This window comes from Plantactinospora sp. A48, assembly GCF_055793945.1.
The window spans coordinates 1-47,758 of sequence record NZ_JBTIXF010000052.1 but is presented as its reverse complement, the minus strand read 5'-3'; the positions used below and the strand labels follow the sequence as shown (position 1 = coordinate 47,758).

General features: G+C 73.2%; 40 protein-coding genes and 1 pseudogene. 11 read left to right on the top strand and 30 right to left on the bottom strand.

The window, feature by feature from the left end:
* Window positions 1-111: 111 nt before the first annotated feature.
* Window positions 112-663 carry a hypothetical protein gene (locus ACXN5W_RS23055; protein ID WP_473160435.1) on the bottom strand — a complete coding sequence of 184 codons (552 nt, stop codon included), beginning with the start codon at window positions 661-663 and terminating at the stop codon, window positions 112-114.
* Window positions 664-847: 184 nt separating this feature from the next.
* On the opposite strand from ACXN5W_RS23055, the gene ACXN5W_RS23050 reads away from it, so the two are divergent.
* Together ACXN5W_RS23050 and ACXN5W_RS23045 are read left to right on the top strand one after the other, a co-directional pair.
* Complete coding sequence (locus tag ACXN5W_RS23050) at window positions 848-2,041, top strand: PQQ-dependent sugar dehydrogenase (protein WP_473160434.1); 1,194 nt, start codon at window positions 848-850, stop codon at window positions 2,039-2,041.
* Window positions 2,042-2,240: 199 nt separating this feature from the next.
* A complete protein-coding gene (locus ACXN5W_RS23045; RefSeq protein ID WP_473160437.1) occupies window positions 2,241-3,797 on the top strand; it encodes a metallophosphoesterase family protein in 1,557 nt (518 codons plus the stop codon).
* 302 nt (window positions 3,798-4,099) lie between these two features.
* Here the strand turns inward: ACXN5W_RS23045 and gatB are convergent, their stop codons facing one another.
* The 13 genes from gatB to ACXN5W_RS22980 all read right to left on the bottom strand — a co-directional run bounded on the left by gatB (window position 4,100) and on the right by ACXN5W_RS22980 (window position 19,706).
* Window positions 4,100-5,599 carry an Asp-tRNA(Asn)/Glu-tRNA(Gln) amidotransferase subunit GatB gene (gene gatB, locus ACXN5W_RS23040; RefSeq protein WP_473160433.1) on the bottom strand — a complete coding sequence of 500 codons (1,500 nt, stop codon included), beginning with the start codon at window positions 5,597-5,599 and terminating at the stop codon, window positions 4,100-4,102.
* Between the two features lie 13 nt (window positions 5,600-5,612).
* Window positions 5,613-7,088 carry an Asp-tRNA(Asn)/Glu-tRNA(Gln) amidotransferase subunit GatA gene (gene gatA / locus ACXN5W_RS23035; RefSeq protein ID WP_473160432.1) on the bottom strand — a complete coding sequence of 492 codons (1,476 nt, stop codon included), beginning with the start codon at window positions 7,086-7,088 and terminating at the stop codon, window positions 5,613-5,615.
* A 76-nt stretch (window positions 7,089-7,164) separates the two neighbouring features.
* Window positions 7,165-7,470 (bottom strand): Asp-tRNA(Asn)/Glu-tRNA(Gln) amidotransferase subunit GatC, encoded by a 306-nt coding sequence (gene gatC / locus ACXN5W_RS23030; protein ID WP_473160431.1) that lies wholly within the window; start codon window positions 7,468-7,470, stop codon window positions 7,165-7,167.
* Window positions 7,471-7,659: 189 nt separating this feature from the next.
* Window positions 7,660-9,813, bottom strand: coding sequence for a putative bifunctional diguanylate cyclase/phosphodiesterase (locus ACXN5W_RS23025; RefSeq protein ID WP_473160430.1), 2,154 nt, complete (start codon window positions 9,811-9,813; stop codon window positions 7,660-7,662).
* A gap of 177 nt (window positions 9,814-9,990) precedes the next feature.
* Complete coding sequence (gene ligA / locus ACXN5W_RS23020) at window positions 9,991-12,120, bottom strand: NAD-dependent DNA ligase LigA (protein WP_473160429.1); 2,130 nt, start codon at window positions 12,118-12,120, stop codon at window positions 9,991-9,993.
* Between the two features lie 136 nt (window positions 12,121-12,256).
* Window positions 12,257-12,628 carry a VOC family protein gene (locus ACXN5W_RS23015; RefSeq protein ID WP_473160428.1) on the bottom strand — a complete coding sequence of 124 codons (372 nt, stop codon included), beginning with the start codon at window positions 12,626-12,628 and terminating at the stop codon, window positions 12,257-12,259.
* A gap of 92 nt (window positions 12,629-12,720) precedes the next feature.
* Window positions 12,721-13,725, bottom strand: coding sequence for a uroporphyrinogen decarboxylase/cobalamine-independent methonine synthase family protein (locus tag ACXN5W_RS23010; protein ID WP_473160427.1), 1,005 nt, complete (start codon window positions 13,723-13,725; stop codon window positions 12,721-12,723).
* A 73-nt stretch (window positions 13,726-13,798) separates the two neighbouring features.
* Window positions 13,799-14,869: a tRNA 2-thiouridine(34) synthase MnmA gene (gene mnmA, locus ACXN5W_RS23005; RefSeq protein WP_473160426.1), complete on the bottom strand. Its 1,071-nt coding sequence runs from the start codon at window positions 14,867-14,869 to the stop codon at window positions 13,799-13,801.
* Window positions 14,870-15,033: 164 nt separating this feature from the next.
* Complete coding sequence (locus ACXN5W_RS23000; protein WP_473160425.1) at window positions 15,034-16,212, bottom strand: cysteine desulfurase family protein; 1,179 nt, start codon at window positions 16,210-16,212, stop codon at window positions 15,034-15,036.
* A 313-nt stretch (window positions 16,213-16,525) separates the two neighbouring features.
* Window positions 16,526-17,485: an electron transfer flavoprotein subunit alpha/FixB family protein gene (locus ACXN5W_RS22995; protein WP_473160424.1), complete on the bottom strand. Its 960-nt coding sequence runs from the start codon at window positions 17,483-17,485 to the stop codon at window positions 16,526-16,528.
* Window positions 17,486-17,499: 14 nt separating this feature from the next.
* Window positions 17,500-18,279: an electron transfer flavoprotein subunit beta/FixA family protein gene (locus ACXN5W_RS22990; protein ID WP_473160423.1), complete on the bottom strand. Its 780-nt coding sequence runs from the start codon at window positions 18,277-18,279 to the stop codon at window positions 17,500-17,502.
* 216 nt (window positions 18,280-18,495) lie between these two features.
* Window positions 18,496-18,906: a hypothetical protein gene (locus tag ACXN5W_RS22985; RefSeq protein ID WP_473160422.1), complete on the bottom strand. Its 411-nt coding sequence runs from the start codon at window positions 18,904-18,906 to the stop codon at window positions 18,496-18,498.
* Complete coding sequence (locus tag ACXN5W_RS22980; protein ID WP_473160436.1) at window positions 18,903-19,706, bottom strand: GNAT family N-acetyltransferase; 804 nt, start codon at window positions 19,704-19,706, stop codon at window positions 18,903-18,905. The genes ACXN5W_RS22985 and ACXN5W_RS22980 overlap by 4 nt, the downstream gene beginning before the upstream one ends.
* A 43-nt stretch (window positions 19,707-19,749) precedes the next feature.
* Here ACXN5W_RS22980 and ACXN5W_RS22975 point away from each other — a divergent pair, with 43 nt between their 5' ends.
* The 4 genes and pseudogenes from ACXN5W_RS22975 (at window position 19,750) to ACXN5W_RS22960 (ending at window position 24,787) form a co-directional block, all read left to right on the top strand.
* On the top strand, window positions 19,750-20,142 hold the full coding sequence (locus tag ACXN5W_RS22975) for a YidH family protein (protein ID WP_473160421.1): 393 nt from the start codon (window positions 19,750-19,752) through the stop codon (window positions 20,140-20,142).
* The gene (locus ACXN5W_RS22970) at window positions 20,139-20,618 is read left to right on the top strand and encodes a DUF202 domain-containing protein (protein WP_473160420.1); all 480 of its coding nucleotides are present in this window, start codon (window positions 20,139-20,141) and stop codon (window positions 20,616-20,618) included. The genes ACXN5W_RS22975 and ACXN5W_RS22970 overlap by 4 nt, the downstream gene beginning before the upstream one ends.
* 32 nt (window positions 20,619-20,650) lie before the next feature.
* Window positions 20,651-20,974 (top strand): annotated as a pseudogene (locus ACXN5W_RS22965) (PLDc N-terminal domain-containing protein); the annotation flags it as partial.
* Window positions 20,975-21,274: 300 nt separating this feature from the next.
* Complete coding sequence (locus ACXN5W_RS22960) at window positions 21,275-24,787, top strand: AfsR/SARP family transcriptional regulator (protein WP_473160419.1); 3,513 nt, start codon at window positions 21,275-21,277, stop codon at window positions 24,785-24,787.
* Here ACXN5W_RS22960 and ACXN5W_RS22955 read toward each other — a convergent pair.
* Both ACXN5W_RS22955 and ACXN5W_RS22950 read right to left on the bottom strand, forming a co-directional pair.
* Window positions 24,771-25,586: an ABC transporter permease gene (locus tag ACXN5W_RS22955; protein ID WP_473160418.1), complete on the bottom strand. Its 816-nt coding sequence runs from the start codon at window positions 25,584-25,586 to the stop codon at window positions 24,771-24,773. The genes ACXN5W_RS22960 and ACXN5W_RS22955 overlap by 17 nt on opposite strands.
* Window positions 25,583-26,596 carry an ATP-binding cassette domain-containing protein gene (locus ACXN5W_RS22950; RefSeq protein ID WP_473160417.1) on the bottom strand — a complete coding sequence of 338 codons (1,014 nt, stop codon included), beginning with the start codon at window positions 26,594-26,596 and terminating at the stop codon, window positions 25,583-25,585. Before ACXN5W_RS22950 ends, ACXN5W_RS22955 begins: the two co-directional genes overlap by 4 nt.
* Before the next feature lie 298 nt (window positions 26,597-26,894).
* Here ACXN5W_RS22950 and ACXN5W_RS22945 point away from each other — a divergent pair, with 298 nt between their 5' ends.
* A complete protein-coding gene (locus ACXN5W_RS22945) occupies window positions 26,895-28,829 on the top strand; it encodes a DUF6311 domain-containing protein (protein ID WP_473160416.1) in 1,935 nt (644 codons plus the stop codon).
* Between the two features lie 173 nt (window positions 28,830-29,002).
* Here ACXN5W_RS22945 and ACXN5W_RS22940 read toward each other — a convergent pair whose 3' ends face one another.
* Window positions 29,003-30,625 (bottom strand): acetolactate synthase, encoded by a 1,623-nt coding sequence (locus tag ACXN5W_RS22940; RefSeq protein ID WP_473160415.1) that lies wholly within the window; start codon window positions 30,623-30,625, stop codon window positions 29,003-29,005.
* Window positions 30,626-30,823: 198 nt separating this feature from the next.
* Window positions 30,824-31,597, bottom strand: coding sequence for an enoyl-CoA hydratase-related protein (locus ACXN5W_RS22935; RefSeq protein WP_473160414.1), 774 nt, complete (start codon window positions 31,595-31,597; stop codon window positions 30,824-30,826).
* Between the two features lie 118 nt (window positions 31,598-31,715).
* Here ACXN5W_RS22935 and ACXN5W_RS22930 point away from each other — a divergent pair, with 118 nt between their 5' ends.
* Both ACXN5W_RS22930 and ACXN5W_RS22925 read left to right on the top strand, forming a co-directional pair.
* On the top strand, window positions 31,716-32,195 hold the full coding sequence (locus ACXN5W_RS22930) for a DUF6232 family protein (protein ID WP_473160413.1): 480 nt from the start codon (window positions 31,716-31,718) through the stop codon (window positions 32,193-32,195).
* A 61-nt stretch (window positions 32,196-32,256) separates the two neighbouring features.
* The gene (locus ACXN5W_RS22925; protein ID WP_473160412.1) at window positions 32,257-32,739 is read left to right on the top strand and encodes a DUF6232 family protein; all 483 of its coding nucleotides are present in this window, start codon (window positions 32,257-32,259) and stop codon (window positions 32,737-32,739) included.
* Window positions 32,740-32,844: 105 nt separating this feature from the next.
* On the opposite strand, the gene ACXN5W_RS22920 is transcribed toward ACXN5W_RS22925, so the two are convergent.
* Window positions 32,845-34,206 (bottom strand): AI-2E family transporter, encoded by a 1,362-nt coding sequence (locus ACXN5W_RS22920; RefSeq protein ID WP_473160411.1) that lies wholly within the window; start codon window positions 34,204-34,206, stop codon window positions 32,845-32,847.
* Between the two features lie 309 nt (window positions 34,207-34,515).
* On the opposite strand from ACXN5W_RS22920, the gene ACXN5W_RS22915 reads away from it, so the two are divergent.
* Complete coding sequence (locus tag ACXN5W_RS22915) at window positions 34,516-35,394, top strand: hypothetical protein (protein WP_473160410.1); 879 nt, start codon at window positions 34,516-34,518, stop codon at window positions 35,392-35,394.
* Between the two features lie 147 nt (window positions 35,395-35,541).
* Here ACXN5W_RS22915 and ACXN5W_RS22910 read toward each other — a convergent pair whose 3' ends face one another.
* The 3 genes from ACXN5W_RS22910 to ACXN5W_RS22900 all read right to left on the bottom strand — a co-directional run bounded on the left by ACXN5W_RS22910 (window position 35,542) and on the right by ACXN5W_RS22900 (window position 38,706).
* Window positions 35,542-36,441: a ribokinase gene (locus ACXN5W_RS22910; RefSeq protein WP_473160409.1), complete on the bottom strand. Its 900-nt coding sequence runs from the start codon at window positions 36,439-36,441 to the stop codon at window positions 35,542-35,544.
* Between the two features lie 64 nt (window positions 36,442-36,505).
* On the bottom strand, window positions 36,506-37,342 hold the full coding sequence (locus ACXN5W_RS22905) for an ABC transporter ATP-binding protein (RefSeq protein WP_473160408.1): 837 nt from the start codon (window positions 37,340-37,342) through the stop codon (window positions 36,506-36,508).
* Window positions 37,343-37,530: 188 nt separating this feature from the next.
* Complete coding sequence (locus ACXN5W_RS22900; protein WP_473160407.1) at window positions 37,531-38,706, bottom strand: ROK family transcriptional regulator; 1,176 nt, start codon at window positions 38,704-38,706, stop codon at window positions 37,531-37,533.
* Window positions 38,707-38,880: 174 nt separating this feature from the next.
* On the opposite strand from ACXN5W_RS22900, the gene ACXN5W_RS22895 reads away from it, so the two are divergent.
* Window positions 38,881-40,332 carry a glycoside hydrolase family 3 protein gene (locus tag ACXN5W_RS22895; protein WP_473160406.1) on the top strand — a complete coding sequence of 484 codons (1,452 nt, stop codon included), beginning with the start codon at window positions 38,881-38,883 and terminating at the stop codon, window positions 40,330-40,332.
* Between the two features lie 371 nt (window positions 40,333-40,703).
* Here the strand turns inward: ACXN5W_RS22895 and ACXN5W_RS22890 are convergent, their stop codons facing one another.
* The 8 genes from ACXN5W_RS22890 to ACXN5W_RS22855 are packed head-to-tail and all read right to left on the bottom strand — an operon-like array spanning window position 40,704 to window position 47,346.
* On the bottom strand, window positions 40,704-42,170 hold the full coding sequence (locus ACXN5W_RS22890; RefSeq protein WP_473160405.1) for a cation:dicarboxylate symporter family transporter: 1,467 nt from the start codon (window positions 42,168-42,170) through the stop codon (window positions 40,704-40,706).
* A gap of 31 nt (window positions 42,171-42,201) precedes the next feature.
* On the bottom strand, window positions 42,202-42,915 hold the full coding sequence (locus tag ACXN5W_RS22885; RefSeq protein ID WP_473160404.1) for a GNAT family N-acetyltransferase: 714 nt from the start codon (window positions 42,913-42,915) through the stop codon (window positions 42,202-42,204).
* Between the two features lie 58 nt (window positions 42,916-42,973).
* Entirely contained in the window at window positions 42,974-43,612 is a 639-nt protein-coding gene (locus ACXN5W_RS22880; RefSeq protein WP_473160403.1) for a DedA family protein, read from the bottom strand.
* 54 nt (window positions 43,613-43,666) lie between these two features.
* The gene (locus tag ACXN5W_RS22875; RefSeq protein ID WP_473160402.1) at window positions 43,667-44,158 is read right to left on the bottom strand and encodes a hypothetical protein; all 492 of its coding nucleotides are present in this window, start codon (window positions 44,156-44,158) and stop codon (window positions 43,667-43,669) included.
* Window positions 44,155-45,291 carry a molybdopterin-dependent oxidoreductase gene (locus tag ACXN5W_RS22870; RefSeq protein ID WP_473160401.1) on the bottom strand — a complete coding sequence of 379 codons (1,137 nt, stop codon included), beginning with the start codon at window positions 45,289-45,291 and terminating at the stop codon, window positions 44,155-44,157. Before ACXN5W_RS22870 ends, ACXN5W_RS22875 begins: the two co-directional genes overlap by 4 nt.
* A gap of 32 nt (window positions 45,292-45,323) precedes the next feature.
* A complete protein-coding gene (locus ACXN5W_RS22865; protein ID WP_473160400.1) occupies window positions 45,324-46,013 on the bottom strand; it encodes a class I SAM-dependent methyltransferase in 690 nt (229 codons plus the stop codon).
* Complete coding sequence (locus ACXN5W_RS22860; RefSeq protein ID WP_473160399.1) at window positions 46,010-46,693, bottom strand: TIGR04282 family arsenosugar biosynthesis glycosyltransferase; 684 nt, start codon at window positions 46,691-46,693, stop codon at window positions 46,010-46,012. Before ACXN5W_RS22860 ends, ACXN5W_RS22865 begins: the two co-directional genes overlap by 4 nt.
* Complete coding sequence (locus tag ACXN5W_RS22855) at window positions 46,690-47,346, bottom strand: glycosyltransferase family 2 protein (protein WP_473160398.1); 657 nt, start codon at window positions 47,344-47,346, stop codon at window positions 46,690-46,692. The genes ACXN5W_RS22860 and ACXN5W_RS22855 overlap by 4 nt, the downstream gene beginning before the upstream one ends.
* Between the last annotated feature and the right edge of the window lie 412 nt (window positions 47,347-47,758).

Sequence of the window (47,758 nt, the reverse complement as noted above, 5' to 3'; positions counted from 1 at the left end):
CTTCGAGCCTTATCTTTCCCCCTTTTTCTCTCTTTTCTCCCCTCTCCCCCCCCTCCCCCCCCCCCCCCCCCCCCCCCACCCCCCCCCCCCCCCCCCAGGGCCGACAGGCCGTCAGGCGATGTCCGGGCCGCGCCGGCGCAGTTCCTCCACCGTGCCCATCGCCGTACGCAGCTCGCCGAGCCACTGGTCGGCGTGCTCACCGACCAGCCGTACGCACCAGGCCAGCGCCTCCGAGCGCGACCGGGCCACACCGGCGTCCACCAGGGTGTCGAGCACCCGGCGTTCCGGCTGGCGGAGGCGGGTCATCACCGGCGCGGACAGGTTGGTGAACAGTTCCTCGGTGCCGCCACAGGCAACGCCCCAGGCCACCTTGCGGCGGTACCGGTACTCGACCTGGCGGGCGATGGCGATCCGCCGGTCCCGGGTCTCCTCGCGGTACTGGTTGATCCGGCCGGCCTCGGCCGCGGCCCGATCGGCGGGTGACGCCTCGGCCGGCAGCTCCGGCTCCGGCAACCGACCCACGACCGCGATCTCCTCGCGGTCGATGACGACCCGGGGTGGCTCCGTGAACCACCCGTCCGGGATGGCGCCGGTGATCCAGGCAGCGGCGTCGGCTGCGGGCGGTGGCTCGCTCCGTGCCCCGTCCCATCTCCGATCCCTCATCGTGCTCACTCCCCTCGACAGGCAATGATTACATGATTACACCCCTACCAGGATTACAAGCAAGCCTGACTCCTCGATCGGCGATCGTTGCCGTTAACCGGGGGCCCTTCCTCTACCGAAAGCGATGACAAGGTGCCCTTCCTTGCGTCCACGGGGGCGGGTGGGCCCGACTACGCTTGGCCCGGTGAACCTTCGCACCGCGTACCGGCACACCGGCCGGACCCGTTCCGCGGTCGCGCTGTGCGCGGCGGTCATTCTCACCACCGGCGGCTGCTCGTTCGGCGAGCCGAAGCCGGACCCGGCCGGAGAGCCACCCCGATTCCCCACCCCGAGCGTGTCGGCGACCCAGGGCGGCGGCGTCGATCAGGAAGCGGCGGCAACGGTGCTGGCCAAGGGCCTGGAGGTGCCGTGGGGCATCGCCTTCCTGCCCGACGGCGGCGCCCTGGTGACCGAACGGGACACCGCCAAGATCCTCAAGGTCGGTCCCGAGTCCGACACGGACGGGCTGAAGGTCACGACCGTGCAGACGATTCCCGACGTCGAACCGGGCGGCGAGGGCGGCCTGCTCGGCATCGCCGTCTCACCCACGTACGACCGTGACCGGTCGGTGTTCGTCTACTACTCGGCCAGAAACGACAACCGGATCAGCCGGTTCACCCTGGGCCAGTCACCCACCCCGATCCTGACCGGCATCCCCCGGTCGAACTTCCACAACGGCGGTCGGCTTGCCTTCGGCCCGGACGGGTTCCTGTACGCGACCACCGGGGACGCCACCCAGCGGGGCCTGGCCCAGGACCCGAAGAGCCTGGCGGGGAAGATCCTCCGGATCACGCCGGCCGGCAAGCCCGCGCCGGGCAACCCGTTCGGCAACTCGCCGGTCTGGACCCTGGGTCACCGTAACGTCCAGGGTCTCGCCTGGGACGAGAGCAAGCGGCTGTACGCCACCGAGTTCGGCCAGAACACCTGGGACGAGATCAACCGGATCGAGCCGGGCAAGAACTACGGTTGGCCCGAGGTCGAGGGCGGCGTCGGAGCCACCGCCCAGCCGGGGGGCGACAAATTCACCCCGCCGCTGGTGCAGTGGCACACCAACGAGGCATCGTGCTCTGGCGCCGCCATGATCGGCCGGCTGTTCGCCACCGCCTGCCTCAAGGGCGAACGGGTGTGGCTGGTGGAGTTGACGGCCGACGGCGGGGTGTTGGGCCAGCCCCGGGCCGTGCTGACCGAGCGGTACGGCCGGTTGCGGGCCGCCGTCACGGCGCCGGACGGCTCCCTCTGGCTCTCGACCTCCAACAAGGACGGTCGCGGCCAACCCGGACCCGACGATGACCGGCTGATCCGGCTGGTGTTCTCCGACGGCGGCGCGGGGCGCAGTTGATCCGCGACGGCGGACCGAGGTTTCCCAAGATCCCAACCCGGGCAGGTCAGAGTTCCGTGATGAACAGGCGCACGATTCCATGACGGGTCCGGACGACGACAGCCGCGCGGCCGACCGGCGGGACCCGTTGACCGGCGTCCGGCGGTGGGTGAGCACCAGCGGTGGCGTGCTCACGGCGGTGGGTCAGGGCACCCGCCGGATGCTTTCCTCCAGCTGGGGCCGGCGGAGCCGGATCGCTGTCGCGATCGCGATGGTCAGCCTGGCCGGCGTGGTGCTCGGTACGCTCCTCGGCGGTCACGTGCAGGCCGACATCGGGCCGTTCCGTGCCCAGCTGGCCCTTCAGCCGTCGATCAGTGGCGGGACCACGGTGCGCATCCCACCGCTGGGCGCCCTGCAGTTCGACAGTCACGACGGGCCGGCCCGGCTGACCGTGCAGCTCGGTGCGCTCGACCAGAAACGCACCGAGGCGCTGATCAACGACCCCGGCAACCTCGACCGGATCAGCCAGCTCGCGGTGCGGGACGTCAGCGAGGGTGCCACCCGGTTGGTCCTGCGGACCCTCGGCGCCGCCCTGCTCGGGTCGCTGCTGCTGGCCGCGCTGGTCTTCCGGAACGTCCGCCGGGTGGCCTGGTCGGGTGTGCTCTCGCTGGTGATCACCGGCGGCAGCCTCGGGGTGGCCGGCCTGACCGTCCACCCGCAGGCCCTGGAGGAGCCACGATACGAGGGCCTGCTGGTCAACGCCCCGGCCATCATCGGCGACGCCCGGTCCATCGCCACGAACTACGGCAAGTACGCCGAACAGCTCCAGCGGCTGGTCGGCAACGTCAGCAAGCTCTACACCGCCGTCTCCGCGCTGCCCGTCCTGGAGCCCAACCCGGGTACCACCCGAGCGCTGCACATCTCGGACATGCACCTGAACCCGTCGGCCTGGCAGCTCATCCGTACCGTGGTGGAGCAGTTCAACATCGACGTGGTGATCGACACCGGGGACATCACCGACTGGGGCAGCGAGCCCGAGACGTCCTTCGTCGGAGCGATCGGCCAGCTCAAGAAGCCGTACGTCTACATCCGTGGAAACCACGACTCCAGCGCCACGGCCGCGGCGGTGGCCAAGCAGCCCAACGCGACCGTGCTGGACCAGTCGATCACCATCGCGGCCGGGCTCACCATCGCGGGCGCCGGTGACCCCCGGTTCACCCCGGACAAGGAGACCTCACCGGCCGGCTCGGGCCTCACGTCGGTGGTCGCCGACCAGGTGATCGGCACCGGGGAACGGCTGGCCGCCACCATCCGGGCGGCAACGCCCGAGCAGGTGGACATCGCGCTCGTGCACGACCCGGCCTCCGCCGGCCCGCTCTCCGGCACCGTGCCGCTGGTGCTCGCCGGACACGTCCACCACCGGGAGGTGCTGAAGCTGCCACAGGTCCCGGGCGAGCAGCCGACCCAGCTGTTCGTCGAGGGTTCCACCGGCGGCGCGGGCCTGCGCGGCCTGGAGGGTGAGAAGCCCACCCCGCTGGCCATGACCGTCCTCTACTTCGACCCGGCGCAGCATCTCCAGGCGTACGACGAGATCACGGTCGGCGGCACCGGAGAAGCGCAGGTCAGCCTCGAACGGCACATCATCACCGACCCGAAGGTCGGCGACCCGAAGGCCTCGGTGACCCCGACGCCCACCCGCGGCCCCACCCCCACGCCGCCGGTCAGCCCACCCAGCTCCGTTTCCCCCCGCCCCCCGACGCCCACCCGCACCCGCTGACCGGTCGTCAGAAGCCGGTGACCCGACGACCGGTACGCCTCACCGGGTCATCGCCTCCACCGCTTCCTTGGCGGTCTTCAGGTCGACGCCGACGGACCCCGCCCGCCAACCACGACGGGTCTCGGCGGACCCACCAGCGAACCCACGACGGGATTTCGGCGGACCCACCAGCGAACCCACGACGGGATTTCGGCGGAGCCCGCCCACGTCGGGATCAAGCCTGACCGCCCAGAGTGGGCGGGCTCCGCCGAAATCCAAACCGTAACCACAACCACCCAGGACGGATCCGCCGAAACCCGAAGCTACCCCTGGACCCCGAGCCGCTCCAGCACGAGTTCACGGACCGTACGGGCATCCGCCTGCCCCCGGGTGGTCTTCATGACCGCCCCGACCAGCGCGCCGGCCGCCGCGACCTTGCCACTGCGGACCTTCTCGGCGATCTCCGGGTTGGCCGCGATGGCCTCGTCCACGGCGACGGTCAGCGCACCGGTGTCCGAGACGACCCCGAGACCCCGCTTCGTCATGATCTCGGACGGCGAACCCTCCCCGGCGACCACGCCCTCCAGTACGGCGCGGGCCAGTTTGTCGTTCAGTTTGCCCTCGTCGACCAGCCGTTGCAGCTCGGCCACCTGCGCCGGACCGGCGCCGACCGAGGCCAGTTCGACGCCGGTCTCGTTGGCCCGCCGGGACAGCTCGCCCAGCCACCACTTGCGGGCGGCGGCCGGGGTGGCGCCGGCGGCCACCGTCTGCTCGATCAGCTCGACGGCACCGGCGTTGAGCACGGACTGCATGTCCAGGTCGGACAGCCCCCACTGTTCCTGGAGCCGCCTGCGGTGCAACCGGGGCAGTTCGGGGAGGGCGGCCTTCAGCTCGGCCACCCAGGCCGGGTCCGGGGCCAGCGGCGCGAGGTCCGGTTCCGGGAAGTAGCGGTAGTCGGTCGCGGTTTCCTTGGACCGGCCCGGGGTGGTGTCTCCGGTTTCCTCGTGGAAGTGCCGGGTCTCCTGGGTGATCCGGCCACCGGCGTCCAGCACCGACGCCTGGCGCAGCATCTCGGAGCGGACCGCCCGCTCCACCGAACGCAGCGAGTTGACGTTCTTGGTCTCGGTCCGGGTGCCCCACTCGGCACCGGGCAGGTTGAGCGACGTGTTCACGTCGCAGCGCAGCGAGCCCTCCTCCATCCGGACGTCCGAGACGCCCAGCGAGCGGATCACGTCACGCAGTTCGGTGACGTACGCCCGGGCCACCTCGGGTGCCTGCGCGCCGGTGCCGGGGATCGGCTTGGTGACGATCTCCACGAGCGGGATGCCGGCCCGGTTGTAGTCGACGAGCGACTCCGTGGCGCCGTGGATCCGGCCGGTGGCGCCGCCGACGTGCAGCGACTTGCCGGTGTCCTCCTCAAGGTGCACCCGCTCGATGCCGATCCGCACGGTCTCGCCGTTGACCTCGACGTCCAGGTATCCATCGACGCACAACGGCTCGTCGTACTGGCTGATCTGGAAGTTCTTCGGCATGTCCGGGTAGAAGTAGTTCTTCCGGGCGAACCGGCACCACTGCGCGATCGAGCAGTTCAGCGCGAGTCCGATCCGGATGGTGGCCTCGATGGCCGCCTTGTTGGCCACCGGGAGCGAGCCGGGCAGGCCCAGGCAGACCGGGCAGACCCGGGTGTTCGGCTCGCCGCCGAAGTCGGTCGGGCAGCCGCAGAACATCTTCGTCCGGGTGCCCAGCTCGACGTGGGTTTCCAGCCCGATCACCGGCTCGTACCGCGCGACCACCTCGTCGTACGCGGGCAGTGTCGTCGTCATGGGTGCTCCTGCCTCACAGTGCCGGTGGGGTGAAGGTGCCGACGGCGCTCTCCAGCGCGGCGGCCACCCGGTACATCCGGTCGTCGGCCATGGTCGGGGCCATCACCTGCAGGCCGACCGGCAACCCGTCGGACAGGCCGCAGGGCACCGAGATGGCCGGCCCGCCGTACAGGTTGGTCGGGATGGTGAACAGGTCCGCCAGATACATCTGGTACGGATCCCCGGTGCGCGAGCCGAACGGGAACGCCACGAACGGCGTTGTCGGCGAGACCAGCACGTCCACCTGCTCGAACGCCGCCGTGAAGTCGCGGGTGATGAGGGTACGCACCTTCTGCGCCTGCCCGTAGTAGGCGTCGTAGTAGCCCGAGGAGAGCGCGTACGTGCCGAGCATGATCCGGCGCTTGACCTCGGGGCCGAAGCCGGCGTCCCGGGTGAGCGACATGACCTCCTCCAGCGCGCGGTTGCCGTCGTCGCCGACCCGCAGGCCGAACCGGACGCCGTCGAACCGGGCCAGGTTGGAGGAGCACTCGCTCGGCGCGATCAGGTAGTACGCCGGCAGCGCGTACTCGAAGTGCGGGCAGGACACCTCGACGACCTCGGCGCCCAGCTTGGTGAGCGCGTCCACGGCGTCCCGGAACGCGGCCAGCACGCCCGGCTCGGCGCCCTCGCCGGAGAACTCCCGGACCAGGCCCAGCTTCACCCCGGTCAGGTCGCCTCCCGCGCCGGCGCGGGCCGCGGCCACCACGTCCGGTACCGGCGCCGGAATGGAGGTCGAGTCGCGCGGGTCGTGCCCGCCGATCACCGTGTGCAGCAGCGCCGCGTCCAGCACCGTCCGGGCGCACGGACCGGGCGTGTCCAGCGAGGAGGAGAACGCCACCAGCCCGTACCGGGAGGTGCCGCCATAGGTCGGCTTGGCGCCGACGGTGCCGGTGACCGCGCCCGGTTGCCGGATCGAACCGCCGGTGTCCGAGCCGATCGCCAACGGAGCCTCGTACGCGGCGAGCGCCGCCGAGCTGCCGCCGCCGGAGCCGCCCGGGATGCGGGTGAGGTCCCACGGGTTGCGGGTCGGGCCGTAGGCCGAGTACTCGGTCGACGAGCCCATCGCGAACTCGTCCATGTTCGTCTTGCCGAGCATCACCGTGCCGGCGGCACGCAGCCGCTCCACGATGGCCGAGTCGTACGGCGGGCGCCAGCCTTCCAGGATCTTGGAGCCGACCGTGGTCGGTACGCCCCGGGTGGTCAGCACGTCCTTGACCGCGATCGGCACCCCGGCCAGCGGGCCGAGTGGTTCACCCGCGGCCCGGCGCTCGTCGACGGCCCGCGCGGCGGCCTCCGCGCCCTCGGCATCGACGTGCAGGAACGCGTGTACCTGGTCGTCGACCGCGGCGATCCGGTCCAGGTGGGCGCGGGTCACCTCGACGGCGGAAGCCTGGCCGTCGGCCACCAGCGCGGCGACCTCGGTCGCCGTCAAACGGGTCAGATCGCTCATGACGGCTCCTCGCTGCGCTCGGACCCGCCATGCGGCTCCACCGCGCTGAGTTTGATGATGATCTCGCTCCGCTCGCTCATGAGGCCACCTCCTCGTCGAGGATCCGGGGCACTCGGAAGCGCTGCTGCTCAGCGTCGGGGGCACCGGAGAGGGCTTCCTCTGCCGTCAGGCACGGCGCCACGACGTCCTCTCGCAGCACATTGGTCAGCGGCACGGAGTGCGAGGTGGGCGGGATGTCGGCGGCGGCGACCTCACCCACCCGGGCCACTGACTGCAGGATCACGTCGAGCTGGCCGGCGAAGGTCGCCAACTCCTCCTCCGTGACGGCGAGTCGCGAGAGGCGCGCCAGGTGCGCGACCTCTTCGCGGGAGATGGCGGCCATCCGTGTCCCCTTCGTGCCTCGATGATGTACGTCCCCGACCGGAAACGGTCACCGGCACAGCCTCGCAGTCGCGCCTTGACCCGAGCGAGTCTATTTGTCACCGGGCGGTCGCCCGCCACCGCCTCCCCGAAATGGCGGCGTCACCGCGGAAGTCACTCCCCAAGGATGCCTGCGCCATCGCAGCTCGGTTCAGTTCACGTCGGCCCGCCCCTGATCCACCCGGATGCCGCGGATCGAGGCGGTCGGCCAGCGGTGTCGACCGGAGGACGGTGTCGCCGAACCCGGTTGCAGCGGGCGGTATCGGGACAGCCAGGTGGTGAGATCGCCGGCCGGCATCGGACGGGCGTAGAACCAGCCCTGCGCGACGTCACAGCCAGCCAGGTGCAGCAGCCGCCAGGTCCGCTCGTCCTCCACGCCCTCGGCCACCACCCGCAACCCCAGCGCCCCGGCCAGTTCGATCATCGAACGCACGATGGCCGCGTCGTCCGCGTCGACGGCCATGCCAAGTACGAACGACCGGTCCACCTTGACCTCGGCCAGCGGCAGCCGGCGCAGGTGCTGCATGGACGAGTAACCGGTGCCGAAGTCGTCGAGCGAGATCGCCACTCCGATCTTGTCCAGCCGGGAGATGGTCGCCAGCACCCGCCGGGGATCGGCCATCAGTGCACCCTCGGTGATCTCCAGCTGGAGCTGGGCCGGCGGCACGTTGAACCGGGCCAGCCGGTCGGCGATCTGGTCCGCGATCTCGCCGGTGTGCAGGTCCCGGACGCTCACGTTGACCGCCGCCCGCAACACGATGCCGGCGGCCGACCACTCGGCGATCTGCTCGACCACGTCGTCCACGACGCGACGGGTCAGCAGGCGCATGACGGCGCTCTGCTCGGCCACCCGGATCAGCTCCTCCGGATCGACCATGCCGCGCCGCGGGTGACGCCACCGCAGCAGCGCCTCCACCCCGACCACCTCGCCGGTGGCGATCGCGATCTGCGGCTGGTAGTACATCGTGATCTCGCCGGCGTCCGCCACTCCCGTCGCGCCGGGCGCCTCCAGCACCTGACGCAGGTCGGCGAGCAGGCTGAGCCGCTCGGGCGAGTTGTGGTCGGACTCCGCCGCGTAGACGGCCAGCGTGTCGCCGCGGTGCTTCGCGTCGTACATCGCCACGTCGGCGTGCCGCAGGAGGGTTTCGAAATCCTGCCCGTGGTCGGGATAGAGAGCCAGCCCGATCGAGCCGCCGACGTCCAGCGGGAGCCCGTCCAGCGCGACCGGTTCGGCCAGCGACCGCACCACCCGCTCGGCGACGTCCCGGGCGGCGTCCACGTCGTCGAGCCGGCCCGCCAGGATCGCGAACTCGTCGCCACCGAGCCGGGCCACGGTGTCCTCGGGCCGGACGGCCGCGGTCAGCCGCCCGCCGACCGCCACCAGCAACCGGTCGCCCACCGCGTGTCCCAGCGCGTCGTTGACGTGCTTGAAGCGATCCAGGTCCAGCACCAGCAGGGCCAACCGGCCGGGCTCACCCTTCGCGGCCCGTTCGGCGTGCAGCGAGATCTGCTCGGCCACCTCGGTCAGCAGGGCCTTACGGTTCGCCAGCCCGGTGAGTGGGTCGAGCCGGGCCAACCGTTCCTGCTCCCCGGACAGCCGGGCCATCCGGGAGACCGCGTACAGCGGCACCACGATCAGCGGGACGAGGGCCGCGCTCACCCGGGCGGCGGCCATCAGCACCGGCCCGAGCAGCAGCAGGGAACCGTTCGACACCGCCTCGAACGCGAAGCCCTGCCGGAACGCCGGCCACCAGCGCACCCCGAAGCGCATTCGCAGGGCCAGGGTGACCAGGCCGTAGCTCACCAGGAACCACGCGGCACCGGCCGCGGCCACCGCGAGCACGTCGGTCCAGGACACCTGGAAACCGGCGGCGAACCCCGCTGGCGTGGTGAGCCGGGCCACCTCGCGGGCCGCCGCGAGCGCGCAGGCGTACTGACCGGCGTTGAACGCCGCCCGCCACACCGCGTGCCGCAGCCGCCAACTCACCACGGCCACCGCGAGGGTCTGTACGGCGACCGCCGGCCCGAGCCCCCAGCCGAGCAGGATCGCGAAGCTGAAGCAGATGGACGGAAAGACCGCCGGGCTGGGCCGTCGACCGGGCGGGGTGAACGGGCGGGCGTCCCCGGCCACGGCGAGGGCGGCCATCAGCCAGAACGCCACGGGCAGCCCCGGCAGCCGGCCGGGAAGGGCACCGAGCGGCAGCGCGCAGATCGCCACGGCCACGGCGACGACCGCCCAGACGAAGCCGAAGAACGTGGCGGCCCGTCCGGGGGGAACGGAGTTCCGCAGCGACGCGGCCTCCATGGCACCTCCCGAGGCTGATCTGTTCGCGACGGCCCTCCTTGGCGCGCCGCTTCTCCATGAAACGCCGCTATTGGCGAGTCCGGGGTTCGACAGACACGAAACGGACGTAGTCGTGACTAACTTGGAATACACCGCATCTCGCCGGATAAGATCCGGAGCGCCGCTGCTCCGGACGGGTCACGCCGGCTCGTCGTGGCGCGCCACCTCCAGGGCCGCCTCCGGACCCCGCTCCAGCAGCACCGTGAAGCCCTCCTCGTCCAGGACCGGCCGCTTCAACGCGACGGCCTTGTCCGCCTTGCTGCCCGGATTTTCCCCCACCACCACGAAGTCGGTTTTCTTGGAGACCGAGCCACTGACCTTGCCACCCAGCGCCTGGATCGCCTCGGCCGCCTGGTCGCGGGAGTATCCGGCGAGGGTGCCGGTGACCACCACGGTCAGCCCGTCCAGCGGTCGCGGTCCCTCGTCGAGCCGTTCCTCGGCCATCCGGACGCCCGCCGCGGCCCACTTGTCCACCACATCCTGGTGCCAGTCGACGGCGAACCACTCCCGCAGGCTGACCGCGATGGTCGGACCAACCCCTTCGACCGCGGACAGTTCCTCCTCGGCGGCGGCCTTGATCTCGTCGATCGAGCCGAAGTGCCGGGCCAGGGCCTGCGCCGCGGTGGGTCCGACGTGCCGGATGGAGAGCGCGACCAGCACCCGCCACAGCGGACGCTGCCTGGCCTCGCCGAGATTGTCCAGCAGCTTGACCGCGTTGCTGCCGAGGCTGCCGTCCTTGTTGACGAAGAACGGGACCTCGGCCAGCTTCTCGGCGTCCAGGAAGAACAGGTCACCCTCGTCGGTTATCGCACCCGCCGCCAGCAGCGCGCTGCCGGACTTGTAGCCCAGCACCTCGATGTCGAGCGCGCCCCGGCCGGCCAGGTGGAACAGGCGTTCCCGTAGCTGCGCCGGGCAGGTGCGGGAGTTCGGGCAGCGGATGTCGATGTCCCCCTCCTTCGCCGGTGCCAGCGGCGACCCGCACTCCGGGCAGTGGGTGGGCATCTCGAACGGCCGGGCGTCCGCCGGGCGCAGGTCGACCACCGGGCCGAGCACCTCGGGGATGACGTCGCCGGCCTTGCGGATCACCACCGTGTCGCCGATCAGCACGCCCTTGCGTTCCACCTCACGGGCGTTGTGCAGGGTGGCGAGCGCGACGGTTGACCCGGCCACCTTGACCGGCTGGAGCACGGCGAACGGGGTGACCCGGCCGGTCCGTCCGACATTCACGTTGATGTCGAGCAGCTTGGTGGTGACCTCCTCGGGCGGATATTTGAAGGCCATCGCCCAGCGGGGTGCCCGGCTGGTCGAGCCGAGCCGCCCCTGGATCGCCACCGAGTCGACCTTGACCACCACGCCGTCGATCTCGTGCTCGACGTCGTGCCGGTGCTCGGCGTAGTAGTCGATGTACTCCCGCACACCGGTCAGGTCGGGCACCACCCGCCAGCGCTCGCTGGTGGGCAGTCCCCACTCGCGCAGGGTCGCGTACGACTCCGACTGGGCCTTCGGCTGGAACCCGCGCCGGGCGCCGATGCCGTGGACCACCATCCGCAGCGGCCGGCTCGCGGTGATCCTCGGATCCTTCTGGCGCAGGCTGCCCGCCGCGGCGTTACGCGGGTTGGCGAACGGCGCCTTGCCCTGCTCGACCAGGGTGGCGTTGAGGTCGGCGAAGGCGGCCACCGGGAAGTAGATCTCGCCGCGTACCTCGATCAGCTCGGGCAGGTCCGGGCCGGTCAGCCGCTCGGGGACCTCCCGGATGGTCCGGACGTTGGGGGTGACGTCCTCGCCGGTACGCCCGTCACCACGGGTCGCCGCCCGCACCAGCCGACCGCGCTCGTACGTCAGGTTGATCGCCAACCCGTCGACCTTGGGCTCGCAGAGGTAGGTCACCGGACCGCCGGCGTCCCGTTCCACCCGCTCGGCCCAGGCCGTCAGCTCGGCGATGTCGAAGGCGTTGTCCAGCGACATCATCCGTTCGGCGTGGGTGACCGGGGTGAACAGCGTCGAGAAGGTGCCACCGACCCGCTGGGTGGGTGACTCGGGCGTGACCAGGGACGGGTACGCGTCCTCCAGCGCCTGGAGCTCCCGCAGCAGGGTGTCGAACTCGGCGTCGGAGATGGTGGGCGAGTCCAGCACGTAGTAGCGGTACTGATGATCGGTCAGTTCGGTGCTCAGGGTGGCGTGCCGCTCCCGGGCCGACGGCGGCGGATCGGCACCGGCCGCCGCCTCCTGCTCGGCGCTGACCTGCTGCGGGATGGCTTCCTCGGACACCGCTACCCCCTGCTCGCGACCTCGCTGATCGTGCCGGGGAAACCGTATCCCGAGGTACCGACATCCGGACCCCCGGCGGTCGATGCCGGCGCTGGCCCCGACCAGCCCAACAGCCGGTCAGCGCGAGCCGAGCAGGTCAGTCCCAGCAGAGGCAGAACGGGTGACCGACCGGGTCGGCGTACACCCGGAAGTTGTCCTCGCCGCCCGGCAGCCGGGTGGCGCCCAGCGCCAGCACCCGCCGCTCGGCCTCGTCGATGTCGGTGACCGTCACGTCCAGATGGAACTGTTGAGGTCGCTCCGGGTCGGGCCAGCGCGGCGCGCGCAGGTTCAACGCCCGCTGGAACGCCAGCCGGGGAGACTCGCCGGGCTTGCCGCCGAGCACCACCCACTCGTTCGGGTCATCGTCGTCGTCGAAGCCGACGGGCAGGCCGAGCAGCTCCGAGTAGAACCTGGCGAGGGCGCGCGGATCCGGGCAGTCGATGACCACCGTACGCAGTTGTCCGATCATGCCGGCCATCCTGCCCGCCGGGTACGACAGACAAACCCCACGTCGCGGCCCCTACGCCTCGACGAGCGACCGGACGGCAGCACGGCAGGCGGCTACGCCTCGGCGAGCCGCCGGGCGGCGTCCCGGCAGGCGGCCAGCGCCGCGCGGGCGTACTCCGGATCGGCGCCGGCCAGACCGCAGGCCGGCGTCACCACGACCTGCTCGACCAGCCGGGACCTCGGGAAGCCGAGCCGGTCCCAGAGCCGCCGCACCCGTTCGGCGGCGCGGGCCGAGGTCGGGACCACGCCCGGGCCCGCCGGTGTGCCGGGGACGGCCCCGACCAGCAGTCCGAGGCCGGCGTCGATGGCTTCACCGAGCGGGTCGAGCTGGCGTACCAGATCCAGGTCGAGCGCGACGGCGGCGGCACCGGCCGCCCGGACCAGTTCGAGCGGTACGTCGGGCGCGCAGCAGTGCACGACCACCGGCGCGTCGGCGGACTCGACCACCCGGCGCAGCGCCTCGGCTGCCGCGGCCGACTCCACCGGCCGGTACGCGCCGAACCCGCTCTCGGTGGGCACCCGACCGGCCAGCACCGTCGGCAGCGATGGCTCGTCCAGTTGCAGCAGTACCGTCGCGTCCGGCAGCCGGCGGCGCACACTCGCCACGTGCTGCCGGACGCCCTCGGCCAGCGAGCCGGTGAGGTCACGGACGGCGCCCGGATCGCGCAGCATCCTGGCCCCCGCCGGCAGATCCAGCCCGGCGGCCAGGGTGAGCGGCCCCGCGACCTGGATCTTGACGGTGCCGGTGAAGTCCTCGGCCTGCTCGGCGAGCTGGTCGAGGTCGCGTTCCATCAGGTCCCGGGCCCGGCGCAGATCCCGGCCGGGATGGGCGGCGATCCGCCACCGCGCCGCGTACAGCTCGACGGGCAGTTCCACCAGCAGCCCGGCCGTCCGACCGAGCAGGTCGGCACCCGGACCCCGGGCCGGCAGTTCGGGCAGGTGCGGCAGGTCGGGCAGCTCGCCCAGGACGATCCGCTGCGCCTCCGCCACGTCGGTCCCAGGCAACGACCCGATTCCAGTCGCCGCACCGGCCGGCCAGGGCCACGGTTGTTCGGTCACATCCGCCAACTCTAGGCGGTGCCCGGTGCGATCCGGCGGGCGGCGACGCGGTTCGGTCCGGCGCGGACCGGCGTCAACGGATGGTCGCCGAGCCCAGCACCACGTCGCCGGCCGGATCCGGCCGGTACGCCACGATCGCCTGACCGGCCGCGACGCCCCGGACCGGCTCGTGCAACTCGGCGCGCAGCTCGGCGTCGTCGCAGTACACCGTGGCCGGCACGGTCGAACCATGGGCCCGCAACTGCACCCGGCACTCGACCGGTGCGGCCGGACGCGGCCCGCCGGTCCAGACCGGGCGGTCCGCGGTCACGGTGGACACCGCCAGCGCCTCGGCCGGTCCGACCGTCACGGTGTTGGTCTTCGGCGTGATCGACAGCACGTACCGTGGCCGGCCGTCCGGGGCCGGCTCGCGCAGTGCCAGCCCGCGCCGCTGGCCGACCGTGTAGGCGTACGCGCCGGTGTGCGTGCCGAGCACCGCCCCGGTCTGCCCGTCGACGATGTCCCCCGGCGCGGCGCCGAGCCGATCCGCGAGGAAACCCCGGGTGTCACCGTCGGCGATGAAGCAGATGTCGTGCGAGTCCGGCTTGTCGGCCACGGCGAGCCCGCGCTCGGTCGCTTCGGCGCGTACCCGGGCCTTGGTGGAGTCGCCGAGCGGGAACATCGAGCGCTCCAACTGGGCCCGGTTGAGCACCGCCAGCACGTACGACTGGTCCTTGTCGAGGTCGACGCTGCGCCGCAGCAGCCCGTCCGGGCCGAGCCGGGCGTGGTGGCCGGTGACCACGGCGTCGAAACCCAGGGCCAGGGCCCGGTCCAGCACCGCCGCGAACTTGATCTTCTCGTTGCAGCGCAGGCACGGATTGGGGGTACGCCCCGCGGCGTACTCGGCCACGAAGTCGTCCACCACGTCCTCGTGGAACCGGTCCGCCAGGTCCCAGACGTAGAACGGGATGCCGATCACGTCGGCGGCCCGGCGCGCGTCCCGGGAGTCCTCCAGGGTGCAGCAACCGCGTGCGCCGGTCCGGTAGGTCTGCGGATTGCGGGCGAGCGCCAGATGGACGCCGGTCACCTCATGCCCGGCGTCGACCGCGCGGGCGGCCGCCACCGCCGAGTCGACACCGCCGGACATCGCTGCCAGGACCCGCACCCGAACCCCTCCCTAACCCCGCCTCACGAGCCTAACCCGCCCCCCACCACAGCCATCCTCCCCCACCCCCACCCCCACCCATCGCCCGGTTGATCATGAAGTTAGCCGAACTTTTGACCTTCAAACCGCCCGCTAACTTCATGATCAACCGGGGAGGAGGGGGGTCAGGAGCGGGTGGCGCGGATGGCTCCGGCTCGACGGGCGCGTTCGACCACGGCGGGTAACGCGGCGATCAGGGCGTCCACGTCGGCCTGGGTCGACGTGTGGCCGAGGGCGAACCGCAGTGACGAGCGGGCCCGCCCGTCGTCGGCGCCCATGGCCAGCAGCACGTGCGACGGCTGGGCCACCCCGGCCGAGCAGGCCGAGCCGGTGGAGCAGGCGATGCCCTGCGCGTCCAGCAACAGCAGCAGGGCGTCCCCCTCGCAGCCGGGGAAGCTGAAGTGCGCGTTGCCCGGCAGCCGATCGGCGGGATCACCGTTGTAGATCACATCGGGCACCGCCGCCCGGACCCGGGCCACCAGATCGTCGCGCAGCGTCCGGACCCGGGCCGCGTACTCCTGCTGGCGTTTGACCGCCGACTCCACCGCCACCGCGAAGGCCACCACGCCGGCCGTGTCAAGGGTGCCCGAGCGTACGTCCCGTTCCTGGCCACCGCCGTGCAGGATCGGCGTGCAGGACACGTCGCGACCGAGCAACAGGGCGCCGACCCCGACCGGTCCGCCCAGCTTGTGCCCGGTCAGCGTCAGGGCCGCGACCCCGCTCGCCGCGAAGTCGACCGGCACCTGGCCGACCGCCTGCACGGCGTCGGTGTGCAGCGGTACGCCAGCCCGGGCCGCCACCGCGGCCAGTTCGGCCATCGGCTGTACCGTGCCGACCTCGTTGTTGGCCCACATGACGCTCACCACGGCCACTTCGCCCGGGTACGCGTCGAGAATCCGCGCCAGTTCGGCGGGGTCGATCCGGCCGGCCGGATCCACCGGCAGCAACTCCAGGATCGCTTCCTCGTGGGTCCGCAGCCAGTGCGCCGGATCCAGCACGGCGTGATGCTCGACCGCGCTGACCACCAGTCGGTTCCGACCCGGTACGTCCGCGCGTCGAGCCCAGTAGATGCCCTTGACCGCGAGGTTGTCGCTCTCCGTACCGCCGCCCGTGAAGATCACCTCGGACGGGCGGGCACCCAGTACGGCCGCGATCCGTTCCCGGGACTCCTCGACCCGCCGACGGGCCGTCCGGCCGGCCGCGTGCAGCGATGAGGCGTTGCCGACCTCGCGGGCGGTGGCGACGTACGCCTCCAACGCCTCGTCGAGCATCGGCGTGGTCGCCGCGTGATCCAGGTATGCCATCGCTCCACAGCCTATCCCCGTTCCTTCCCGCCACCCCCGCAGCGGGTGCCGCCGAGGCGCCGGGTGGGAAACACATCCCCGTTTGGCGTATCCGCCGGGTGGCGTCGGGGTACTACGAGGCATGACCCGCACCCGGTACCGACCTGCCACACGGGATCCCTGACGGGCTGACCGGCGGGTCGGCCTCAGCTCCCCGACCCGCCGGTCGGCTCCCACCAGCCCGACCGGTCCCCCACCAGCAGATGACGTTCAGACGTTAAGAAGGGCCCCCTCCTATACAGAAAGCGATAAGAGGGGGCCCTTCCTTACCTCGCTACTTGCGCTTGCGGATCTCCTCGGCGGCCTGCGGGACGACCTTGAACAGGTCGCCGACCACGCCGAAGTCGGCCAGCTCGAAGATCGGCGCCTCGCCGTCCTTGTTGACCGCGACGATCGTCTTCGAGGTCTGCATGCCGGCCCGGTGCTGGATCGCCCCGGAGATGCCCAGCGCCACATAGAGCTGCGGTGAGACGGTCTTGCCGGTCTGGCCCACCTGGAACTGGTGCGGGTAGAAGCCGGAGTCGACCGCCGCCCGGGACGCGCCGACGGCGCCGCCGAGCAGGTCGGCCAGCTCCTCGACCAGCTTGAAGTTGTCGGCGTTGCCCACGCCCCGGCCGCCGGAGACCACCACGGACGCCTCGGTCAGCTCCGGGCGGGAACCCTTCTGCTCGGCGACCCGCTCGACCACCCTGGCCAGCTTGTCGGCGTCGGTGACCTGGACCTCCAGCCGCTCCACCTCGGGGGTGGCCGGCGCCGGGGTGGGGGCGACCGAGTTGGGGCGCAGCGTGACCAGCGGCAGGCCACGGGTCACCTTGGACTTCACGATGGTGGAGCCCGCGAACGCCACCTGGGTGGCCGTGCCGTCGGCGGCCAGCCCGACCACGTCGGTCAGGATGCCGTTGTCCAGCTTCACGGCCAGCCGGGCGGCGATCTCCTTGCCCTCCTGGCTGGACGCGAGCAGCACGGCGGCCGGCTGCACCCGCCGGACCAGTTCGGCCAGCACGGTCGCCTTCGGCGCCACCAGGTAGCCGTCGATCTCCTCGCTCTCGGCCGCGTAGACCTTGGCCGCCCCGTACTCGCCGAGCCTGGCGCTGAGCGCCTCGGCCGCGCCCGGTCCGCCGAGTACGACGGCCGCCGGGGTGCCCAGCTCGCGGGCCAGGGTGAGCAGCTCCAGCGTCACCTTCTTGACGCCGAATTCCTTGGTCGCCTCGACGACGACGAGAACCTCAGCCATGTTCCCCAGCCCTTCTACACGAACTTCTCGGTGGCGAGGTACTCGACCAGCGCGACACCGCCGGAGCCCTCGTCGGTCACCCGCTGGCCGCCGGAGCGCGGCGGACGCTTGCTGTGCTCGACCACCGCACTGGTGGCACCGGCCAGCCCGACCTCCTCGGCCGCGACGCCGAGATCCGCCAGCGACAGGGTCTCGACCGGCTTCTTCTTCGCGGCCATGATGCCCTTGAAGGAGGGGTAGCGCGGCTCGTTGATGGTGTCCCACACCGACACCACCGCCGGGGTGCCGGCCGAGACGATCTCGTAGCCCTCCTCGGTCTGCCGCTCCACGGTCAGCGTGTCGCCGTCCACGGTCAGCTTGCGGGCGCCGGTGAGCGCCGCGACGCCCAGCCGCTCGGCCAGCATGTGCGGCATGACCTGCACCCGGCCGTCGGTCGACTCGGCGCCGCAGAGCACCAGGTCGGCGTTCAGTCGGCCGAGCGCCGCGGCGAGCACCTTCGAGGTGGCCGGCGCGCAGGAACCGTGCAGGGCCTCGTCCAGGATGTGTACGGCCTTGTCCGGGCCCATCGACAGCGCCTTGCGGATCGACTCGGTCGCCCGGTCCGGTCCCATGGTCAGCACCGTGACCTCGCCGCCGTGGGCCTCCTTGAGTCGCAGCGCCTCCTCGATGGCGTACTCGTCCATCTCGTTGATGACGTTGCTCGCGGATCCGCGGTCGACCGTGTTGTCGTCACTGCGCAGGTTGCGGTCCGCGCCCGAGTCAGGCACCTGCTTGACGAGTACGACGATATTCATCGCGCTTCGACGACCCTCCTGTCGGTGTTGCCCACGGTGCCGGTCGCGCCGTGCTGTCGTCTCCCATTGTGGGACGCAGCCTTCCGCGACCGGAAACGCCGGGTCAACCCGGGGCGTTGTGCGGTTGACCACCGCCCATGTTACCCACTGGTAGCTTCACGCCACCGGACCGGGAAAGTGACCCGGCTCACGACCCGTTCGGGCGTACCGCGACCCTCAGGGCGTGACCTGCAGGGCGGCCAGCACCTCGATCAGCGTGGTCGACTCGGCGTCACTGGTCCCCGACGACGCCTCGGCGACCTGGTGGGCGGCGGCCACCACGGTGGCCTGATACCGGCCCAACTCGTCGGGCGCGCGTTCCCGGAGGATCTCCGCCGAGCGACGCAGTGCCGGCAGGACCAGCTCACGGACCGCGGCCGGATCGTCCGGCAGCCGGGGCAGCGGGCCGGTCGTCAGGGCGGCCCGGACCAGCCCCGACGATCCGGCGATGGTGTCCGAGGCGGCGAAACTCTCCTTGATCATGGCGAACGGTCCGGGATCCGCGTTGGCGACCAGGAAGACCGCGCCGTAGGCGGCGGTCTTCAGCGTCATCCGCTCCTCATCAGTCAACCGTTCATCCACAGTCACGGAGTGTATACGTACGGTGTTGTCGTGGTGATCGATACGAGTCCCAACCGCTCCAGGATGGGCCGGCTCTCGGCCGAGGCGTCGACCTGGAGCAACTGGTAGGCCCGGGCGTGCGCGAGCCGGGCCCGGTACGTCACCAGCGCCCGGTAGATGCCCCGCCCCCGCCACCGCCGCAACGTGGAACCACCCCAGAGGGAGGCGAAGGCGGTCTCCCCCTCGTACCGCACCCAGCCGGCGCTGACCACCCGGTCCTCGGCGACGTCCTCGGCGACCACGACGACGAGCCGGTCCGGCGTGTGGGCCAGCTCCGCCGCCAACGCCGGCGCCAGCCAACTCCGGTCGGCGTCCCAGACCTCCGCCTCCATCGCGCCGATCCGGTCCAGATCCGCCCGGCCGGTCACCTCGCGCAGGCGTACCCCCTCGGGAACGACCGGGAGACCGGCCGCGAGCGACGCGACCGCGCCGACCACGACGGTCTCCTGATCCTCCGGTTCGAACCCCGCGGCCCGCAGCCGGTCCGGCAGGTCGGCCGGTTCGTCGTGCCCGTAGAGCTTCCACTCCACCGACTGGCCGAGGCGCCGGAAGACGTCCCGCTGTCGCTCGATCAGCTCGGTGAGCGCGGCTCCGGTCAACCCGCCGAGATCCCGGTAGGTCAGGAAACCGCGACGATCCAGTCCGCTGATCCGGACCAGCGGACCATCCCGTTCCACCGTCGTCCCCGGCGGAACCGGGTCGGGCACGTCCGGGCGAAGCTGGCCGTCGTAGGTGCGTAGCAGCGTGGTTGCGTCAAGATCCATCATCGTGACCAGGCTAGCCATGCCGTCCAGCGGATAATCGGCGATCGTGTGGCACACGATCAGGCAATGGTTCGACCCGCGGGAACTGCGCGAGGTCGGCACCACCCCGGACTATCGGTTCTCACTGGCCAACGAGCGCACGTTCCTGGCGTGGCTGCGTACCGGACTGGCGTTGATCGCTGGTGGGCTCGGCGTCGCCCAGTTCCTGCCCCGGCTCCCGGTGCCGCACCTGCGGGAGGCGCTCGCCGTGGGGCTGCTCCTGCTCGGTTCGCTGGTGGCGGTCCGCGCGGTGGACCACTGGGCGCGGACCGAACGGGCCATCCGGCTCGGCGAGGAGCTTCCGGCGTCGCGCTTTCCCGCCGTGCTGGCCCTGGTGGTGGGGCTGGGTGCGATCCTGCTGATGATCGCCGTGCTGGTCGGCGCGGCCCGCGGCCAGTGACCGGCGGCGACTCGACCGACCCGGCCGGGTCGAACATCGCCGGGTCGGCCGGCCCAGGTCCCGGCGGCCCAGGTCCCGGCGGCCCCGGGTCCGCCCGCGCCGGTACCGGCCGCGCCGGACCCGGCCGCTCGGGGCCGGGCGACGCCGGCCTGCAACCCGAACGCACCCGGCTGGCCTGGCGACGCGGCGCGCTCGCCCAGGCCGTGGTGGCGCTGCTGGTGGTCCGGCTCTCACTCCGGCACGGCGGACCGGCCGGCGGGATGGCCGCCGGCGCGTCGTTGGCCGGCTGGGCGTGCGTGGTGGCCGGCACCTGGCGACGCATGGTCGGCCCACGACGAACGCCGAGGTCAACCACGACCGAGGCGACCGACCCGACCGCGAACGGGACGGTGGGCGGCGGCAACCTCGCGCTGCCGCTGTCGGTCGGCGTCACGGTCGGCTATGCCGTCCTGGGCGCGCTGCTCGTGATCCGTTAGGCGACCCGCCCGGGATGGGCCATCATTGGCCCATGGTCCGGGTGCTCATGCTGCTGTTCCTGGTCGAGCTGGTGATCACCAGCCTCGCCCTGATCAGCAGCCTGTCGGTCGAGTCCATCCGTGATGTGCGGCTGCTGCCCCGGGCAGCCTGGGTGGTGGTCATCCTGCTCGTGCCGATCGTGGGCGCGGTCGCCTGGTTCCTCGTCGGCCGCCCGGTCCCGGCCCGGCCCGGTGCCGGCAGCCGTCCCGGTCGCCCCACCGCTGCCGCCCCGGACGACGATCCGGAGTTCCTCCGATCGTTGGCTCGGCAGGACCGCCGGGAACGGGAGTTGTTCAACCGGTGGGAGGCGGACCTCGCCACCCCGTCGGGTGGCGGTGGCCCCAGCCACCCACGCCCCGCCCCGGACCGCCCCTCGGGGAACGGACCGGACCACCCGCAGCCCGCCCCGGACCATTCCTCGGGCGACGAGCCGAACCAGCCCGGCCCCACCCCGGACCAGCAGCCCGACGGTGGCCTGGACCTGCCACAGGACGGTACGGCCGACCCCGATCCACGCCCACGGCCCGGCGATCCCGACGGAGCGCCCACCACCGACGAGGGCACCGACCCGAGCCGGTAACGTCCGCGTCCCCGCCCGCCAGGCAGAATCGACACCGTGCAGATCGCGATGCTGGGCCCGCTGACCGTTGTCAGTGACGCCGGCACGCCCGTCCGCCTCGCCGGAACCCGGCTGCGGCGACTGCTGATCCTGCTCGCCCTCGACCCGGGTCGGGTGGTCGACAGCGGTCGGCTGGTGGCCGGTCTGTGGCCCGACGAGCCGCCGGCCGGCACCCCGAACGCCCTCCAGGCGCTCGTCTCGCGGCTACGGCGGGCCCTGCCGGAGGTGGCGATCGAGTCGCACCCGACCGGTTACCGGCTGGTCGTACCGGTCGAGGCGGTCGACGTGACGCGCTTCGAGCGGCTGGCCGCCGCCGGCCGGTCCCTGCTGGCGGCCGACCCCGCGCGGGCCGACGCCCTGTTGACCGAGGCGCTCGACCTGTGGCGTGGGCCGGCGCTGGCCGACCTGGACGATGCCGGCGTCGCCGCCGCCCCGGTCGCCCGGATGGAGGAACTGCGGCTGACCGCCGTCGAGGACCGGGCGGACGCCCGGCTGGCCCTTGGCGAAGCGCCCGAGCTGGTACCGGAGCTACGCGCCCTGGTGGCCGCCCATCCGCTGCGGGAACGACCGGCCGGCCAGCTCATCCGGGCGCTGGGGAGGGCCGGCCGGACCGCCGAGGCGCTGGCGGCGTACGAACGGCTCCGGACCACCCTCGCCGACCGGCTGGGGGTCGACCCGGCACCCGAGATCGCGGCGCTGCACCTCGACCTGCTGCGCGCGGCAACGGCCGGACCCGCCCCGGTCGCGGCACCCGGCAGACCGGCACCGGCCAGCCCCGCCGCCGCACCGGCCAGCCCTGCCGCACCGGCCAGCCCCGGCGGGCCGGCCGGCCCGGCCAGCGCGACGGCGACCAGCCACGCGGCGCCGGCCAGCCCCGCCGCCGCACCGGCCGTCGTCGCCGGATCGGGCGTCACCGGATCGGGCGTCACCGGATCGGGTGCGTGGAGCGTCACCGGCAACATGTCGTCGCCGTTCGACGCCGACGGCATGCCATCGCTGCTCGACGCGGGCACCGCGTCCTCGGTTCCGGCCACCACCGCGGCATCGAACCTGCCGGCTCCGCTCACCAGCTTCGTTGGCCGGGAACGCGACTGCGGTCAGGTTGCCAGCCTGCTGCGTACCTCCCGACTGGCCACGCTGACCGGGCCCGGCGGGGCCGGGAAGACCCGGCTGGCCGTCGAGTCGGCCCGGACCCTGCTCGCCGACGCGCCGGCCGGGGTGTGGTTGATCGAACTGGCCCCGCTCACCGATCCGGCCGAGGTGCCGCACACCGTCCTGTCCACGCTCGGCCTGCGCGAACAGGCCGTGCTGGCCGGCGGCCGGACCCGGATCACCCCGACCGATCCCCTCGAACCGGTGGTCCGGCTGGCCGCGGCGATCGGCTCCCGCCGGATGGTGCTGGTGCTGGACAACTGCGAACACCTCCTCGACGCGGTGGCCCGGCTCACCGACCGGCTGCTGGCCACCTGTCCCGCCCTGCGCGTACTGGCCACCAGCCGGGAACCGCTCGGCATCACCGGCGAGGCGCTGTGTCCGGTCGACTCGCTCGCCCTGCCTCCCGCGGGCGTCGGTGCCGAGGACGCCGAGCGGTATCCCGCAGTCCGGCTGTTCGCCGACCGGGCGGCGGCGGTGCGGCCGGACTTCGCGGTCACCCCGGCGACGGTCGCCGACGTGGTGCGGATCTGCCGCGCCCTGGACGGCATGCCACTGGCCATCGAACTGGCCGCGGCCCGCCTGCGGTCGATGACCCCGGCGCAGGTGGCGGCGCGGCTGGACGACCGGTTCCGGCTGCTGACCGGCGGAAGCCGGACCGCGCTACCCCGGCACCAGACGCTGCGCGCGGTGGTCGACTGGAGCTGGGACCTGCTGGACGAGCCCGAGCGGGCGTTGCTGCGCCGGCTGTCGGTGTTCGCCGGGGGCGCCACCGCCGAGATCATCGAGCGGGTGTGCGGCGCCCGACCGGGAACGGCCGATCCGGGACCGCCGGCCGATGACGTCTTCGACCTGCTCACCGCCCTGGTGGACAAGTCGCTGGTGGTCCTGGTCGGTGGGCCGGCGCCGCGTTACCGGCTGCTGGAGACCATCCGGGAGTACGGCCTGCGCCGGCTGGTCGAGGCCGGCGAGGGGGATCGGGTACGCCGGACGCACGCGGCCGAGTTCCTGACCCTCGCCGAGGCCGCCGACGCGCACCTGCGCGGGCCCGACCAGCTGGTCTGGCTGACCCGGTTGTCGGCCGAACACGACAACTCCATCGCGGCGCTGCGATGGGTGATCGCGGATGCCGACCTGGCGTCCGCGGTCCGGTTCGTGGCGGCGCTCGGCTGGCACTGGTGGCTACGCGGGCACCGGGCCGAGGGCGCCGAGTACGCGCGCCAGGTGCTCACCGACCCGGCCGCGCAGGCCCAGTCGCCGGCGGCGGTTTTCGCCCGCGCGTACACCGTCGCCGCCATGCTGGTCGTCGCCGGTGGCCAGGGCGACGTGACCGAGGGCCGGGCCTGGCTCGCCCGGGCGGCGGTGCTGGCCCAGCCGCACCAGGCGGTCGATCCGCTGCTGCGGTTGATCGGGCCGATGGCGACGATTTTCGACGCGCAGTTCGCCGAGTCCGCCCTCGCCGGGATGGCGGGACTGTTCGCCGACCCGGACAGCTGGGTGGCCGCCACCGCCCGGATGTTCCACGCCCTGTCGGAACAGAACATCGGCCGGCCCGACGAGAGCGCCGAGGCGGACCTGCGGGCGGCGGTGGCCGGTTACGCGGCCCTGGGCGAGCAGTGGGGAAGCGCGTACAGCCTCATCGCGCTGGCGGACCTGATCTCCCGGCGGGGTGAACACGCCCGCGCGGCGGAGTACCAGCGGCAGGCGCTGGACAAGATCCAGGCACTGCGGATGGCCGAGGACGTTCCCGAGTTGGAGGCACGGCTGGCCCACGAGCTGTGGCACCTGGGCGACCGGTCCGGCGCCTGGGAGTTGCTGGCGCACGCCGAACGCGAGGCGGAGCGACTGGGCTCCGACGAGTGCCGGGCGGCGGTCGCCTACGCCTACGGCGAGATCCTGCGCGCCAGCGGCGACTGGGCCGGGGCGCGGGTCCGACTGGAGCAGGCGGACCGGTTGCTCGACGCCGAGCACGTGGCGCCGCAGTGGCGGGCGATGCTCTCCTCGTCGCTCGGCGTGGTGGCGGCGGCCGAGGGCCACCTCGACCGGGCCCGCGAGGCCCACGCCTGGGCGCTGCGGCTCGCCAGCGAGTCGCACGACGCCCCCGTGATCGGCACGGTGCTGGTCGGCTACGCGGACCTGGCGGCGCGGTCCGGGCGCCCCGAGCGGGCGGCGACGCTGCTCGGGGCGGCGGCGGGGGTGCGCGGCGCACCGGACCGGTCGCTGCTGGACCGGTCACGGATCGAGGAGGCCGTCCGGGCCGAACTCGGCCCGGACGGCTTCGCCACGGCGTACGCGCGTGGGCTGCCCACCACGGCGGATCAGGCCGCCGAACTGGTCCGGCTCACACTCGACGGCTGAGGGCCCGCAGCGACAGCGGCACGAAGATCACGGCGATCGCGAGCGCCCAGAGCAGGGACTTCGCGACCGGGCCGGCCACCGGACCGCCCATCATCAGCCCGCGCACCGCGTTGGCGACGACGGTCACCGGGTTGACCTCGACCCAGGACTGCAACCAGCCGGGCATCTTCTCCGTCGGCACGAACACGTTGCTGGTGAAGGTCAGCGGGAAGATCACCGTGAACCCGAAGATCTGCACCTTGTCCGGTTCGCTGACCAGCAGGCCGACCAGCACCGAGATCCAGGACGCGGCCAGCGAGAACCCCAGCATCAGGGCGAACGCCCCCAGCACGCCGAGCGGACCGGTGCCGACCCGGAACCCGAGGATCATCCCCATGCCGAGCAGCAGGGCGATCGACCACGCCTGCTTGACGGTGTCCGCGAGGATCCGCCCGGCCAGCGGTGACCACCGGGCGATCGGCAGCGAGCGCAGCCGGTCGAAGACCCCCTTGGTCAGGTCGGTGTTCAGGCCGAACCCGGTGGTCATGGTCGCGAACAGGGCGTTCTGCACCATGATCCCGGGCAGCATGAAGGTCAGGTAGTCGCTCGACGAGCCGGCGATCGCCGTGCCGAAGACGTACGTGAAGAGCAGGACGAACATGATCGGCTGGACGCTCAGGTCGAGCAGTTCCATCGGGTTGTGCCGGATCTGCACGAGGCTGCGCCAGGCCAGCGTGAGCGTGTGACCCAGGCCGGTGATCGGGCCGACCCGGTTCCCGATCTCGGCGGCCGGTCGGGTGGCGATGGTGGCGGCGGTCATGCCGGGGTCCTCTCCGGCCGCCGGTTCTGGCGGCCACTGGGTGCGACCGGGTCGGTCCCGGGCGGATCATCATCGGTGTCCTCGGCCTCGTGCCCGGTGAGGGTCAGGAACACCTCGTCCAGGGTCGAGCCCCGCAGCGCCAGCTCGGCGACCCGGATCTCCGCGCCGTCGAGCCGGTCGACCACCCGGGACAGCACGGCGTCGTGGTTCACCGGCACGCTGGCCGTGCTCTGCCGCACGGTCGGCTGGCTGCCCGACACCTCGGCCAGCACCGCCACCAGTACCGGCAGGTCGGCCGGGTCCACCGGGCGGACCGCCAGGATCTGCCCGCCGGTCTTCATCTTCAGGTCCTCGGGGGTGCCCTGCGCGATCACCCGGCCGTGGTCGACCACCGCGATCTCGTCGGCGAGCTGGTCGGCCTCGTCGAGATACTGCGTGGTGAGCAGCACGGTCATCCCCTCACCCACCAGCCGCCGGACGGCGTCGTACAGCTCGTTCCGGCTGCGCGGGTCGAGCCCGGTGGTCGGCTCGTCGAGGAACAGCAGCCGGGGTCGGCCGACCAGGCTGGCCGCCAGGTCCAGCCGGCGCCGCATGCCGCCCGAGTACGTCTTGGCCGCCCGGTCGGCCGCGTCCGACAGCGAGAAGTCGGCCAGCAGCTCCCGGGCGCGCGCCTTGGCGTCCGCCCGGGACTGGCCGAGCAGCCGGCCGATCAGCAGCAGGTTCTCGGCGCCGGTGAGCGTCTCGTCGACCGAGGCGTACTGCCCGGTGAGCCCGATCAGCTGGCGGACCTGGTGGCTCTGGCGGACCACGTCGTACCCCCCGACCGTGGCCCGCCCGCCGTCCGGACGCAGCAGCGTGGCGAGCACCCGGACCGCGGTGGTCTTTCCGGCGCCGTTCGGTCCGAGCAGGCCGAAGACCGTCCCGTCCCGGACGCTCAGGTCCACCCCGTCCAGCGCGGTGGTCGCCCCGAACCGCTTGATCAACCCCTCTGCGGTGATGGCCTGGCTCATGATGTTCTCCCGTCCCCCTGTGTCATGCCGTCACCTTGCCGGTCGGGGGTGACATTTCGCTGACATCCCGTCCGGTCCGCTGACCCGCGGCTGATCGCTGGCTGACACGGCGCGGATTTCGCCTGGATGGCCCGGGTGGGCCGGTTGTCCGTCCGGGGGGCCGGATGCCGGCCTGGGTGGGCCGGGGACCGCCGGTCCCGCACCGGTGACGCCGGTCCTGGACGGCGTCGGCGCCGTCGCCGGGTCGCCTATGATGGGCCGCTGGTCCACCGCCCGGGTCCCCGCTAAGGAGCACACGATGACGGCATCGGAGTCCACCACCGCGACATCACCGGTGGCCGATCCCGATAATCCCGCCAGCGCCCCGGAGCGCGGCTCGGCCGACGCCCCGGCCGGCCGGGAGACCACGGCGGACCGGGAGATCACGACCGACCGGGAGACCACGACCGGCCCGCGGAGCACGGCCGACCCGGAGACCGCGAGCGACCGGGAGACCACCACCGGCAACCGGTCGCGCCGCCGCTGGCTGCCGGACCTCGCGGCCGTGGCCGCCTACCTGGCCACGGCGATGCTGCTGACCGGCCGGTTGTGGCGGGACCCGACCGGGCGGGCGTCCGGGGCCAACGCCACCGACGCCACGCTGTTCCACTGGATGTTGGCGCACTCGGCGCGGGCCGTCTCGCATCTGGAGAATCCGCTGCTCAGCGACCGGATGAACCAGCCGGACGGCATCAATGTGATGGCGAACACGTCCATCCTCGGCCTGGGCATCCCGCTCTCCCCGATCACGATGATCTGGGGTCCCGCGGTGTCGTTCCTCGTGGTGATCGTGATCGCCCTGGCCGGGACCGCCACCGCCTGGTACTTCGTGCTCTCCCGGTACCTGACCGACTCCCGGCTGGCCGCCTTCGTGGGCGCCGCACTGTGCGCCTTCTGCCCCGGGATGATCTCGCAGGCCGGTGGCCACCCGCACATCGCCCTGCAGTTCCTGGTGCCGCTCATCCTGGCCGGCGTGCTGCGTCTCGGCACCAGCGCCCGGCCGGTCCGGGACGGAGCGATCATCGGGCTGCTCATCGCGTACCAGGTCTTCCTCGGCGAGGAGACGCTGTTCGTCACCGCGCTGGTCTGTGTGATCGTGCTGGTCGCCTGGGCGGTGCAGCGGCCCCGGGAGGTGGCCCGGCGGTGGCGCCCGTTCCTCACCGGCGCGGTGACGGCCGGGGTGGTCGCCCTCGTGCTGCTGGCGTACCCGCTCTACACCCAGTTCTTCGGGCCGGGGAACTACCGCCACGTACCGGGGATCAAGAACTACGGCGCCGATCTGCTCTCGTTCGTCAACTACTCGCCGTTCAGCCTCGGCGGCGACCCCGAGGCCAAGCTCCGGCTGGCCCGCAACGAGACCGAACTCAACACGTTCTTCGGCTGGCCGCTGCTGGTCGCCATGCTGGCCATCGTCGTCTGGCTGCGGCGCCACCTGGTGGTCCGGATCGCGGCCGTGCTCGCGGTGGTGCTGATCCCGCTGTCCTGGGGGTACGACATCCTCGTCGACGGCCGGTACACCGGGATTCCCGGGCCGTGGGCGCCGCTGGTGGAGGCCCCGCTGTTCGAATCCGTGGTGACCAGCCGGCTGGGCATCATGGTGGCCGCTGCGTTCGGCGTGCTCGTCACGATGGCGCTCACCGAACTGCTCCGGGGTGACCTCCGCCGGCCGGTACGGATCGCGCTCGGGGTGCTGCTCGTCGGCACCATGCTGCCACTGATCCCCCGGCCGCTGCCGGCCACCCGAGCGGTCCAACTGCCGGTGTCCCTGGCCGACGGCCGGTGGCGGAACTACCTCACCGAGGACGAGGCGCTGATGCCCGTTCCGCCGCAGAAGCCCGACGTGGTCCGCGCGATGGCCTGGGCCGCCAACACCGAACTGGGCTTCAAGGTCAGCCACAGCTACATCCTCGGCCCCGACCCGGTACGCGGGGACGGCTGGGCCCAGTTCCACACCGACGCCAACGCGACGGACACCCTGCTCAACACCGTCTTCAGCACCGGCCAGCCGGCCCAGGTCACCGAGCAGGACCGCGAGCAGGCCCGGATCGACCTGCGCAACCGGCACGTCGGGCTGCTCGTGATGGTGGCGAACCGCCGCAGCGCCGACGCGCTGCGGACCACCGTCGACGCGCTGCTCGGCCAGCCCGGCCAGAAGGTCGGCGGCGTCTGGCTGTGGGACGTCGGCCAGCCGTGACCCGCTGACCGACCCCGGCCGGGCGGAGACCTCCAGATCGACCTCGGCCAGCGGTGGCCCCTGACCAACCCTCGGCCAGCGGTGACCCCTCGACCAACCGGTGCCGCGGACCCCGCACGGTCCGCGGCACCGTCCCGGCCGATCTTCGGCCGAAGCGTCACGCCCGGTGAAGGTCAGGCCAGGTTCGAGGACCGCGGGTACGCGTCGGACGGATCGGTGAGCACGTTGACCAGGTACGGCACGCCGGCGTCGAAGGCCCGGTGCAGCGCCGACCCCAGATCGGCGGCCTTCGTCACCGTCTCGCCGGCCCCGCCGAGCGCCCGTACCACCTCGTCGTAGCGCAGTCCCGGTTGCAGGTCGGCCGCCACGTCGTAGCCGTACATGGCCCGCATCGGGTGCTTCTCCAGCCCCCAGATGCCGTTGTTGCCGACCACGATCACCACCGGCAGCTTCTGCCGGACCAGGGACTCGACGTCCATCAGCGAGAAACCGGCGGCGCCGTCACCCATCAACACGCAGATCTGCCGGTCGGGGTGGCTGACCCGGGCGCCCATCGCGTAACCCAGCCCGGTGCCGAGACACCCGTACGGGCCGGGGTCGAGCCAGGTGCCGGGCTGGGCCGGCTCCAGGTAGCGGCCGGCGTACGAGACGAAGTCCCCGCCGTCGCCGATCGTGATGGCGTCCGGGGCGAGGATCCGGCGCAACTCGCCGTACACCCGGGCTGGCTTGATCGGGTCGGTGTCGGCGGCCATCTCCGTGGCGTACCGGTCCCGGGCCGCGTCCTCGGCCGCGCGCAGGTGGGTGATCCACGGCTCGTGATCGGCCCGGTCACCGGCGTGGTCGGCCAGCGCGGACAGGACCAGCCGCAGGTCACCGGCGGGGGCGACGGCCGGCGTCACGTGCGTCGCACGCTGGGACGGTGCGTCCACCACGTGGATCACCTGGGCGTCGCCGAAGTCCCCGAAGCCCAGCCGGAAGTCCAGCGGGGTGCCGAACACCGCCACCACGTCAGCTCCGCCGAGCGCCGTCCGGCGGGCCTTCGCGAAGGCGAGCGGGTGCTCCGGTGGCAGCGCTCCCCGACCCATGCCGTTGGTGAAGACCGGGATCCGCAGAGCCTCGGCGGCCTCCCGCAGCGCTGCCACGGCGTTTCCGGCGTAGACGTCGGAACCCGCGATGATCACTGGCCGTTCGGCGCCGGCGAGCAACCGGGCGGCCCGGCCGACCTCATCCGGGTCCGGCTCGACCGGGTCGACCGTGACCGGTTCCGGCCGGGCCGCCTCGCCGGCCGAGAAGACCACCTCGAGCGGCAGGTCCAGGAAGACCGGGCCACGGTGCGGGGTGAGCGCCGCGGTCAGCGCGGCGGCCACCTCGGTGGCGATGTCGTCGGCCGAGCCGATCGTGGCCGCGTGCTTGGTGACCGGACGTACCAGCGGCAGGTGGTCGATCTCCTGGAGGCTGCCGGCCCCCCAGCGGAACGCCGGCGCCCGGCCCGCCAGCACCACCACCGGGGAAGCATTGAAGAAGGCGCTGGTCAGGCCGGAGATCCCGTTGGTCACTCCGGGACCGGCGGTGAGCACGGCCAGCCCCGGCCGCCGCTGGAGCTTGGCGACCGCCTCGGCGGCGAACACCGCCGACTGCTCGTGCCGGACGTCGTAGATCGGGAAGCCGGTCTTGTGCGCCGCGTCGTACAGCGGGAAGACGTGCCCGCCCGACAGGGTGAACATCTCGGTCACCCCGGACGCGCGCAGGGCGGCGAGGGCGAGTTCGCCACCGTGCCCCTCGATCTGGTCAGCCATACCCGCTCCCATCATCGGCTCGATGGGATGCAGGTTACCGGCCGGTCACGTTCACGGGGATACGACCCCGCGCGGCGTCCTGCGCGGCGTCCGGACAGACGCCAGGAGGCGGGTCAGGCACGGCGTCGCGTCAGGCACGGCGTTAAGAAGGGCCCCTTCCTATACCGAAAGCGATAACAAGGGGCCCTTCCTTTCAGCTCAGCGGCCGGTGAAGTCGGGCTTGCGCTTCTCGACGAAGGCCGCCATGCCCTCCCGGCGGTCGTCGGTGGCGAACAGCGCCGCGAAGAGCTGGCTCTCCCAGGCCAGCCCGGAGGCCAGGTCCATCTCCAGCCCGCCGTCGACGGCCTGCTTGGCCGCCCGCAACGCCTGCGCCGGCCCGGTGAGGAAGGGCCGGACCAGTTCCACGGCGGCGTCGTACACCTGCGCTGCCGGCACCACCCGGTCGGCCAGGCCGATCCGCAGCGCCTCGGCCGCGTCCACCATCCGACCCGTCATGATCAGATCCTTGGCCCGGGCCGGGCCCACCAGCCGGGCGAGCCGCTGCGTGCCGCCGGCACCGGGGATGATGCCCAGCCTGATCTCCGGCTGGCCGAGCTTGGCGTCCTCGGCCACCACCCGCCAGTCGCACGCCAGGGCCAGTTCGCAGCCGCCGCCGAGGGCGTACCCGGTGATGGCCGCGACCACCGGCTTGGGGATCCGGGCGATCGCGCCGAGCGCGCTGGACAGGTCCGCGGCCCGCTCCGCCATGTCGACGTACGACATGTCGGCCATCTCCTTGATGTCCGCGCCGGCCGCGAAGACCTTCTCCCCGCCGTACACGATGACCGCGCGGACGCCCGGATCGCCGGTGACCGCCGTCGCCGCCGCCCGCAACTCCTCCTGCACCTGGGTGTTCAGGGCGTTCATCGGCGGGCGCTCCAGCCGGATCGTCCCGATGCCGTCCCTGATCTCCACCCGGACGAAGTCGTCCACGCTGACCTCACCTTCCTCCGCGCCGCCGGCGGCCCGCCCGCGGCCAACTGGCTGTCGCGTGCCCACATTACGGCCAGGTCGGTTGGGTATTCGGCGGGTGTCGGCCCGGGACGGAGCGATGATCACCTACTACGACGACGGAACCGTGCTGGTCACCTCGACGGTGATCCGGGTCGGTCCGCGCGCCTACCCGGTGGACGGGATCGGCCGGGTCTGGGTGGAACGCAGCGGCCGGTCCTGGGGTGCGCTGGCCGGTCGGGCCACCCTCGGCCTGGCGCTGCTCGGTCCGTTCGTCGCCGCCGCGCTCGGGCTCTGGGCGGCGGTACGCCTCGACGCCCCGGTCACGGTGACCGTGGCGCTGGTGGGTGGCGCCTGCCTGCTGGGCCTGGCCGCCGGACCGGTGGCCGACCTGCTGCTGGAGCGGATGGACCGCTCGTACGCGCGGGGGGCGGTCCAGTTGTGGCTGTGGGTGTCGCTCCACGGCCGGACGGTGCCGGTACTGACCACCCGGGACGCGCTGCGCTTCGGCCAGATCCACCGGGCGCTCCGGCGCGCGATCGAAAGTCCGCGATCCCGCCCCATTGATCTTCGTCATTGACCGCGATCGTCCGGACACGTAGCGTAGGGACGGTGTTGACAGCCCGCGCTTGGCTGGAGAGGTGACGCTCTACTACCGGGACGACTCCGTGCAGGTCACCTCCGAGCTGATCTGGAGCAGCGGTGCCGGGGTCCGGATCGAGGACGTGACGTACGTCTGGCACGCCCGTGGCCGGGCGACCGCGCGGGTCCGGTCCCGGCTGGTCGCCCGGGGCGTACTGGTTCTCCTGCTGTCCATCCCGCCGCTGGTGGCGCTGTTCTGCGTGGTGTCGCTGCTCTACGCGGCCCAGGACCGGCACCAGTGGGGCCTGGTGATCGCCATCCTGGCCATCGGCACCGCCGCCACGCTGGCGATGACCCCGTTCCTGGAGTTCCCGCTGGGTTGGTTGGACCGCTCCTACAGTCGCGGTGGCGGGGTGAACGAACTCTGGGTGCAGACCCGGGGCAAGGAGATCATGATGCTACGTACCAGCGACGCCCAACGGTTCGGTCAGATCTACCGGGCCGTGCAGCGCGCGGTGGAGCACCGGGTCGACCCGCGCTGAGCGACCGCCGTCCGGCCGCTGGAGCCGCGACCGACCCGCCGGAGCCACCGCCGACCGGTGCCGGACCCGACCACCGGTGCCGCCACCGGCGCCCGCCGCCGTTGGTCAGGAACTGTCGAGCCGGTGGAAGACCGTCTCCTGCAGGACGATCCGGATCGCGGCGGCGATCGGGATGGCCACCAGCGCGCCCACGATGCCCAGTACGGCCGCACCGAGCAGCACCGCCACCAGGGTCACGGTCGCCGGCACCTCCACCACCCGCCCGACGATCTTGGGCACGATGAGGTAGTCCTCGGCCAGCCGGAAGCCCGCGTAGAAGGCCCCGGTGGCGAGTGCCACCGGGAACGAGACGGTCAGCGCCACCAGCGACACGATGAACCCGCCGACGGTGGAGCCCACCACCGGGATGAGGTCGAGCAGGGCCACGGTGAACGCGAGCAGCAGCGGGTACGGCACGTCGAAGGCCAGCAGCCAGGCGAACGTACCGAGACCGGCGATCAGGGACGTGATCAGGTTGCCCAGCACGAACCCACCGATCTTGGTGAACAGCTCGTCGCCGATCAGGATGGCCCGGGGCCGTCGGCTGTGCGGAAACATCCGGTAGATCAGCCGCCGGATCCGCGGCAGGTCGACCAGGAAATAGATCGTCAGCACCAGCACGGTGAGCGCCGCGGCCGTGGCGCCGAGCACCATCTTGCCCGCGCCCAGCAACCGGGTCGCCGCGTCACCGCCGCCCCCACCCACCAGCTGCTGCAACTGTTCCTGGACGTGGAACCGGGCGTTGAGCCGGCCCACCAACGAGTGCCGGTCCTGCGCCGCGCGCAGATAGTGCGGAAGCTGCCGGACGAACTGACTGGTCTGCGCGACCAGCGGCGGAATCGCCGCCGCGAGGAATCCGGCGCCCACCGCCAGCATGCCGGCCGCGACGACCGCCACGGCGAGACCGCGCGGCATCCGCCGGGCCAACATCCGCACCGGCGGGTCCAGGCCGATCGCCAGGAACAGCGCGAGACCGATCAGCACCAGAATCTCGCGGCCCGCCGCCAGCAGCTGGATCAGGCCGTACGTGGTGGCCACGCCCGCCGCGCCGAAGACCCCGATCAGGTACGGCGACCGCCGGTCGAGCGGGCGGCCGGGCCGACCCAGGGGCGCGTGGTCGGTGCTGGCTCGGGCCGCCGCGTCCTCGGCCGCCGCCAACGGCTCCGCATGGTCCGTACCCGTGCCGGCCAGCGCGGCGGTGTCCTCGGCGGCCAGCGCCGTGAGGTCGTCGTCGGCCCGCGCGGCGGCCCGGGCAGCGCCCGTTCGCGGCCCGGTCCCGCCAGGCGTCCCCGGCCCCGTCCCGCCCGCGCCGGCCGGCTTCGACCCGGTCCCGCCCCCGCCATGCGTCCCCGGCTCCGTCCCGCCCGCGGCGGCGTCGCTCGGCTGCTCGGGATGCCGGTCGTCGTCCGGTTCCGTTTTCCTGGCCATCCCCCTCAGCATCCGCCGGGCCGGACGGCGGCGGGCGGCTTCGGCCCACCCCGTTGACAACGGGGGACGCACGGCGGGTGGATCCTGCCCCGCTGCCCCTTTCGGCACCCCGCCGGCACCCCGCGCCAGCATCCGCCCAATCCCGGCCCCCACCCGGCGCCCGCCGGCTGCCAGTCCTCACCCGGCACCCGCCCAGCCTCGTCGGGTTACGTCAGGTACCTCAGCGGGGCCGGATGACGTCGCTGGTGTACACCTCGGTGCACATGATCGAGTTCAGCGGGGGTGGAGCCGGCGACGCACAATGGCGGCATGGCGCTCCCCCTCCCCGGCCCCACGGCACTGATCGGGCTGACCCGCTCGGCCGTCAACCAGGCCGCCGGCCTGCCGGCCCGGGCCTTCGGAATCCTCGACGACATCGAGGCCCTGGTACGGCGGATCAACACCGTCGTCGACCGGGCTGAGCTGGTGCTGGACCGTACCGAGCGGATCCTCGACCGGGCCGAGGTCGCGGTCGCCGACATCGACGAGATCAGCACCGCCGCCACCGCCGCCGTCGACCGGGTGGCCGAGCTGACCGCCTCGGCGGCGACCCTGGTGGCCGACACCGAGGCGGTCACCACCAGGGCGGCGACCCTGGTGGCCGACGCCGAACAGGTCACCACCACGGCGGCGGGGCTGGTGGACACTGCCGGACGGGTCACCACCGGCGCGGCCACCCTGGTCGGGGAGGCCGAACAGGTCACCGTGGCGGCCGCCGCCGTGGTGGGCGAGGCCGAACGGGTGTCGGCGGCAGCCGGCTCGCTGGTGGGTGAGGCGGGACGGGTCGCCGACCGGGCCGGTGGAACGGTCGAACGCGCCGAGGCCATCGCCGCCATCTCCGGGGAACTGCTCGCCGCGTACGAACACACCCTGCGCAAGGGTGCCCCGATGGCGGGCCGGTTCGTCGAGCAGCTCTCCGCCGAGGAGGTGACCGCCGCCATCCGGCTGGTCGACGAGCTGCCGAAACTGACCCGGCACATCACCGCCGACGTACTCCCGATTCTGGCCACCCTGGACCGGGTCGGACCGGACATCCACGATCTGCTGGAGGTGACCCGTGATCTGAAGCTCGCGGTGGCCGGTATCCCGGGGCTGCGGATGCTCCGCCGGCGCGGCGAGGAGCGGCTCACCGGCGAGCGCACCGACTGACGCGAGTCCGGCCGGCGCCGCCCAGCCGCCCCCGCGAAGCCGTGCGCCCGCCGTAAGCCGCCGCCCGCCTGCCCGCCGTGAGCCGCCGCCCGCCCGCCGTAAGCCGCCGTCCGCCCGTAAGCGGCCGGCCACCCGTCCGCCGCGGGGTCAGGCCGGCGGTTGGTACAGCGTGTCGATGTCGGCCCGCTCCGGCATCGCGACCGAGGCGCCGAGCCGGCGGGCACAGGCCGCGCCCGCGGCGGCGGCCCAGTGCGCCGCCTCGATCAGCTCCCGCCCCTCGGCCCAGGCCACGGCGAAGGCGCCGGTGAACGCGTCACCGGCGCCCGTCGAGTCGACCGAGCGCATCCGTACCGGGGGAATGTGCCGGACCGGCTCGTCGCGGGCCACGTACCACGCGCCCGCCGATCCGGCGGTCAACAACGCCCTGGGTACGACGGACAGCAACCCGGACGGGTCCTCCCGGCCGTGCCCGGTGATCACCCGCGCCTCGACCTCGTTGACGACCAGTACGTCCACCAGCTCGGTCAACTCGGGCGACAGCGGTTGGGCGGGCGCGGCGTTGAGTACCACCCGCACCCCGGCCTCGCGCGCCACGGCGGCGGCCCGGAGCACCGTCTCGGCCGGAATCTCCAGCTGCGCGACCAGGATGTCCGCCGCGCCGATCATGGCGAGTTCGTCGGGGTTCAGCGCGGTGAACGCGGCGTTCGCCCCCGGCGTCACGACTATGGTGTTCTCGCCTGCGGCGTTGACCGTCACCAGTGCCACCCCCGACGCGCCGTAGACGACCCGCAACCGCGACGTGTCCACTCCGGACGCCGTCAACCGGGCGCTGAGCGTCACACCGAACGAGTCCGACCCGACCGCGCCGAGGAGTACGGCGGCGGCGCCGGCCCGGGCCGCCGCGATGGCCTGGTTCGCGCCCTTACCGCCGGGCAGCATCACGAAGTCGGTGCCGAGGACCGTCTCCCCGGGCTGTGGCAGGGTCGGGGCGGTCGCCACCAGATCCATGTTGGCGCTGCCGAGCACCACGACCCGCGGCCGATCCACCGACACCTCCTGGTTAAGCGGGGGCCCTTGCTATACCGAGAGCGATAACAAGGTGCCCTTCCTTTCAAGCGGCGCGGGCGGTGAACCGGTCGCCGGAGCGCTGCACCATGAGCGGCATGCCGAAGGTCGCCGTCAGGTTCTCGCTGGTGAGCGTCGCACCGAGCAGCCCCTGGGCGACGACGTGGCCGTCCCGCAGCAGCAGCGCGTGGGTGAAGGCCGGCGGGATCTCCTCGACGTGGTGGGTGACCAGCACCACCGCCGGCGCGTCCGGGTCGCGGGCCAGGTCCGCCAGCCGGCCCACCAGGTCCTCGCGCCCACCCAGGTCCAGGCCGGCCGCCGGCTCGTCGAGCAGCAGCAGCTCGGGGTCGGTCATCAGGGCCCGGGCGACCTGCACCCGCTTGCGCTCGCCCTCGGACAACGTGCCGTACGCCCGCTCCGCGAGCGCACCCACGCCGAGCTGGTCGAGCAGGGCCTCCGCCCGCGCCTCGTCCATCGGCTGATAGCTCTCCCGCCAGCGGCCGACCACGGACCAGGCGGCGGTCACCACCACGTCCCGGACCCGCTCCTGGCCGGGGATGCGCTCCGCGAGCGTCGCCGTGGACAGGCCGATCCGGGTACGCAGTTCCGCGAGGTCCGTCCGGCCGATCCGTTCGCCGAGCACGTGGGCGGTGCCGGAGGTCGGGTGCAGCCGTCCGGCGGCCAACCCGAGCAGCGTGGTCTTGCCGGCACCGTTCGGGCCGAGCACGACCCAGCGCTCATCCAACTCGACCCGCCAGGTCACGTCGCGCAGCAGGTCGTTGCCGGACCGGACCACGCCGACCCCGGCGAGGTCGATCACCAGGTCGTCGTGCGCGGGCGAGATGGGCGGCGGGGTGGCGCCGGGCAGCAGGTCACTAGGCACCCGACCATCCAACCACGGGCGTCGCACCGCCCCCCAGCGGCGCCGGTGCCGCCGCCGGTGCGGGCTTCCGGCGCCCGGTTGCGGAGCCGTCCCTGTTGATGAAGGCTTCCTTGGTGCGTCGCGCGTCGGACCGGTCAGCCGCGTCGGACCGGTCAGCCGTGTCGGACCGGTCAGCCGTGTCGGACCGGTCAGCTCAGGGTCGAGCCGAAGACCTCGTCCCGGACCGCGTCCAACGCCGTGGCCAGCGCGCCGCGCAGCACCGGCTCGTCGGGCACCTCGGTCACCACCACCCGTGGGGACACCGGGGTGATCTCGGCGACCTCCTGCCGGATCCGCTCGGCCAGCGCCCCCGCGCCGGCCTGGCCGACCTCGCCGGCCAGCACCACCAGCGGCGGGTCGAGCACCACGCAGGTGCTGGCCACCCCGAGGGCCAGTCGGCGGGCCACCTCGTCGAGCACCGGACCACCCGCCGCGCCGGCCGCCACGGCCGCCCGGATCGCCCCGGCAGCGGTGCTCGCCCGGAAACCCTGCTCCCGGGCCACCCCGCGCAGCGCCTCGGCGCCCGCGAGCTGCCCGAAGGGGGGCTTGGCTCGCCGCCCGCCGTCCGAGCGCACCGGAACGCCGGGCACCGGCAGGTAGCCGATCTCGCCGGCCGCGCCGGTGCTGCCGTGGTGCAGCCGACCACCCAACACGATCGCCAGCCCCACCCCCACCCCGGCCCAGAGCAGCACGAAGTCGTCGACCCCCCGGGCGGCCCCGGACTTCGCCTCGGCCACTGCGGCCAGGTTCACGTCGTTCTCGAAGACCACCGGCGTGTTCAGGTCCTCGCGCAGCGCCGCCAGCAGGCCGCGATGCCAGCGCGGCAGGTTGAACGCGAACGTGATGTCGCCGGTCGCCGGGTCCACCAGACCCGGCGTGCCGAGCACCACCCGGCGGACGCTGGCCAGTTGCGCCTGGGCACTGCCGGCCGCCCGCACCACCGCGTTGTGGACCACGCCCACCGGGTCGTCCGTGTCCCGGGTGGACTGTTCCACCCGGCCGACGACCTCGCCGGTGATGTCGGCGCAGGCCGCCACCACCCGGTCCGGGCCGACATCCACGCCCACCACGTGCGCGCTGCTCGCCCGTACGGCGTAGAGCTGCGCGTTCGGACCGCGACCACCGGCCTGTTCGCCGACCCGGGTCACCAGGCCGCGCTCCTCCAGTCGCTCCACCAGCTGCGAGGCGGTCACCTTGGACAGCCCGGTCAGCTCGCCGAGCCGGGCCCGGGTCAGCGGCCCGCGGTCGAGCAGCAGCTCCAACGCGGCCCGGTCGTTGAGGGCACGCAGCAGACGGGGGGTGCCGGGAAGGCGGGGGGTGGTCATGCCACGTCCTCTATTGTCAGGAAACTTTACTAACTCATAATCAGGCGTGCGGGTAGCCGTAGCGTAATGGTGGCAGCGCCGTCCGGCGCTCGGACCACCCGGCACGGCCTGCTGGAGCGAACGGGCCTTTCCGGTGCGACATTCGCGACCGGGAAGGTGTCGGAGGGAGACACCGTGGGGACCGATCCCGGACTGCGCCGGATGGCGCTGCGAACACTGCTGGCCGCCTTCACCGGCAGCGTGCCACCGCCCTGGGCGCTCGACCTGACCGAGGCGGGCCTGGCCGGGTTCACCCTGTTCGGCCGCAACATCGTCGATCCGGCCCAGGTGGCCGGCTGCACCGCCGCGTTGCGCGCCGTCCGCTCCGACGTTCTCATCGCGATCGACGAGGAGGGCGGTGACGTCACCCGACTGGCGCACGCCGTGGGCAGCCCGTACCCGGGAAACGCGGCGCTGGGCGCCGTGGACGACGTCGCCCTCACCCGGCGGGTCTACCAGGCGATCGGCGCGGAACTCGCCGCCACCGGCATCTCCGTCAACCTCGCCCCGACGGTCGACGTCAACACCGCCGACGACAACCCGATCATCGGTACCCGGTCCTTCGGCGCCGATCCCACCCGGGTGGCCGCGCACGCCGCCGCCGCCGTCACCGGGTTGCAGTCCACCGGGGTGGCCGCCTGCGCCAAGCACTTCCCGGGGCACGGCGCGACGGTGACCGACTCGCACCACGAGTTGCCGACCGTGGACGTGCCCGTCGAACTGCTCCGTGAACGCGACCTGCCGCCGTTCGCCGCCGTGGTCGAGGCTGGCACCCGGGCCATCATGACCGCGCACATCCGGGTCCCGGCACTGACCGGCGAGCTGCCCGCGACCTTCAGCCGGGCCGTCCTGCACGACCTGCTGCGCACCGGGTACGGCTTCACCGGCGCCGTCGTCACGGACGCGCTGGAGATGAAGGGCGCCTCGCTCGCCGCCGGCGGGATCGGTCCGGCCGCCGTCCGCGCCCTGGCCGCCGGCGCCGATCTGCTGTGCATCGGTTCGGACGTGGACGCCGAACTGGTCGAACGGGTGGCCGCGGAGATCGTGGCGGCGCTCGGCGACGGCCGGCTGACCATGGCTCGGCTGGCCCAGGCGACCGACCGGGCCGCCGAGCTGGCCGCCTGGACCCGGGCCGGCACGCCGGGCGAACCGGTCGACAGCCTGCTCGGCTACGCGGCGGCCCGCCGGGCCGTCCGGGTGGAGGGCGACGTGACGGGCCTGGAGAAGGCGCTCGTGGTGCAGCTCCTCTCCTCCTCCACCGTCGCCGAGGGTCGGGTGCCGTGGGGTCTCGGGCCGCACCTCGCCGGCGGGGACCCGCACCGGGTGGTGGCCACCGAGACCGAGCCGGACACGCTGCGGGAGCTGGCCGGGGAACGGCCGATCGTGCTGGTGGGCCGGCATCTGCACCGGCTGGCCGGTGCCCGACGACTGGTCGAGGCGCTGGCCGCCACCAACCCGGTGGCCGTGGTCGAGATGGGCTGGCCCTCGCCCTGGCGACCGGCCGGGGTACGCGCGTTCGTCACCACGTACGGCGCCAGCCACGCCAACGGACGGGCGGCGGCCGAGGTCCTCGGCCTGGCCGGCTGACAACCCGGCGGCGCCCGACGGGATCCGCACTTCGATGACCGTGGGTAACCTGCTGTCGGGCTGCCGACGGGCCGCCCCAGCTCGGAAAGCACCGATCTACCTCACCGAAGAGGTAATTCGGGCGAGGCGTCTTGAAACGCGGTGGTCGGATACGTAGCGTTACCGGTGCGCCGAGCGGCACCCCGTTGGCGCCGCGATCTCCCCGGGTACGTCCACCCTCTCGTACCATGCCAGCCGGCCGGCAGCCATGTCGGCCCGGCGCGGCCTGTCCCAACCTGGCCTGGGGATGGACGCGGACCGTGGGCCCGCCGGGTCCACGGTCCGCGGGACCTACCCCGCCGATCGTCCCCGCCGATCGTCCCCGCCGGACGTCAGCGTCCGCCGGGGCGGTGATCCACCCGCTCGGCGTCCGCCGGGTCGGTGGCCCGGTCGGCGTCGACCGGTCCGTCCGGGGCGGAGGGTTCGTCGGTCCGGACATCGTCGAGCATCGTGCTCTCGTCGAACGGGTACCGCCCGTCCAGCGCGGCGGTCGCCCGTTCCCGGTCGAGCTGGCCGGTCCAGGTACCGATCAGCACGGTGGCCACGGCGTTGCCGGCGAAGTTGGTCAGCGCCCGTGCCTCGGACATGAACCGGTCGATGCCGACGATCAGCCCCACGCCGTCCACCAGGTCCGGCCGGTGGCTCTGCAGGCCACCGGCGAGCGTCGCGAGCCCCGCCCCGGTCACCCCGGCGGCGCCCTTGGCGGCGACGACCATGAAGACCAGCAGCGATATCTGCTCGCCCCCCGACAGCGGCTTGCCCAGCGCGTCGGCGATGAACAGCGACGCCATGGTCAGGTAGATGGCCGTGCCGTCGAGGTTGAACGAGTACCCGGTCGGCACGGTGATGCCGACGACGGTGCGGTCGACCCCGGCGTGCTGCATCTTGGCGATGAGCCGGGGCAGGGCCGACTCGGACGAGGAGGTGGAGAGGATGAGCAGGAACTCCCGGCCCAGATAGCGGAGCAGCTTGAAGATGGAGATCCGGGCGACGAACCACAGCAACGCGCCGAGGACGACGAAGACGAAGATCAGGCAGGTGGTGTAGAAGCCCAGCATGACCTGGAGCAGGCTCTTCAGCGCGTCCAGACCGGTGGCGCCGACCACGGCGGCCATCGCGCCGAAGGCGCCGATCGGGGCCACCCACATGATCATCGCGAGGACCTTGAACACCACCCGCTGCGCGGCGGTGATCGCCCTGATCACCGGCTCGCCGTGCGCACCGAGACCCTGCACGGCGAAGCCCACCAGCAGGGCGACCAGCAGCGCCTGGAGCACCTCGCCCTCGGTCAGCGCCGAGAAGAGGGTGTTCGGGATGATGCCGAGCAGGAACTCGACGGTCCCCTTGGCCTCGCTGCCGGCGGCCTTCTGGCCGGCCCCGGCCAGCGCCTCGGTGAGGTGCAGCCCCGCACCGGGATGGATCAGGTTGCCGACCACCAGACCGATCGCCAGGGCCACCGTCGACATCACCAGGAAGTAGCCGAGCGCCAGCCCGCCCACCTTGCCGACCTGCGCGGCACGCCGTACCGAGCCGACCCCGAGCACGATCGTGCAGAAGATCACCGGCACGATCATCATCTTGATCAGGTTCACGAACCCGGTGCCCAACGGGGCGAGTCTCTTGCCGAAGTCCGGGAACAGGAAGCCGACCGCGATCCCGAGCAGGACGGCCACGATCACCGCCAGGTACAGGTACCGGGTGCGGTCCCGCCGGCCGCTGGGCTCCGCCGGGGCGGCGGCGGGGTCGGATGCGCCGGCCCCGGGTCGGGGTGCCGGGATCCCCTCGGAGGTTGTCGACATGGCCGGTGACCTTACCCCGCTGTAACCGGCGTCACACCCGATCGTCCGCGACCCGCCGCACGGAACCGTTGATCCCCGGCTCCGGCGGCTCCACCAGGCCGTACGCCGACCATCCCCGGTCCGGGAACCCGGCCGCTCCCGCCACCCGGGCCGACGCCACGTTGTCCACCGCGTGCAGGTAGGTCGGCACCGCGCCCTCGTCGAGGACCCGCCGGGCCGCCTGGGCGACCAGCCGGCGGGCCAGGCCCCGACCCCGGGCCGCCGGCTCGGTTCCGACCGCCAGTTCCCGCCCGTACCGGTCGTGCCGCTTGATGCCGACGCCGGCCAGGTACCGGCCCTCGCCGTCGAGCGCCACCAGCACCTCCCGGCCGAACGGCCGCAACCAGTCCGGCACGACCGGATCGTGGGCGCCCAACCACTCCCCGGCGGGCGGCAGCGGCGCGGGATTGAGGGTGCTGCGGAAGACCGCCCGGAAGATCCGACCCCGAGGCCGGCCCAGCAGCGCCGGCAACCCGCTCAGCAGGTCCTCGAACGGTTTCGCCGGCAGCGCCCGGACCTCGGTGGCGACATCGGGCGGCACCGAGAGCACCGTGGCGGTCGATGAGGCCACCCCGACCACGGGGTGTACCAGGCCGTCCCAACCGGGCTGGCACCGGCGGACCGAACCCACCACGTGTCGCCCCGGCCCGGCCGGCCACTGCCCGAGCCAGGTGGCGAGGTGCAGGAAGAGGCGCCGGTCGTACATGGATCCCCCTCGTACGGTTCGGCGGCGGCGACCCCACCGGCCGGTCGGGTCACCGATCCTACGATCGCGCTCGGCCCTCCGGCCGCTCGGCACGGCGTCGGACCCGACGCGACCGGATCCGCCAGGCGACCAGGCCCACCAGAACGATCACGGCCACCCCGACGGCGGCGCCCCGGCCGACGTAGCGTTCGACGGTCCGGTAGGAGTTCCCGGCCAGGTAGCCGGCGAGCACCACGCCGGCGCCCCAGACCAGGCCACCGGCCGCGTTCCAGACCAGAAACCGCCGGTACGGCATGTGCGCGGCCCCGGCCAGTGCCGGCATGACGGCCCGGAAGAACGCCACGAACCGGCCCAGGAAAACCGCCCGACCACCCCGCTGGGCGAGGAGTCGGCCGGCCCGGTCCAGCCGGTCGGCATGCCCGCGCAGCAGCCGGGTCCGGGTCAACCGCGACCCGAGATGACGACCCACCTCGTAACCCACGGAGTCCCCGGCCACCGCGGCGAACACCACCAGGGCGACGATCGTGGTCAGCGAGACGTGTCCCAGCGCCGCCGCCACCCCGCCGAGCAGGGCGGCCGTCTCCCCCGGCACCACGAACCCGACAAACAGCGCGTCCTCGACGAAGACCAGCGCGGTGACCACCGCGTACACCAGGCCGCCGGGCAGCGACACGAGCCGTTCGAGCAGCGCGCTCACCCGAGCCACCCTACCGATCCCGGTACCTCGACCCACCCCCGTCGCGGTCCACGATCACGAGTTGGCGGGCGTCCCCGAACGGGCCGGCGGGACAGCGCCGGCCCGGGGGCCACGGCGGGACAGCACCAGCGCGAGCGCCACGCCGACCCAGAGTGCCGCCAACCACACCGCGAGCCCGGTCAGGTAGTCGCGGTCCTGCAGGCCCGGGTTCGGCGGCGCCGCGGCGGGTCGCCAGAGCAGCGGAACCGCGATCAGCAGCAGGGTGCCGGTCACCGCCAGCCCGAACCGGACCCACCGCCGGGCCGTCGCGGACAGCAGCCGGCCCAGCGCCAACCCCACCAGCCCGACCAGCGGCGCCACCACCGCGTCGTGCAGCACCGGGCCGGCCAGCAGCCACCAGCCGGCCACGCCGAGCAACGGCCACAGCAACAACCCGCCGTACCCGCCGACGGCGGCCCCGACCAGCACCAGCAGCACCCGGACGACCCGCTCCCAGGTCCCCGTCGCCGCACCCACGGACCGCGCGGGCACGTCCGGGTCCGTCACGACAGCACCTCCAGCCGGGTGACCCACTTGGTCTGCAACACACCCGGACGGCTCGGCGCGATGAGCCGACACGGGTACCCGTGGTCGGGGGTCAGCTGCGCGCCGGCCAGCCGCAACGCCAGCAGGGTGCGGGGATCCCGCGCGTGTGGCCCCGGCAGGGTGCTGTTGGCGTACAGCCCCGCCGGCTCCAGGGAACCGATCCGCACCGGCCGACCGATCGGCGCCCCGGCCGCCGCCAGCAGCACCCGCAGCGGCACTCCGGTCCAGGTCGCGGTGGCGCTCCAGCCCTCGACACAGGCGATCGGCAACCGCTCGGACCGCTGCGGCAGCGCGGCCAGGTCGGCCAGGCCGAACGACCGCGACCCGCCGGGGAACACGACGGTCAGACGCCAGTCCGGTGGCACCACCACGCCGGCCGCGACGGCCGTCCGGTTCACCGGTACGCCCTGGGGCGGGTCAGCCCCGCGCCAGGCCAGTGGCGAGATCCGCCGCAGTCCGGGCACGGTGACCCCGGCGCTGGCCAGCACCGCGACGCCGGCGACACCGACGGCGGTCCGCACCAGCGCCCGGCGCTCGGCGTCCACCGCCGGGGACACCGCCCGGTCCCGCAGGGCGGCCCGGATGACCGGCAGCTTCACCCCGACGTGTACGACGAGCGCCCCGACCGCGAGCCAGCCGACCGCGTAGTGCGCGGCCGGGAAGAAGAACCGCCACGGGTACGACTGCGCGACGTTGAACAACCCGGTGACCAGCTCGAAGAAGACCGCCGCGAGCAGGACCAGGATGCTCACCCGCTCGGCCAGCTCGGCGAGCAGCCGACCGCCCGACCGCACCGACGGCCGGGCGAACAGCCGCACCGACGGGCGGGCGAACAGCCGGGGATAGACGCTCCACAGTTTGGCCACCAGCAGGGGCACCGCGGCGATCCCGGACAGCACGTGCGTTCCCTGGGTCAGCCGGTAGAGCTGCGCGGGCTGGGTCGGCCAGTCGAACCAGGCCGGTGGGTGCTGGGCCAGGTGGCTGGCCAGGCCGGTGCCGAAGCACAGCGCGACGGCCACGCCGAGCCAGCGGCCGAGCCGGGCTGCCACCGCCGGGGCGTGGGCCGGCCCATGGAAGTCCTCCGGACGCGGCACGCGGGGACGCGTCCACAGCCGGCCGACCCGGCTCATCGCCGGACCAGCTCGACGAACCAACGGTCGCCGGCCTGGGACACCTGGCGTACGGCCAGCCCGTCCGGCAGGTGCCGGTGCGCGTGCTCCACCCCCAGCCGGGCCCAGCGGAACTCCGGGCCACGCCGGGGCGGACCGGCCGGTCCAGCGTGGGCCACGTGCGCCAGCCCACGCCACCCGCCGACGCCCGGCGGGTCACACTCGACCAGCGCCGTGCCGCCCCGCCGCAGCAGCGCCGCGCACCGGCGCAGCAGCGCCACCGGGTCCCCGCCGATCCCGATGTTCCCGTCGAGCAGCAGCAGGTGCGCCCAGCGCCCCTCACCGGGCAACGGGTCGAAGACGTTCCGGCGCAGCGCCGTGGCACCGCGCCGCCGGGTGAGCCGGACCGCGTCCGCCGAGGTGTCGATCCCGAGCGCCGGTACGCCCCGGCCGGCGACCGCGAGGGTCGCCCGGCCCGGGCCGCAGCCGATGTCCATCGTTGGCCCGGCGCACCGGGCCGCCAGTTCCCGCACGGCCGGCTCGGCGGGACCGTGCCACCGGCGTACCGGCAGCGGCGTCCACCGGCCATCGGACTGGACCAGCCAGTGCCGGGTCCGGTCGTCGGGAACGGTGAGCGCGGTCGTGAACCCGTCTCCGACCGACGCGGCGGGCCGGTCGAGGGTGGCCGGGACGGTCGTGACGGTCATGCCGGCGCTCCGGTGTCAGCCAGCGCGGCGGCCACGGCGCCGACCGCCGCACCGAACCGGCCGGGGGCCGCGGTGGCGGCGACGGTCCGGGCCGCCGCCCAGGTGTCCACGTCGGTCAGCTCCGGCAGGTCAGCGATGCGCAGCCGGCGGGCGGCGAGGGCGGCCCGGGTGAGCTGGCCGGTCACCGGCGTGGACATCGGCACCGCCCGCAGCGCGTCGGCGTCCCTGGGGTCGGCCAGGCCCAGCGCCCACCAACCGCCGTCGGCCGCCGGCCCGAGCACCGCGTCCGTCGTGCCGAGCAGTCGCGCGGCGGCGGCCAGCGGGCCGGGACGTACCTGCGGGGTGTCCATGCCGATCTGCAGCACCGGCCGGCCAGGCTCCAGGGCTGCGGCGTCGGCGTGCGCGTTGGCCAGCCGGGCGGCCAGACCGATCCCGCGCTGTGGAATCAGCCGCCAGCCGCGCAGCGTCGCGCGCAGTTCGGCCGCCCGCGCGGCGGCGGCCAGATTTCCGGCCCAGGCCAGCACGGGAACGATTCCGGGGGTGGCCCGGACCATGTCCAGGGTGTCCAGCAGAGCCGCCGCCGCGACCTCGGCGGCCTGTTCCGGGCTCGCCGGCGGGCAGAGCCGGGTCTTCACCTCGCCGGGCACGGGTGCCTTGGCGACCACCAGCAGGACGGTCACCGCAGCACCGCCGCCATGTCCCGGGCCGCGCGCAGCGTGCCCCGCACCGAGCCGGACACCTTGGACCTGGTGCCGGCGGCCCGTCGCGCGTACGTCACGTCCAGCTCGCGGATCCGCCAGCCGGCGCGGCCGGCACGCAGCAGCAGTTCCAGCGGGTAACCGAAGGCGCGGTCGGTCACCCCGAGTTCCAACAGCGCCGTCCGGCGGGCCACCCGGACCGGCCCGATGTCGTGCACCGGTACGCCCCGACCGCGCAGCCGCGCCGCGATCAGCGCGTTACCCAACCGGGCGTGCCAGGGCCAGGCCCCGACCGCGACGGGGATCCGACGGCCCACCACGAGATCGGCCTCGCCGGTCAGCACCGGGCCGGCGAGGGCCGGCAGGGCGCCCGGGTCGAGCGATCCGTCGGCGTCGAGGAAGCAGACCACGTCCGCCGACGCCGCCAACAGCCCCGTGTGTACGGCGGCGCCATAGCCGCGCCGCGGTTCGTGCAGCACCCGTGCGCCGTACCGGGCGGCGACCTCCGGCGAGCCGTCGGTGGAGCCGTTGTCCACCACGATCGCCCGGCAGCCCGGCGGCAGCCCGGCCAGCACCCCCGGCAGAGCCGCCGCCTCGTCGAGGCAGGGCAGCACCACGTCCAGCGTGAGTTCCATGCCGCCCGACGCTAGGGGCGCGCGGGCGGATCGGGACGGCTCCGCCCGGTTACGGAGTTCTTACGCCGTACCGAGTTCTTACGAGCCCGTAACGGGTGGCCGCGACCACCGGCCGGCCCCGCCGACGACCGCTACCGTGGGCGGTCACCATGACCCGACCCGCACACCAGAGCCGGCAGACACCCACCAGCTCCGAGGTTCCGCCGGACCCGCCCACGACCGATAACTGGGCCGGTGCTCGACTCCGCCAAACCCCGGCTCCGGCTGCGCCCCGGCGGCAATCAAGCCTGACCGCCCAGAGCGAGCGGACACCCACCGTCAGGGTTCCGGCGGAATCGACCACCAAGGGGCCTAGGCCCCCCACCCAAAGTATGGGGGGTCCGAGGGACACCACCAGGCGAAACGAACCTTT

Coding starts and splice junctions, on each gene's coding strand:
- ACXN5W_RS23055 (WP_473160435.1), bottom strand. CDS start 663: ATGAGGGATCGGAGATGGGACGGGGCACGGAGCGAGCCACCGCCCGCA.
- ACXN5W_RS23045 (WP_473160437.1), top strand. CDS start 2,241: ATGCTTTCCTCCAGCTGGGGCCGGCGGAGCCGGATCGCTGTCGCGATC.
- gatB (WP_473160433.1), bottom strand. CDS start 5,599: ATGACGACGACACTGCCCGCGTACGACGAGGTGGTCGCGCGGTACGAG.
- gatA (WP_473160432.1), bottom strand. CDS start 7,088: ATGAGCGATCTGACCCGTTTGACGGCGACCGAGGTCGCCGCGCTGGTG.
- gatC (WP_473160431.1), bottom strand. CDS start 7,470: ATGGCCGCCATCTCCCGCGAAGAGGTCGCGCACCTGGCGCGCCTCTCG.
- ACXN5W_RS23025 (WP_473160430.1), bottom strand. CDS start 9,813: ATGGAGGCCGCGTCGCTGCGGAACTCCGTTCCCCCCGGACGGGCCGCC.
- ACXN5W_RS23015 (WP_473160428.1), bottom strand. CDS start 12,628: ATGATCGGACAACTGCGTACGGTGGTCATCGACTGCCCGGATCCGCGC.
- ACXN5W_RS23000 (WP_473160425.1), bottom strand. CDS start 16,212: ATGGCATACCTGGATCACGCGGCGACCACGCCGATGCTCGACGAGGCG.
- ACXN5W_RS22995 (WP_473160424.1), bottom strand. CDS start 17,485: ATGGCTGAGGTTCTCGTCGTCGTCGAGGCGACCAAGGAATTCGGCGTC.
- ACXN5W_RS22990 (WP_473160423.1), bottom strand. CDS start 18,279: ATGAATATCGTCGTACTCGTCAAGCAGGTGCCTGACTCGGGCGCGGAC.
- ACXN5W_RS22980 (WP_473160436.1), bottom strand. CDS start 19,706: ATGATGGATCTTGACGCAACCACGCTGCTACGCACCTACGACGGCCAG.
- ACXN5W_RS22955 (WP_473160418.1), bottom strand. CDS start 25,586: ATGACCGCCGCCACCATCGCCACCCGACCGGCCGCCGAGATCGGGAAC.
- ACXN5W_RS22950 (WP_473160417.1), bottom strand. CDS start 26,596: ATGAGCCAGGCCATCACCGCAGAGGGGTTGATCAAGCGGTTCGGGGCG.
- ACXN5W_RS22945 (WP_473160416.1), top strand. CDS start 26,895: ATGACGGCATCGGAGTCCACCACCGCGACATCACCGGTGGCCGATCCC.
- ACXN5W_RS22940 (WP_473160415.1), bottom strand. CDS start 30,625: ATGGCTGACCAGATCGAGGGGCACGGTGGCGAACTCGCCCTCGCCGCC.
- ACXN5W_RS22930 (WP_473160413.1), top strand. CDS start 31,716: ATGATCACCTACTACGACGACGGAACCGTGCTGGTCACCTCGACGGTG.
- ACXN5W_RS22920 (WP_473160411.1), bottom strand. CDS start 34,206: ATGGCCAGGAAAACGGAACCGGACGACGACCGGCATCCCGAGCAGCCG.
- ACXN5W_RS22915 (WP_473160410.1), top strand. CDS start 34,516: ATGGCGCTCCCCCTCCCCGGCCCCACGGCACTGATCGGGCTGACCCGC.
- ACXN5W_RS22900 (WP_473160407.1), bottom strand. CDS start 38,706: ATGACCACCCCCCGCCTTCCCGGCACCCCCCGTCTGCTGCGTGCCCTC.
- ACXN5W_RS22890 (WP_473160405.1), bottom strand. CDS start 42,170: ATGTCGACAACCTCCGAGGGGATCCCGGCACCCCGACCCGGGGCCGGC.
- ACXN5W_RS22885 (WP_473160404.1), bottom strand. CDS start 42,915: ATGTACGACCGGCGCCTCTTCCTGCACCTCGCCACCTGGCTCGGGCAG.
- ACXN5W_RS22865 (WP_473160400.1), bottom strand. CDS start 46,013: ATGACCGTCACGACCGTCCCGGCCACCCTCGACCGGCCCGCCGCGTCG.
- ACXN5W_RS22855 (WP_473160398.1), bottom strand. CDS start 47,346: ATGGAACTCACGCTGGACGTGGTGCTGCCCTGCCTCGACGAGGCGGCG.